Here is a 54,449-nt window from a genome sequence, read left to right as displayed (position 1 = left end):
CGCGTCACCGAGTAACGTTATTATAATGGGAACGCTATCCCCAAAACGTATTCTCTTTTCAAAGAACTGTTTATAGGAATAGCTTATAATTTTCAGCATTTTATTTAGTCCCCCAAAAAGTTCGCGGTTTGTTCGCGGTTTTTAGATAATCCCTAACGATGTAGCAATCAATTTCACGGCACTTTGCTTCTTCTCATAGAAGTAAGTCTTTTTGAGTAGTAGATCATGATAAACATCTGAATCTTTTACTCTTTCATTCGTTAAGAACTTCATTGTAATAATGTCTCTTTCTTCCTTATCTAAGATATGGTCCAAAGTCTTCTCTATCTGCTTCACCTTTAATTCACTTATTCTTCTTGAATTTCGTATCTCTGGAAACAGACTGATCCCTTCTTGTTCCACTTCATTATTGAATCGCATCTTTAATGCACGGTATTCCTTTAAGATGCTGACTACTTCCTTTTGCACTTTCTTGTCATCGATTTGCGGTAATAAAGTTAATTGTTCCATGAAGGAATCCCCCTATTTCGAATTTGTCTTTTTAACATCACATAAGGTACGTGAAATTTTACTATCTCATTGTTGAATAAGGGAACGATGCTTAGTAAAGTAGCCCCCACCAATCTACTCTGCATTGTTCCGTTATCCATTTACTTGATTCTTAGTTTCTTCAATAACCATAATCCAATCACTGAACCTCTAACTTTATCTAACTTTTGTTTCTCATTTTCTAATATCCGATTTTTTCCCTCTAGATTTCTTAATTGGGTTTCAAGGTATTCTTTTTCATTCTTCCAATGAACATTCTCATCTGATGCTATGAACCATTCCACGTCCTTTCTAACATCCGCATGAAGTATAAATGTCTCTCCACAATAATTAACACCTTTTTGACAATTACCATCATCAGTCCATGCTAATTTCAAACAACCTGCTGCCGGACTTCCTTTAAATCTATCCTCCATATCGTGTACAAATACTGTACCTATAGGCAAATCAAAAAGCTCTTTCTGTAAAATGTACTTATCCATATGTTTTTGTCTCTCTTTTGATAATCTGTAAATGTCTTCTCTCATTATTTCGCCCCCATTAAGCCTTTAATAATTTACGTTTCTTGTTGGCCATCTTCTCTTTTGCTGCTTCAATGTTATTTGCAACCTTTTGACGGTCCTGATCAAATTGAATCATTCCATCAAACATAACAGAAGTTACTGTGTCATCTACGTATTGCAAGTAATCCACTGGCGCTCGTTCTGTCTGTTCTACTAAGTACGCATAAATATCAAAGTCTGCTCTTGGTATCGACTTCTTACCTTTTGGCTGTTGCGACATCCTTACGTAAGATTGAATGACTGATAGTGGTACCGCGAATACTGACTGGTCCTTGCTAAACCCAATAAGGAAGAAACATATTGCTCCCATCTTCTCCGCTGTCTCTAGATAATCCAATTGGTGCTGCGCGATATTCTTTAAATCAAATCGATTTATCTCATTTGTAGACTTCGCTTCAAACGCTATAGATCGTCCTTTATACACACCGTCATAGTCTACTGTACTTTTAGACTCGTAATAACCATCTTTCACACGTCCATAAACCATTTTTAATACCTTTACAGGAGTCGGACGCTTGTTTATAAGCGCCACTCCCTCGCGTTGATACATTTCATTCGATAGATTGATAAGCTTTTCAAAAGCCATTCCACGGTTACCTTGTCCCATTTTTATTCCTCCATTTCTTTCTTACACTCTTCAAGGAAATCAATAACTTCCTGAATATGCTCCCTTGTTGTCATACTCTCCATTACGTATCCTTCATCGTTATAAACATTAACCTTATTTCCTTTAAACTCCATTCCACACATTCCGTCTGCACCTAAAAGCTTTACGTTACCTTCCATTCTTTTAACCTCACTTTCTACTCAAAGGATTATTTTGTTGAGTTTAATACTCCCAATCATGAATATAGTAATGAGATAGCTCTTGTTTATCCATTTCTACATTTCCATCTGGATCAAGTAATCGACGCATTGAAATTTCACCTTCATCTTCTCGAAGGCAACCATATCTTAGTGCTTCTTCCTTGCTATCGGCTTCGTATTTATGTTCGCAATGATATCTGTAAAATTCTAAAATCCAATATCTTTCGTTTTCTTCCATCTTTAGTTCCTCCCCCTGAATAAAACTCAATATTCCGTCAATAATATAGATAGGCGATAGCCAGAACTCATTTAATGAAGTCCCTAACCTTTCTCCTTTCCCCCTTGGAGAACCGAGCAGTTAGCTTTTGCTAGCTGCTCTTTTGTTTATCTATCGAATAAACTCCTAATAATGAAGTAAGGCCAAAATAGTATAATTGGGATTGCGAAATGTAGTATTAATCCGCCCCAGGAAGAAGTAGTTACTGACCAAACTAATAATCCTATCCCGATTACCAAATAAATAAGTACGCCAATTGTTATCCAAGTTAACATGCTTTTTTCACCACACTTTTCTACAAAATGAAATTTTTATACCCATCGTGCTAATGTCTCCAACAACTCTTTAGCTCCCTCTTTACTAAGAGTTAAATTCCCATCAAACAATTCAATAGGTTCTTCAACTGTTTTTCCTGTAACAAGACAAGCTTTTTCGTGTTTTCTCATTACAATATCCTCGCCATTCAAAAACAACTTCATTTCTGTTCCTGGTCCAATTCCTAATTGGCGTTTAATCTCAATCGGTATAACTAACCTTCCGTATTGATCTATAGCCCTTGTTATCCCTGTATTCTCCATTTTCATTCCCCTTTTCGATTAAAATAACGCTTTTGTTAAACTTTAAGATTTAACTACATCGGCTCCATTCAGGAACTCTTTTAAAGATTCTCTACACTTTGCACACATATCGACTTTCCCAGTCGCAGTTATGTCATCGTATTCACTTTGCCCGTTCATTCTACGTTGAACCGATAGTAAATAACTTTTTACCCGTTCTCGAAATTTAAATTCAAATGTAACTGTGCATGTTTCTTTAGGATTAATAACGTTTTTACAACGATCACAACAATTTGCCACTCTTAATCTCTCCTTTTCTTAACAAAATTCAAATTTTATACCATTTAATTTACTTTTATTGTATTTATTTGGATAAATATGATACTATTTATCTATAAAGTCATTAATTTGGCTTTACCCTTATACAATGAGCCATGAGCCTTCACAACTCGTGGCTCTTTCCATTTTAATTTGATTAATAACCGCTATTTAATCGATCATAGTTAACTTGGTTCTTTTCGAAATATGCCTTTTCCATGTCTTCGTATGACATCCCTAATTTAAGTCCGATTGTAATCAGTAAAGCTAAAGAAATAGCATATTCATATTCGTTATTAAAATTTGTTGTATATAATTCTTCAAAAAGAATGTGGTATGCAATTTCATTGTTAATACAATGTTCAATATCTCTTTTCATAGCGCTTTTTACTCTTCCTAATAAAACATAATCCACATGATCGTACTTATTACCCAAACTCGCCATAAAGTGCATGCAATCCGCCCACTCATCATACTGACGCGCCTTGTCGTCTTTTTTGTTCTTTTTCCAATACTTAAAGAATCCTATTTCTTGCGCGAGTTCACCCAGTTCAACGTATAAAGCTTGGGTGATATCACCTGTAAGACTTTTTCCTTCTAACCCATGAACCTCAACAACCTTACTATCTAGCTCGTCCTGTGCTTCGAAAATCTTTTGTATGTTTAACATTCCGTCCCACTCCTTATAAGCAATTTAATAACGTTTCTCTACGTTCTTCTAATTCTTTAATTTTCTTTTCTGTCTTCTCAACTTCGATTTTAGCCATCACAAGATGGCATTTATATTTGTTAATTTCATCTTGATTCGTTACGATTTCGCTTTTTATTTGAACTAAAGTCGATTCTTTCATAAAAACCTCCTATACTCCTAACCTAGTCATTACTTTTCCTTCCTGGAATCCATGAATAATATCATCATTTTCGATTCGTAAAGCTGGCATCGCCATTAAATCGTAATCCTGAATGAAATGTGCGTTTTCAGGTTCTTCAACATTGAAGTAAGTCACATCTAAAGTGGCAACATCAGAAGGAAAGTTGTCTAACATCAGGTTTAATCGTTTGCAGTCGTTGCAATTGTTTTTAGTGAATACCGTAATTTTAATCATTTTATTTTTTCTCCTTTGCATCATTAATTAGTTTAGTAATTTCAAATACGCCGTTTTCGATTTCTCTCATTATTCTTCATCCTCTCTATGACCTTCTAGAATCGCTTCAATTCTCGACGCTATTCCTGCGTTCACGAAATGCATTCCTCTGTGATAACCTGATAAACCTAAATCCATCTTGTCGAAAGCTTCATCCGCTTTTTCTCCGTTTACTTTCGCTTCTCCCCAAATTTCATTTGCTAACGCTTGAAATGCTTTTAATGTTTCATTCATTTTCATCCGCTCCTTTTAGTAGTTCTGGATTTTCATAGACGTTACCTAAGATCTCTACATCATGGCATTTCGGTTTATTAGCAAACATAAACACGAGCTATATTGGGAATTTATTAGATGTAACCCCTATTGGTTTTGCCATAAATGCACCGTTATTAAAAATAACTTCATATCGATTAATTACTTGCCCGTCGTATTCGTTGTCGAAATAGTTCTCTTCAAATACATCACCCTCAAAAAGTTCCTTATCATTCTTATCCTTCAGACCTGTATATTCACTAACTGATGCCCATTTAACTGGTACAAAACCATTACCTGGTTCCTCGATATAAGCTAATCGGTCTTCGTAATTCATAATCGCACTTCCGTAAAACCATTTTGTATCACTGTAAAATTCAATTGGTTTTCCGCGAAACTTAATCTCTCTCATTCTCCCCATCCCTTTCCAACAGCCCCGCCAGTTCCTCGCAACTCCCCTCAAAGAGATCGCGCCCATCCGGTAGCTTGTATATGTGATTATCGATTAATTTGTTGATTAAAACGTCTTGCCTGTCCATGTTGCCTCCTAGCTGATTTGCTGCACTTTTTTTCGGCTCGCCACTGATTTTGTAGCCGCTTCGTAAGGCTTCATTCCCCTAGTTATCCTTTGATAAAACGTAGCGTCTTTAATCCCGTTTTTTCTCGCTAATTCTAAGTGCGCTGCGTATCCTTTTGGCTTCGTTGCTGCTTCATATGGATCCATACCAGTTTTAATTCTTTTATAGTAAGTCGGCTTACTAATACCGTTCCGTTCTGCGAGTGTTATCATGCCGGCACTAATTTCGCCTTTTCGATTTCTGATTGGTACCGTTATAGCACGTTCTATTTCCCATCCGTACTCATTAACTCGCTGATATACATTTGATTTGCTAATACCATTTTTAGAAGCCTTCTCGTAATCATCTTCAGTTATGACTGGGCCGTAATACTTCACAACGCTTCCTCCTTAACTTTTACTGAACAACGTCTTCCTGTATTGATTGGTGGCGTTGTTGCTGCCTTTTCTAAATCCCATTTCCGGGTATGAATCCGTGACATGAAAGTTTGATAGCTAATCCCATTTTGTTTCGCGATATTTAACCACGTTTTTTCTGCTTTGCTCTTTTGTCTTACTGGCTTTATTGCGGCTTCTTGGATCTCCCATCCTAACCCTAATCTGCTGTAAAAAGTGCTAATGTTTATACCGTTTTCTGATGCTACTTTGAGCCATTTTGCATGTTTCCTTTCGTATTCGTGTCTAACCGTACCAAGTGGAGCTGATATTGCTAACTCTAAATCCCATTCAAAATCATAGACACGACTGTTCAACCTTTCTCTGCTCACCCCGTTAGCTGCTGCCCTTGCATATTCCTCATCAGTTAACCAACGATCAAAAGCCATTCCCTTTCCCTCCTAATCTAGTGCTAAAAATTCAGCTCTCGTACGATTCGAACGTTTTATCTTAATCTTCTGAATCCCCTTACCATGTTCTTTTACCGCTGCATCCCATGCTTCACTTTCAGTATCAGCATCAAAGCAATCCATCTTTTGCCTTTCGTCTTGATCGTAGAAATGAACCTCGTATGACGTTATGAAGCTTGGCTTTGCTAGGAATAGCTCGGCCGTGCTCTTTGCTGCGTAATCAAAACTTCCCACAACATCCTCAAGTGTTAGTTGTTTCATGCCCCTAATCCCATTGGACGTTTATTGATTCTTTTCTTATCACCCTGATCCATAATAAGGACCGCTATTTCCATTTCATGACGCCCCATTTCTTCAGCGATTTCAACCATAGATTTATTTTCTCTCCACAATGTTTTCATGTGATTCACTTCTTTATCACTGAATACAAGATCATACTTTTCGAGAGGTATATATAACTTCTGTCTCTCTTTTTTCATGTACTTTTTTGTTTGTTGTGAAATCGTGTAATTCTCAAGCTGTTCTGCTGTTTCGAAGTTCCCCATCCCATTTCCCCTCCAGTTGTAATTGATGAATTTCTCTTAGTTCCGCCATAACAGCATGACGTCTTCTATCCACTTCTTCAGGTGTCCGATTCCCTGCTTCGCAAATACATGGTGCAAATTGGTACATTCCCATTCCAATATCGTTTCTAATTACTCCCGTTCCATTACATGCACACATCTTAATTCCCCCTTTTAAAATGGTAATGCTTTTCTTCTATAATCCTTTGTATCTTTGAAAACAATCGCTCTGAAATTATTGAAAATACGTGATACAATCCGTTCGTCATATGCACCCTCTAAACGCTCTCCTGTGAGGTTTGTCGTGAAGATGGTAGATTTACCTTGCCTTCCATCAAAAACATCGAATAACACCCTATTAATGAAGTTTGTCGCTTTTGTATTTGCATCTAACGCGCCTAACTCTGCTCCTAAGTCATCGACTATCAATACATCTGCTCTTACTAACGTCCGAATGATTGAATCCTCAGTTAAGGAGGAATCTTTATTGAAAGTGCTTTTAATCTTCCGTAGCAATTCACCGACTGTAACGAAGACAACTGATATCCCTGCTCCTGCAAGCTGATCTGCGATTGCATAAGCAAGATGCGTTTTCCCTGCTCCACAATTCCCGGCCATAATCGTATTGAATACTTTCTCATTGAGATAATCCGTTGCAAGTACCTTTGCGAGTTCAAGGTTCTTTGCTCCTTCCTTGCTAGTAGGTTGGTAGTTATCAAAATTCGCTTTCTTAATGTTGCTATCAGCTATCATGCTTTGTTGATGGAACATGAACTTTTTCTCGTTCGCTTTATCCGCATCGTATTTCGCTTGCTCTTGTTCCTGGAGCTTCTTACTTTCGTTTTCAAGGAAGCATCGAGGGCATACAACTTGTCCACCGAACTTCATCTTATTCATGCCATGCGTATCACAAACATCAGAATCCATAGTCATATTCACCTTTTTGGCTATATCGGTTGGTATTGCTGCCGCCGCTCTCTGCATTGTTCTTCGCTCCTTTTTTAGAATTCATTTGAATTGTTAACTGATCGAACTTTTCACGTAGCTTTTTAGCAGATAAAATGTTACCTTGCCAGAATGTATCTGCTTGGCACCAATCAATAACATCTTTAATCTCTTGTGGTTCACGGTTATCCTTTTCGCGCATTAATCTAAAGTCATTAGCCCAAGTATCGAAGTTAGGTTCCTTTTGTTTAGGGTTGTTATCCTTAATTTTTTCAAATAAATACTTAGCCCCATTGGTGTCGCAAGTTTCAAGCTTGTGACGGGAAGGTTTTTCTTTCTTCTTATCTTTTTCTTTATCTATATCTAATTCTTTATCTTTTTCTATATCTGTTGCGTGACTACCGTGACGAGTCACGTGACCTGTCACGGGACGTAAAAATCTTCCGCCTTGATAGTCAACTAAACTCATGATTTTCTTGTTATTTAAAACTGACTTCAGATCTAACACTGGAGTTCCTAACAGTAAACATTCATTAAGGAAGACTTCCAAAGGACGATTTGTTTTCATTTCATTACATCGTTTGCAACACGCTACGCAATTTTCTTGAGTATCCAATCCACCATGCGATTTAGGAATTAGATGGTCTAGTGTGTTTGCTGCATTTCCGCAATAAGCACATGTACCCATGTCATCCCCTAATAGAAACTGTTTTTCTTTCTCTCTTTGTTTTTGCTTACGTAATCGATTTTGCTCACGAATTTTATCTAAACCATCAATGTTCTGATGTTTCTCCCAATTCGAAATGCATATGTACTGATCATCGGTGACATCAATCATTCCAAACTGTTTAAATGTTTGTAACGCAAGTCTCACAGTTGCTATTGGTCTATTAAAAAGCGTTGAAAGCATTTCTTCTGTAAAAGGAATGTTTTCGCTTAAGAAGATGTAACCATTGGCATTCGTTCTGCCCGCTTGAGACAACAATTTAATCCAAATGATTAGTAGTGTGTCTGCATCTGGTAAGCTTTCAATCAATCGAATCTTTTCATCTTCAAACATGCTAGTAGAGAGTTTTATCCATTTAACATCTGCCATTTAGTTCACCTTCTTCATCCAACATTCGTAACTGACATGATCATCCATGCCCGTAAACCTAATCTTGTCTTTCCCTTTGAATTTCCCATCGTTATAAAATGTTTTTTCTACTCTATATACCTTCTTAATTGGGGTTATATAGTCATAACCTCGATTTTCTAAATCGCGAACCGCTTTTAACATTTCAGTCATTGTTCCACGTCTTACTGGTACCTTAAACATCACATCACGTCCCTTTCGCATACCGCTATGTCGCCTTGAACCTTAATTACTTTGTATCCTGGATAGCGATCAGGAGTGATGTACTCAATCGCCTTCATTTTCGCTTCTTTTTCGTTTCGTGCGCCCTTCCACACCCATGAAGGAAGGACGACTTTTGATTGATTTTTATCTAACATGGTTTCATCTCCTTATCCTGCTTGGCTATATTGCTTTTCCCATCCCATTAGTAATTCAATTGCTTTTGATGCAATTTTCGAGCTGATTTCGCTTAGGTTTTCAGTTCCAATATTGCCTTTCAATGTATCTTCAATAGTTTGTTTATCGGTCTTCGCTAAAGCTGAAATGTGCGCTATTTTCGCGTGTATCATCTTCATTTGTTTCTCGGATGCTTTGCCGTTACTACTGCTATTTCCGTTTCCTACGGGCTTATTTGGAGCTTGTCCACTATTACCATTCTGATTAGGTTTGTTACCTTTTCCGTAAGTAGCACCGTTTCCATCATCATCCTCGCCTGTGTTCAAACTCAGGAATGCTGCTAATGAATAGCGACGAGCGTATGTGATGCAACTCCCTACTGCTTGCGGATCGTTCTTTACTGGCTTCATTGTTAGTTCATCACTTTCTAACCATTCACCACTCTCATGTAAGAGAAGTGTTTTTAACGTTACATTTTGACCGTCACCGCTTGGTATTTGCATGATGCTTAATCCGTGTTTAGAAAGGATTGGTCTAATTTCGTCTATAATCGTGTCTAGCGTTGCATAATTGTTTTTAAAGAAAGGATTGTCTGCATCCTTTGCTATTTTGTTTACCTCTGAATTGAATTTCACTAACGCTTTAGCTAATTCAGTAATCGTTTCGCTTTTATTCACTTCATTCAGCCCCTTCTGTCATAATCTCTAGTGTCGAAAGGGTTTCTTCTATATCTACAATCGTTAGTTTTACGTCTGATATGGATTCGCGAAGTAAAATCTCATGTTCTTTTAGATTTTTCAACTTAAACTCGTAATCACTTAACTTACGTTTTTCAACCCCAAGTGACTTTTGTAACTCCTTTATCGCGCGCTTCAAAATGGGATCACCTCTTCTTGTTGACTCACAACGTACACTTCCGTAAGCGCCTGCAATCCATATTCATAAGCCATAACCATGGATAAAGCACCTGGCTCATCACTTTGTTTATAGCGTTCTATTAAGCTCATAAGAATTTGTTTTTCCATTTGGAACTTGTCATGTATATTCATTTCATTCACCTGCCACTTTCGCTGTTGAATGAGACTCTACATATTCCCAAACATAACCACCACTTTGTTTCAATTCTCCAAGACATGCTCTGCGAATATGAGATCCCCATATTCCAGTTTCACGTTCAGCTTCTCCAGCAGATTCGAATTTTGCTAATACATCGCCTGTTTCTTTATCTATTTGTAATACCGCTTTCGGTTTAGCGCTTCTCATCTTCTTTTTAATGCTTATTAATTCGTTATCGTAAGCGTGTTTTATATTTTCTGCATTTGTAGTCCACTCTAAATTTGTGTAGATGTTATTACCCTTATTTCCGTCTTTATGATTAACCATAGGTTTATCCTCTGGATTTTTAACAAAGGCTTTAGCCACAAGTCTGTGGATTTTAAATGTTTTCTCAATGCCTTCCATTACTAACTTGATTTTTTTATATCCTTGCCATTCAAACGGCTTCAAAATTCTATGTTTCTTATATTTAAGAGACTTTACGTTTCCTTTATTTGAAACCTCATAATGCCCTTCATAACCAGTGATTGGCTTCCATTGTTCTTTCATTCTCCAGCCACCATCCTTCTCGCATGTCTTTCTAAAAATCCCGAAGCGCATTCTTCACAAATTAAAGATCTTTCAAATTTGTAATAAGTCATTCCAAAATACAGTTCTCCATCGCAATCCTCACAATACTCAATGAAGTCTCTTGCTGATGAATCGTGTTGATTTCCATTTACTAATGGATTTTCAATCATTTCTCATTCCTCCTTATTTACTGTAGGAGAAAACATTTGGTATAATGTAATTGAGTCATTACAAATGTGTTTTCTCCAAACCGTCTTAGGGGTAAGACGGTTTTTTATTTTTTCAATAGTACTTACTAAACAATTCTGTTAATATTTAGTTACCGATATTTGTAACAACCGGCCTGTGCTTCTGTACGGGCTTTTTTGATGCTTTCACGCATCGGAATATCCAGTAACCTGTTTGTTAGGTGGGGAATACCATTAGATAACTGAATATTCCGACAAGCGAAAGCTTGTCCATGTTCATAATTTCGTAACATCTATATATAAAGTTCTTATAAATTATGTGTTACACTTTGTACATTCCAAGAAGTCCTTATGGAGTCGACAACTCAATACCCTTAGTTATTACCCTGCATCCCCTGTAGGGTTTTTTCTTATTTAGCTAGAGTGATATACTTGTATGTTTCCTCAACCTTATCTGCGCTGTTATGTACCCCTTTAGCTCTTAAATCCTTTATGATCCACAAAATTTTCTTTCCTTCGTATTCATCTCGCTGCTGTTTATCCATCACTGTTCATCCTTCATGATCCGTTTGTCTATACGTTCCATCAAATACACGAACCCTTTGAAAACTATGACTGCCACCAGAACCATGCATAATGAGAATGTGCTTTCTTCCATTGTTTACACCGCCTTCTGTTCATTTTCTTTCTTCAGTCGGTCTATGATGTAGGCTTGTCCTTTTGGTGTTACGTATGTTGTTGTCCATGTGAATGGCTCTCCGCTTGGTTTCTGTTTAACGCCTTGTGCAACCTCGAATAGTTCTCTTTCAACTGCTTTTTGTGTTGGCTCAGTAGAACGTTTGAACATTAACTCCCATTCACGAAGTTTTGCGAATAACTGACGCTGTCCGATTTTGATATTGTGTTTCGCTGCTAACTTAGCAACCTCACTCACTTTTAGTGATTTATCTGACTGCATACAAGCTTCTGCGAATGTTACTAATGGTTGTTGCTGCAATACTTTTCGTTCAGCTTCAATTCGTTTTGCTTGTTCTTCTTTTAAGTTGGTAAGAATTCCAATCATGAAGTCTGGATTAGTTACCGCTTGTTCCAGGACTTGATTTGTCATGTATGCTCCATGTTTTCTAATAGAAGGAAGTACTTCACTGGTTACCCACTTTTTGAATGCTTTCGCTTGTGGCTTACGGCTTGTCATGATTAGTGAGTAAAGACCGCTTTCGTTTATCCCCCATGTATCTTGACTTCCGCCAGGGGTGTGAATATTAATCACAACCTTTTCATCTTCATCTAATTTCTTTAGTGCGACTGAAGATTGTTTTATCTCCAACACTTCACAAACATCTTTTGCAACAAATAACACTTCTTCACCTTGTACTACTGTTCGAACTTGCCCGAACTCTTCATTATTGAAAACTTGTAATTGATTCATTTTCATGAAGCCTCCTTTATATCTAAAATTTTTATGATTCTCTCTCGAATTTTCTTTCCGTTCCGTTTATCCCGAATAATATCCGATAGGTAAGCATTAGATATTCCAAGCAAGCTTGCTAATTCTTTTTGGTGCATATTTTTAGCGAATAGCGTTGCTCGAACCTTCATGCCAAATTCATTTTTCATTCTATTCACCTCATCTTCTGGAAAATAAGCTAATTTTTTAGCTTATTATTGACACATTCTAACTTATAGGTTAATATTTAACCATAGCTAAATAAACATGCATATATTGCCTTTGTACGTTGGGGAACGTGGTTTTCGGCTTTGCATTTGTGATGTTTAAGTGGCTAAATAAATAGCTTATGGACACATGATACTACCTTATAGGTTAGATGTCAACAGGTTCATCTTACTTTTAGGTAAGAAGTGTTCTCGCATTAAAAGGAATGATATATATGACTTTATTTGAAAGAGTTAAAGAATTGGCCGATAGTAAAGGTCTTTCAATAGCTGAATTAGAAAGAAAATTAGGATTGAGTCCAAACATTCTATATAAGCTAAAAAAACAAAAACCATCAATTGACAGAGTAGAAGCACTAGCACAATACTTTAATGTTTCAATTGATTATCTATTAGGAAGAACTGAACAGAAAAATAAAGATATTATTAAAGATGAAGAAGGTTTTACCGAAAAAGATAAAAAAGACATCGGAAAAAGAATGGAAGAAATACGCAAAGATCTGACAGACACTGACGGATTAATGTTTTCTGGTGAACCCCTTTCTGAAGAAGCTTTGGACTCATTGATGGATGCAATGGAATACATCGTGAAGCATACACAAAAAGTAAATAAGAAATACATCCCTAAAAAATATAGAAAAGAATCAGAGTGATTCAGGGGAGGGAGATTCAATTGGGGTATTACGAAAAAAACACAGCATTAGAACTAGCAGACAAATACAATACAACAGACCCTTTTGAAATAGCTGAGTATTTAAACGTTCATGTTTTTTATCAAAATTTACATCCAAGCATCATGGGTTTTTATAAATATAATAAGAAAAACCAATATATCTGTATTAACGAAAATTTAAGTATCACTGAACAAATTGTTACTTGCTCCCATGAATTAGGCCATTGTAAAATGCATAAACATGTCAATACTCCATTTTTACGTGCTAATACATTCTTATCTGTAGATAAATTTGAAAGACAAGCTAATTTATTTGCAGTGGAATTGTTACTACCCGATGAGAATTGGCATGCATATGCAAAAGAGTTAAAAACGATTGATGCAATCTCTCATCATACAGGGATTCCAAAAGAATTATTATTACTTAAATATCAAAAATTAGTATGTTGCTATGTTTAGTCCTCCCTGGGCTTTTATTTTTAATCAAGAAACGAACATACATTCTCGAAGAAAAGAGGATTACCATAATGCTTATAAACTTAGATAATTTTAGAAAAACAAAACAGCAAAATCCAACTAACACTATTCAAATGACTAAAATCCCTGTTTTCGAACGTATTTTTGTTGAAAATAACAAATTAGTTGGAGAGATCAAAGGAGGCAAGGACAAGGTTGTTATTGAAGAATTAGAAAAAACAACTCATTAAAATATCTTTTTATTTGTATATTCGACAAAATACGACAAACTAGTTGTAACTGTTTCTGTTATGATAATTTCGGAAATCTTACATATTGACCAAAAACTATAAAAAAAAGGCGGATCGAATATGGAAACACTAGCAGTACTGATTTTTCTAGCTTCAATTGTTCTGTTTGTATTATTTATTATTGCTATTTTCAAAAAAAAACCTAAGGCCAAGCTAATTATTAGTTCTATTGTATGCCTTGTGTTAGCAATGATCTTAATACCATTAGAAGATAAAGAAGAAAAACCTAAGGCTAAAGAAACAACTCAACAAGCTTCTACAGAGGCGAAAGAAGAGCCTAAAAAAGAAGAAGTGAAAAAAGAACAGCCTAAAAAGAAAGAAGAACCTAAGAAAGAGGAACCTAAAAAGGAACTTTCTAAAGAAGGGGAGTCTTCTAAAGTTAAAATCGCTGTAGGTTCTGTTGAATCAATAGATTCTGTTGGTGGCGAATATTTAAAAGAAAAAGCTCAAGGTGTGTTTAAGGTAGTTGAAATTTCTATTACAAACAATCAAAAGGATGCTATTACTGTTGATGCGAATAGTTTCAAATTAATGGACAACCAAGACCGCGAATTTACATATTCTACACAAGCTCAGACAGCTTATGATATTGGAAATGGTGGTAAATCTGATTTCTTCTTAAAACAACTTAACCCTGGTTTATCTCAAACAGGTAAAATCATATTTGACGTTCCTGCTGACGCACAAGGTTTAGTATTAAAAGCTCGTGGCGGTATGACGGGTAAAGAAATTAAATTAAAAGTAGAATAAATTTTAAAGGAGAGATTAGAATGAAAAGAACAACTGAATTTGTATTAGGACTTATTGGTGGTATTTTTGGTATTATTAGTGCTTTTATCGCTTTAATGATCGGCGGTATGGGAGCAGCGTTTGAAGCGGAAGGCGCAGACAGCATCATCGGTTTAGGATGGGGAGCTGTTGCTTTATCAATCTTAGGGATTGTTGGCTGCGTAGTAGTTAAGAAGAACGCTAAAGTTGGCGGTATCATGATGACAGTTGCTTCTATTGGTGGATTCATCTGTATCTCTATTATTTACTTATTACCAGGAGTATTATTATTAATTGGCGGGTTAATGGGTATCTTCCGTAAGGGTAAAGCTACTGTATCCGCATAATGTACTTATATTATTAAAAATAAAGTGGTTCAAGTCGGAGGAAGGCACCTTAGGGTGTCTTTTCTTTTGTACATTAAAAAACCTCACCATCCTATGAAAATGGTAAGGCCTTTATATATACTACTTATTATCCGATTCATCAGTTTTATTATAAATACATTTGGCTTCTCCAAAAAGACCACCTGTGTCCCATTCTCCACCATAATACGCATACTTCCTAGGTGAACCATTGTCTCGTATACTTGGATATGATTTTAGTTTATAGTCATAAACCGAAACCATAAAAATATAAATATATCCCCCCGATTAAAAGTGCCGCAGCAACGATTAATATTATTATTCCATCAGGACTATTAACAATTTTTTTTATATGATCTTTTGCTATTTGCTTGGTTTCTCCACTTGAAAAGAGATAAACAATGGAATTGAAAATTAGTAAGAAAAATGCCGTAATTACCTCTAACATGGCTTATGTACCTCCCTAATATATGTGCGCTATTAATTAACCAATAATTGCCTTATACATTATATCAGCTAGAGTACAGGGAAGTATAACGAATTATTTGTATAATTTATATTATTAATCGATATTATATTTCTATACGATGGTTCAAATCGGAGGAAGGCACCTTAGGGTGTCTTTTCTTATGAATAAGAGATACGTGGGAAAAATAAGTCATAGGAAAGAAATACAGTCTGAAACTTCTAAACTATCTTTTTATTTCCTTTCGACATAATATGACAATATAAAGATATTTAATTTGTTATTATTAACGTGGCAATCTTACATTTTACATAATTGGAGGAACAAACGTGGGGAAAATATTTAAGTTTGGATGCCTAGGCATTATAGCTTTATTTGTAATCGGAATAATTGCTATGGTTGCTGGTGGCGGAGATTCAACTGAAAAAACTTCAACAGACACTAAAGCGGTATCAAAAGAAGGTGTATCTTCTGATGTAAAAATCGCTGTAGGATCTATGGAAACAGTAGATTCTGTTGGTAATGAATACTCAAAAGAACAAGCACAAGGTGTCTTTAAGATTTTAGAAGTTACACTTACTAATAATCAAAAAGACGCTATCACTGTTGATACTAACAGCTTTAAATTGGTAGATAACAAAGGTCGTGAATTCACATCTTCAGTACAAGGTCAAACATCTTTTGACTTAGCTAACGGTGGAAAAACTGACTTCTTCTTAAAACAATTAAATCCTGGTCTAACACAGACAGGTAAAATTGTATTTGATATACCAAAAGATGCTGAAGGACTTTTCTTAAAAGCTAGTGGCGGTATGACAGGTAAAGAAATTAAATTAAAAGTAGAATAGTTGAAGGCACTCGAAAGAGTGCTTTTATTTTTTCTCAATGACCCATATTAATTAACGTGGTAAAATAATATATGGATTGGCGTCCAATACATATATTAAAATTAAAGTGGTTCAAGTCGGAGGAAGGCACCTTAGGGTGTCTTTTTTTTTATGTAATAATGCATATAATATTAAATTTAATAGATATTATGATATACTCTCAAGGTGTGATACCTAATTTCTTAAAAGTGGAAAACTAAACCTTATCTACCCAATTGTGGGGGACGCCTTATGGCGTCTTTTTTTTAGGACCTGCTCAATCTAGGCGTAAAAACATAAGGTAAAGTGAACCCGTTAAAATACATGAGTGACCTTGAATTTCCCCTCCTACTCAAAGGAGAGATTAAAATGGGATTTGGTGGTAGTTGCGGCGGCGGCGGTTTCGCTGGAGGCTTTGCTTTATTAGTTGTACTATTTATTTTATTAATCATAGTTGGAGCTAGCTGCTTCTGCTAAAAAACTATTGGAAAAGACACTCTTATATGGGTGTCTTTTCTTTATTTACTAATTAATAGCTTGTTCTCTTCTATATAACTCTTTAAAATATAAGATGTGCCGTCTTTGCCCTTCCCTTGCGAAGGGAGGGATAGGAATGAAAAAACGTAACAAAAAGGCGACCAAAAAGACAGAATCCCAGTCTTTCGTAAGTAACCTAGCATCGTGGACAACAGTAATGAAGAATATTCATTACTTTTTCACGCAAAGCGAATTCGTAAAACATATAGTCAAAGTCATCAAAGAACGAATCGAAATGTAAAAAGTGCTGCTATAATTAGCAACACTCAACTCAAAAGGTAGAATTAATAGAACATTGAGCTGAAAGTACTGACCATACTTTCTTTGCACAAGACCAAATTAATTTAGAAGTGGCAAAGATGTCAGTGTTCTATTTTCTACTAATATTATATTTTATTTTGTCCAAAATAGACCTAGATATACTTAAATAAATAAGAAATACCCCGGCGACCAACCGAGGTATCTCATGACCGATAGGAATGAAAAAACTCGGCGACCAAACCTAGCTTTTAGATATTCCCATGAAATTTAAAAAACTAAGCAACATCTTGTTGCACTTTTATTTTATCATTATCTTTATCTTATTGGAATACATTAAGCTATTTTTTAGAAAAGTGTTCAACATAACTACTTAACAAAATATAGATTTGGATCATATTTCTCAATGAACAATATTACTTAACATGGTAAAATAATATTTGGATGGTTCAAGTCGGAGGAAGGCACCTTAGGGTGTCTTTTTTTTATATAAAAAAATAATCCACCTTAAAATAGGTGGATTATTGCTGCTACAAGATTAATTATAGCTATTGCTATAGCTAATCCTGAAGCCATTGTTTCCTCTGGCTTCCGCATAAGCGGATCCTCCTTCTTGGAAAGTGCTCTTCAAAAAAAAGAGTACAATTTTCAGGAAGAAATCTGTCACCTTTCACACCTGATGCCTTTCCAATCACAGTAACTTTATAAGTTAGGTGTGCTTGTAATGAGCTAACAGATATTAATAGTGAATTGTAGCATAGGTAATATGATATAAGAATATTTTAATTTTGTCTACCCTTATAAAATACACTTAACTTTCCTGCATTTCAGTCTCAATATCTTCTGCAAAAAATTCTACCAGTACTATGTCATTATTTTTTGCTATTTCACGGAAATCAGTTATAAATCTTGGATTATCTTCAATATGTTGCTCCATCATTTCAAAGAAACTTCCGAACTTAAACGTTTTAAATAATTCATTTAACTCACTTACAACAACATCATCAAGAGCTACGTTTTCTAAATAATATATAATCCTATGTGACTCATTATTAGCTGTATTATAACCAATACCAGATTTATTCAATTTTCCACTTTCAAATAATTGTTTTTTAATAATGCTAAACAGATTAGTTTGTTTTAAAATTTTGGTATGATCTTCATTAGGTAATCGGAATACAGAAATACAACCAGCAAGTCTTGAAATAAAGAATTCTAAATCAGAAATTGGTATAAATCTATGAGTAAGTAAAATACAAACAATCTCCCAAAAATTATCATTACTAATATAAAATCTAGAAAATAACCGTTTCTTCCACAAAACTCTAACAAACTCATCGGTATGACTATTCAATTCAATAAGTTTGTTAGGGAAATGTGTTATGAAATCAAAAAATACTCCTTCATCAGACGATATAAACTCTAAAGCAGCGTTAGATACGTTTAAATCTGTAGAATGAATTATTTGACGCCAAAATAACTCTGACGACTCTTCTGGATTAGAATGTAAGCTAACATGATTATCATAAATTTCTTTTAAAAATTCAGGGATTTCAGAGGGTTTCACCACTAATGGAATATCTTTAATTAAGTAAGATGCATCAGATCTAGGATCAACATAAAGAGAATTAAAATGTTTATCTATTCTAGCTAATAAACCTTCTTTCCCTCCGTTCACTACAAACTTCATAAGATTAGATTCAATAAATAACCAAAACATATCAACATGACTATATCCAATAATAGTATTTTTAGCATGAGCACATTCATTTCTTTTAATCTTCCAATACTCAATCTCTTTTTTTAAATCTGAACTAATTAAATAATACTTATTCTGACTTGTAGCTCTATCAGATTCTTGAGTAGTCGTAATAACCGTATTTTCCCATACATCTTCATCATTTAATGACTGTTTTACAGTATCCCATCTCTTTTCATCCACTAAATCCGGTTTATCACTATTAAGCAATCTGTCTTTTAAACACTTCATAAAACCTAAATACGACATCAAAAAAGCTGCACGATATGCTCCAACCCTATAACATAAAAAAGATTCATCAAACAATCTAGAAGAGTCTTCTGAAATATTTTGTTTTTTAATCCACGTTTCAAAATGTAAATTCATATTAATTCCCCCATTTGTATAATTTCACGTACTATATCTGATGTGTAAAACCAAATCCTGCAATAAGGCCTATTCTACCATCCGTCCCCTTATCCTCTCACTAAGTAACTAGTAATTCCCTTATCTATTCCTCTATCTTAGCAAGTAGTTCCCCTAGGACTTATACAACCTCATATTTTTCTGCTTTTCTTCGAATTTAATCTTGACTGAAGGTCTTAAGGGTTTTTATCATGTGGGAACCATTATGGAATACGGCTGGAAGGCAGATTTATCCCCTACTTTGAAAGACTAGAAAAAAAGTAATCGATCAAAATAGATGGATAAGCGTCTTTGTTTTCGCCATGCGGTCACTTATAAGGTATCCGTATGTATAGACCCTGTTCACTCAGCGATCTTCACCGCATACATCCTTTTTCTATGGCTTGTCCTTGTAATATCGTCCCTACACGACAAACTGAATGTACTCCCTAGCACCGTAATGCTAACGATAACCACCCGAACCTTTTAGAGAATCGTCCCTGGGCAAGTTCTCGCCCACCCTCACCAGAAGAACAGGATTCCAATGAGGGGTGCTGTTTTTGTAGGCGTATACTCTGTACCCCCTGCACGACTAACAGCAAGCCACGCCGTAACACGTTCCCTCTATATAGAAGCACGGAATTACGGCTTATCAGTTTTTCATACGTGGTATCAGGCAATTCCACGCGAACAAAAAACGAAAAGGCACCTCCAAATTCCTAAATGGCCTGTAGATCCACAAGACTTCTAGGTTTAGAGATGCCCGGTATATATCTTTTGGACTACAAAATAATCAAAACTAGTATTTACTAGTTGATATTTATCCAAACAATAGATAAAATGGGTATATCAAAGAAGCCTCGGAGAAAGGCATAATTGTTTAAGATAGTGTTGGTTCACTACTTAAACCGAAGTCCTGCTTGGTTACAGGTTATATCTAGTAAGTGTTGGTAGCAATTACTAGAACTGAGTCATTCCCTCAACGGTTGGTAGCCGTTAACATATGGGAGTGGCTTTTTGTTTTGTGTTCATATTCAATTGTAGTTATATTCGTTCTATCGATCTTCATTTATTTAAAGTATCAAAATATGTTTTGTTTTGTAGAAAAAGCTTGTTGTGTATTAACTTACAGCAAGTTTTTTTGTTTGTAAATACAGAATTGACAACTCAAAACTACGCATAAGTAGAAAAGTGGAACTACGAAAAAGTGTAAAAGTATACTTTTCTACCTGAGTTTCAAATTTGGTATACTCTTTCTAACTTACGCGTAAGTAGAAATGTATACTTCGGCACTCATATTTACAAGCATTCTCTCCTCGAAAAGTGCAATTAACCCTTAAATACCAGCGTACAGAGAAAAACATTCAAAACTACGTTTAAGTAGAAATGTATACTTTTCTACCTGTGAAATTACGTTTTACATAAACTACGCTTAAGTAGAAATGTAGAAAAGTATACTAAAAAATCTTACGCTTATGTATACTTTTCTACTCTTTCGATAAATCCGTTTGAAAAACATAAACTTTTCTGCGGTATACTGTTGCGAATATTGTATGTAGATGTTACATTTTACTCAAAGGTATACTTATTCGGAGTTTTATAGAGGAGTGTCGAAAATGACTAGACAAGCAACTACATACGTAATCGGTAACTTTAAAGGCGGAGTTGGAAAAACAAAAACAGCTACAATGTTGGCTTATGAAGCAGCTACAGTATTTAATGAGAAATGTCTTTTAGTGGATATGGACCCTCAGGGTAATGCTACAAGAGTCCTTGCTAAAACAGGTGACATTGAACAAATAGACAAGTCTATTACGGATGCATTTCTAAATCAAAATTTAGAGAATGAGATTATCCCAGTAATGGAGAATTTGGACATTGTTCCATCTAACACTTCATTTAGAAAACTATCAAAAATCTTATTTGATATGTTCCCTGAAGATGAACTTGCCCAGATTACAAATTTAAAAAAATTACTAGAACCATTAAAAGATAAATATGATCGCATATACATAGATGTACCACCAACAATCAGTGACTACTCAGATAACGCTATGATAGCAGCAGATTATTGTATCATCGTTCTACAGACACAAGAATTATCTTTAGAAGGTGCTCAAACATACATCGCTTATATGCAGTTCTTAGCAGAAACATATGATGCAGACCTACAAGTTTTAGGTATTATCCCAATGATGTTACATCAAGGTAAACGAGTGGATAATAAAGTATTACAACAAGCTCAGGAAATGTATGGCGGAAACGTTCTAGATACAATCGTTAGATACCAAGAGCGTCTAAAAGTGTACGATATTGAAGGAATTCATAAAAATGTTAACGTTAACGGCAATATTGATATGTGGGATGAAAAAGCTCATCAACTATTCATCGATGTTCTTAGCGAACTTAATGAACATGAAAACTATTTTGCTACTATTAATGCTTAAGGAGGAGGTTCATAATGTCTAAAGCACCATTTCAACCTATAGTCACAAAACCTGGAAACACTTTAAATGACAAAGGTGTACAGATAAAAGGAACTAACGATTTTGGCCGTAATAGTGAGCCCCTTAAGAAGCAAGTTATTAAACCTATCATCAATAAAGCAAAAATAACTGCTCCTGAGAAGCCAGATCAACGTTTAGTTCCATCTAAAACTGCTAAAATTTCACCAGCTGTTTTATTAAAGCTAAATACTCTTAAACCATTTATAAAAGAACAAGAAAGCATGGATAAAGCATCGATTAACAGCATTATCGATATGCTTCTTGAAAGCTATGTAAATACTAAGCTAACAACTCGACAGTCTGAAGGATACAAAGGGATGTACAAGCACCTTTATGAGATGTTAGAGAAGAAATAACACGTAAAAAGCCTTTAGAGGATATTAAACCTCTAAAGGCTTTTTTTAAACATTTTAAATATTTCAAATATCACATATATCATAGTTGTAGATATATTCGATACATCTACAACTATTGACGTTAGATGATATTAAAGTTATTATATTCTTAAATAAACTGCAAGGGAGCGTTTTTTATGAATGCAAATTTAGAAAGTTCAGCACCAAAAATAAGAGAAGTTGCTATGGAATTTCTTAAAATTAATGAGAAAAAACAATTCAGAAGAAAGGAACTAGAGGACTATGTTGATAGCAAACTTGAAGTTACAGAAGGTGCTAAAAACGGAGCTTTAAATCGAGTGTTAAAAGACAATGAAAAAGAAGGAGTGTTTCGAGTTGATAGGGGGTTATACTTGTATGACTCTACAGCAAAAAAAGAAGACTATGAACTTTTAAAAGGAATACAAAATATACTCGACGATGCATTCGCAGAAGTAAAGAATACAGTTAGCAACTTAGAAATAGTTGACTACCTCACTGAATATGATTTAAGTTCATTGGCCAAAATTCACGAATTATTAAAAATGCAACAGAGAATCCATGAGATTTTAGATATAAAAGAATAAATACATATTTCTTTTTTATCTAATCATAAGTAGAAAAGTATACATTTCTGCTTTTCTACTTATGCGTAGTTTGTTTTAAAACCTCACCAGAACCTCCACCACGGCTTTTTCTTATCTTTCGCAGCCGCAACCTCATCACGAAACTCCTGCATTAATCTCTTAGCTTCCTGCATCTCACGTAGTGTTTTCATCAACGTCTCATCCCTGGCTTCTAATCGTTTCTCAACTCGTTCATTATGCTGCTCTATGCTCGCTTTGATTTCCTCGCTATTTTGCTTTGCCTGCTCACTCAATCGCTTCTCCATCATTAACATACCCTCATTCATTTCTTGCGCCATAACGCTGTATTGTTGCTACAGTTGTTCTTGAAAGTGGAATGGGATATAAGGATTTTTCACAATATTTTTTGCTTATTCTCCTTTTCAAAGAGATGGACAAAAACACCAAATAATTGAAACGAACTACTTGAGAAAAATTTCCATAATAAACATTTAAATTTAAATATCTATATGTTAATATTAAATAGAATGCGTACAGTGTTCTTTGTGAACACATTATTTTACGGATAAGGGGATTTAATTATGAACTTTAAACAACTAATCTTAGCAGGGACAGTTATCGCATCAACAACACTAACCCCTCTAACAAATGTGCAAGCAGCAGAAACGGTAGGATTTAAAGATGTTCCTGTAGATCACTGGTCTTATAAAGCAATTATGGATTTAAAAGAGAAAAATATTGTAGCTGGTTATGGAAATGGAATGTTTGGTTTTGGTGATAATATTACACGAGGACAAGTAGCTAGACTGATATATGCCTACTTGAAGCCAGCAGATGAACCTAATGCACCAAATCCTTTCAGCGATGTCCAAGGACATATGTTTGAAAAAGAAATTTTAAGTCTTAGTAAGGCAGGTATTATGAACGGATTTGGCAATGGGAAGTTTGGTCCGGATAATGTTCTAACACGAGAACAATTGGCTTCTGTATTAACAAAGGCTTTTAACTTCAAAGCCACATCTACTACCACGTTCAAAGATGTAGATAAGAATTACTGGGCAACAAATGCTATCAGCGCATTACAAGAAAATAAAATTGCTGCTGGCACAGGGGATAATCTATTTGAACCTAAAAATATTGTAACTCGTGAGCAGTATGCACAATTCTTATACAATGCAATTACTAAGTCAGGAAAACCAGAAAAAGAGCCTGAGTCAAAGCCTACTGTTATCCCGCAAGATTTAGCAGACGATGACATTTATTATCATGAAGGTTGGATGGATAGCTCATCGGTATTAAAAAAATCTATATCTAAAGAAGCACAAAATCTCGTTACTGAAATCAACAAAAAATATAATGCGGAATTAAAGTATAGAGCGGTAGGAGGTAAACATTCAGAGATCGCTTTGTTCTCTCCTGTATTAGAGGGGATTCCTGAATTTTATGGGAACTTCACTGTAGCTGGCGATAATGAAAATAACTTTACTGTTCATTTTGTAATTGATAGAAATCAAAGTAAGCAGGCGTTAATGGAGTTAGGGGAGAAATGGATTACTATGATAAATCCAAACTTAGATTTGAGTACAGAGATTGAGAAAATAGTGTCTTCTAATACACGCACGGGTGCATATCATATAGATAAAAACAATCTTAAAATAGATATAAGCTTAGAGATGCAAAATCGTAGTAGCGATCTAATGCGAATTGAAATCCACAATTAAAAAAAGAGGAGTGAAATCTCACTCCTCTTTTACCTATGCGTAGTTTGTTACAAATCCTTACCAAAACCTCCACCACGGCTTCTTCTTCTCTTTCGCTGCAGCAACCTCGTCGCGAAATTCCTGCATCAGTCTCTTCGCTTCCTGCATCTCACGTAGTGTTTTCATAAGCGTCTCATCCCTGGCTTCTAATCGTTTCTCAACTCGTTCATTATGTTGTTCTATACTCGCTTTGATTTCCTCGTTGCTTTGCTTCGCTTGCTCATTTAATCGTCTTTCCATTAATGCTATACTCTGATTCATTTCTTGCGCCATAACGCTATATTGTTGCTGTAACTGTTGTTGAATGTGGAATGGGATTAAGTCTGTTTCTTGAGGTTCTTCTTTAATCAGATCTGGGTTAACTTTCTCAATTTGCTGCGCAATCATCTTCGCTGCCTTTTCCAGCGTCATACCGTCATGCTTGCTAAGCTCAATTAATCTCTCAATAACCATAATGTCGCCGTCTGTGTATTCGCGTCTGCCGCGCTTATCTTTCTTTACTGCAAATCCTTCGCGAGATAATACTTCCATGTACTTTCTAAGGGTGCTATCACTTATTCCTAGTCGTTTGTATACTTCACTAGCAGAATAAACAATCTCGTCCGTCATAGCGTCACAACACCTCCTAGTGAGAGTATTCCATGATGGTCAAGAAATTCCTGCAAATAAAAAAAGAAGCTGTCCCATAAGCAGCGAAACTGACTTATGGGTAGCTCCTTTTAAATTCCCTATGCAAAGGGAACATTTAAATCATCTATAAGTCACTTCTAGGATTTTTGTTTTCCAATATAAATACTTATACTAGAGTCTCTTATAATTTCAACTTTGCGACCATCTAATTCTATTGTTCGAGAGCTTGCAGTAGGATTTTTAATTATATTGTACAGATAATCTCCTTTAGTTGGTAGTAGTGTTTTTAGGATTTTTTTCACAGGCTCGTTTAATACAGGGTCATCACTATGAATAGACATTCTATATGCGCTGGCATCTCGAGAAGAAAACTCAAAATACATAATGGGATCAAATACGTTACCATTTCTATTATATTTGTAGTTATATTCGGTTTTTTCAAACCCAGAATCAATCAGTATATTCTGAATTTCTTTATAATTTTGCTCATCCCCATCTTTCTCAGGAATAGACTCAGGAACAAAGTTAGGGTTTACAAAAATTGCATTATACATAAATTTTGCAAATTGTTCCCTCGTTACATTCATTTCTCCGCCGTATTGATAGTTTCCAATTCCGTTTGTGATGCCATTACTATACAATGAACGAACAGAGTCTTTTGCCCAATGATTATTTGAAACATCATAGAAAAGGTCGTTTGTTTTTACAGCTAAATGAAAAGCTTTTTGTAAGATAACAGCCATTTCGTATCGAGTTAATGTATCATCGGGTCTAAATTTATCAGTGCTGTCTCCTGTCATGATCCCTGCTTGAGCAACTGCTTTAATACTGTTTTCAAACATATGCCCATGAATATCAGAGAAATTTTTGATTGTAGATCCATTATTTTCTAGTTTTAGGTATCTTGAAATAATCGCAGATACTTGTCCACGAGTTACATTGTCTCCAAAACCAAATCTTCCGTTTCCATAACCATTAATTACGTTTTTATCAGCTAAGTAGTTAATAGAACTTTCAGACCAATGCCCACTTGGTACATCAGTGAAAGCTGTAGTTTGTGCATGAGTATTCGTTGTGGCGAATAGCGTGGCGGTAATTAAGCCTGTTACAAGTACATGTTTAAAATTCATTATGATTCCTCCTAAGTATATAAAACAATATATAACTATCACTTATATCCGTTGTTTTTTAAGTAATTGTTATTCTGTTTTTTCGCTATATTAATATATAATAATTATATAAAAAACGTCAATTGCTTTCATATAAATTGCTTTAGCAATCTCAACTAGTAACCTCATAAACAACGGTATCATTTGAACAACAATATAACCAATTCCCGCTCTTGAAATAAGGGAGAATCCCCGTTCCTGGCTGCCGACCATAATGAACAAACCACCGCATAACGCTACAACGGATTTAATTGAAATGATGGATAATAAATTCCTTCAAAGAAAAAAGCCCTGCTTATAAAGGGCTTTTAATCATTCATATGGTCGATATTTTCCTCTCAAGCCCTCTAATTCCTCAGCAAGTTTTTCAACATCTTCACGAAAGTATAATGAAACCCTATCAACTACTTTAATGGGAATAAGTCGCCCTTGTTTTACAAGTACATGTAATCTTTGAGTTGTGACATCTAATAAATTTGCAGTTTCATTTGCTGTTAAAACTACTTGGTTAACTAACTTTTCTATTTCTTCACGACTCATTTTATAGTCCATATTCATTTTTCGTCCCTACCTTTTTTCCATAAAGAAACTAAATTAATAACAAGTGCTATAGTTAAAATTATTGTGGAAGCAATTCCTAAATAGTCAATTACTTCAGGATTCGTATAGTTTGTTACTGTAACCACTAATATTAAAAATAATACTAATACCAAAGTGTTTCGATCTAACTTCATATTTACATGGATTGGATTTTGTGTAATTTTGTAATCATGTTATAATCTTTTTTAAGAGTGGGGGAATTTCTTCCCCCTTTGTGTTATTTTCGTCTAGTCTTGCGGGCTAGACGTTTTTTTTCGTTTTCTTTCTTTTCTTTTCTGTCTTTCATATCATTTATGTTTTTCTTTGCGGTTGTGATTCCTACCACCATGCCTACTATGTAAGCTAGATTTCTAAGAATCTTTTCTGTTAAGTCCCAATCCATGTTTCTCACCTCCCTTACATATATAATTATACCATATCTGTTTACTTGAATCAATAGGTTTTTGTTATAATATCCCTTGAAATTAAAAAAAAGTAACCTTAAATTAAAAGGTTACTTTCTCATTTGTTCTTTGCTTTTTAAAATATCTTCTTTGAAGTACAACCGATCTCGAGGCATTTCTTTAATCGGCTTCACTTTTTCTTTCTGCACCATTACATTTAGATTTTGACGTGAACACCCTAAAATTTCTAACGCTTCTGAAGTGTTTACAATTTCATCTTGAATAAAACGAATTAAGTCGTCTTTGGTTTCAAATTTATACATTCTTTTTCTCCTTGATATAGGTAGTTACTAAATTAAACACCATCATTATTAATGTAAGTATACATAGGACGATGTAGATGTAATCTAATGTTTGTAAATCGGTGTAATCAATTTGATACAAGATGTATCCTAAAATCACAAGAATTGGTATGTTACTAAAAATGACTTTTTTCATAAAATATAGTGGAATGTGTTATAATAATCTTAGGTACAAGAGAGGTTTCCCTCTCTTGCAGTGTTATTCTGAGTCGTTTTCTTGGCGGGAGCGACTCTTTTGTTTTTCTTCCTTGATTTTGTAGTAAATATCAATTGTGTTTTTAATACCGGAAGAAAGTTGAGAATAAATTGTTATGAACGCTGTTATCGTTCCTAAGATTATCATCCAATCCACTTTGTTCACCTCCTTTTCTTTATACTCTTATTATATCATTTCGTTTGACGTGAGTCAAATGAATTTAGGTTAAATATAGAAAAAAGTCCATTTTTTTATATGTTTTATAAAGGAATATTTGAACTGATAAATAGTGTATCAACCTGCGTTATATAAACAAAAAAAGGGTCTACTCATAATGAGCAGACCCTTTTACTTACTTCACATACACATAGGCTTCGTTTGCAGTTACATAGTATGTTTTGCCGTTGCTGTTGTGTACTTTATATTGTGGTGAACCATTAACAATTACTTTCGCATCAATCGTAAATCCTAATCCTACATCTACAGAACCAGCAACATCTTTATCCTGCCAAGATGGAGCATCATAGAAACGTAAGTTGTCCACTTTAGAAACAACACGTTTTCCTACAATAGATGAATCCACTGTACTTTTCTTACTAAACTTCACATAAGATGGATCGTTTTTAATCCATTGCTCACCGCCAAGATTTAACCAACCATCCTTTTCATCCCATACAACATAAGCTTCTGGCTTGTTTAACTGGCGAACCTTAGAGTAGCTTGTATCTGGTCCTTTGCGTAAATTAACATTGTTACCTTGAATATAAGCCACGCCATCAGTTACAGCCGTTTGCACTTCTGCTGGTTTAGATGGCTTCTCAGGAACAGAAACTTCCACACTAGAATTATTATATGCTCGTTGTACATCAGCACGAAATTGAGCTTCAGATACACCGTGAGATTTCAGATAATCAAGTGGGTCTTCATGGTCTGTACCACCAAGATATTTCGTCACATCGTAGTGAGTCCATAATCCTTTTTCTACAGATAAACCGCGGTCACGTAGAATTTTAGCAAGTAGCTTTACATATTTATCATAGCTGCGTTTGAATTTATCGTAATCTGCTGTTTCGCAAAGCTCCACATGTACAAAACGTTTATTCGCACCAGGTCCACCGCCATAAGCGATGTACTTTGTGTCAGCGATTTGAATTGTTTCGTCCCAATCGACTGCGTAGTGAACAAATGCATTTCTCCATGTACGAGACTCATACTTTTGGATATTAATAGCCGGAGCTTCAGGAGTTGCTGTACTATGCGCTACAACGCCCTCATAAGCACCTACGCCATAGCGGTATGGTTGCTTTGGTAAATCAGGAATAATAAGTGTTCTATCAGCAAAAGCCCCTGTCTTGAAACTTAACAGGAGCAATATAGTCATAAATACAGAGGAAGCTAGTTTCATAGTTTTTTTCATTTATTATCAACATCCTTTTTCGTTATTTTGGAATGATCGTATAGCCCACTTGCTGATAAACCGATGATGATTCCCTGGAACACGTTCATTTTTATATCAAATGGCAAAAATAAAACGCCTAGCAGGATGCCAAGCGTTAAATTAAGCAATGGGATATATTTAGTTTGTAAGCCAAGAATTTTCGCCACTTGGGATAAAGCTACAACAACCGCAATTATTACACTGACTTCAACCAACTTATACACCTCCTTTCAATAACAATCCAATAAGTGCCGTTACAATCGCCCCAATGATGATTCGAAGAATCCATGTAGTGTTGGCGCTGATTTTATCGAGAAGTTTGTTTATATTTACAATGTCTTTTTCGTTGACAGTGGTACGCGTTTCGATATTTCTGATGTCTCGTTGCATGTCTTTTTGATCTAACTTTATCTGTTGGACCTCTTGTTGGAACTCTTTCTTTAAATCTTGAATTTCTTGCATTGGTTCATCTCCTTTTTAGGCAATAAAAAAAGACCAGCTTATAGCTGCTCTGTTAGCGTTGTATTTTCAGTTGTTTGCGCTCCATTTATCATTTTTTGAACTAATTCTTCTAATGCTGCGATTCGCTCATCTTGAGTCACTTCCCTAAGTTTTTGTGCTTCAAGTTCCTGCTTCAGCATTCCAACATCAAAGGTTACATTTGCTACTTTCCAGTCAACTTCCTGTACAGCAGCTACTGTTATAGAAGCTATGTCATACAGTGAAACAGCGTCCTTACTCTTAGTAGTAAAGATACCATCCGTTTCCTCTGCAATCATTCCGTACTTCTTAGGAACGTATTCTATAAAGCCTGCATTAAACTCCTCAACGTCTCTAATAAAATTGTATTCTTTGATACAGATAGAGTTTAATTTTTGCAACGCTGAGAAAGGTAGTTCTGTAATGTTAGTCTTGATTGCACGTGTGGAGTTAGGAAGGAAATTAGTAGCATACATGTTGTCTTTTGCTCTAATAGTTGCCCCGTATAGATTCCCCATACCTGCACCGTACATTACTTGTACACCGTAACCCGAATAGTCAGCGTGATTAGAAACACGGAATTTCAAATGACCTAGCTTCAAATCAGAGTCGTAGGAGCTACTCTTTACGAAACTTGCAAACTCACTCGATCCGTCTTTGAATTTAATCTCTTTCCCACCCCATACAGTATTTATTATATGGTTTTGAGAATCAAGTGAAATATCACCGTAGCCACTACGTGAACTAACAGCTTTAATGAATAAGTCACCGTCTGTAGTTGTATACCGTGAGTCGCCCTCTGAATTGACTGTTAAAGTTTTGTTAATTGGGTTCATCGTAATAGAGTGGTAGTAAGTGATATCATTACCGCTCATGCTCTTAGCAAGTCCAATGACTCCCAAGTTACCTGCTCCACTATAATCCTCTATCGTGCTAATCATAATAGACTCAGCTATAGAAGAGTTAACATCCTTCTTCCACCCCCCGCCGACTTGTAGTAGTGGTTGATAATATCTGTCAGTTCTATCTAGGAAGCCAAAGTACCCACGAGCTACATTGTTACGGTAAACCGTTAAGTCTGACTTATTGAGAGTAAGCTTAGCTCCTGAAAAGTTCTCTGCTTCTGTCTCGATAGTAATCCCGACTAACTTGTTTGCTTTCAAGTGTTTTGCTTCCACGTACCCGTCTAGCATTATCTTTCCTGCTTGGATCAATACGGCTTGAGCTGTTTGGTTAATCGCTGAAGCTATTCCACCTGCTTCTACTTTCGAGATAATTTGATTCTTTAGAAGAGTAATAGAGCTCTCATGTGTATCTACAATAGCCTTACTTCCAAAGCGTCCGTCAGCTTCAGTTTTCTTGTACACATCAGTAGATAACACTCTTAGGTTAATTGCATTATTCGCCTGTGTAATGCTTGACTCAATCGTTGTAATCTTAGTGTTGTAATCCGTTGTAGCTACTTTTTTAGCGACTTCCCTAACTAGTTGCTCATAGTTAGCGTAATCATTAGAGTTTTCTAGGAATGAGCTAGGGTACTTTCCTTGTTGTAACATAGGCTGACTCACCCATAGCTTACCATTACGGTTAATAGTGACGTTCCCTCTTACTGCTGTAATCGTTGAAGCGGGAGCAGGAAGAGTAGCAGAAACGAACTTCCAAGCCCCATTAGTCATAATAGGTACTAACTGAACTGCTTTAGATGATACCCAAGTACCGCCATTGTAGAAGGAAATCTCCATGTAAGCCCCGCCGTCAAGTCCTGCTACACTATCTGTATAGAACCAAGCAGAGAATATATAGTCCCCTGAGTTAGGCAATATAGGAATACCTTGATATAGTGATACAGACTTATTAGCAGGCTGTGAAGTTACTTCTATTTTTGCTGAGTTGTAGCCTGCGTGATTTCTAGAAGAATCAGCTACAAAGCTTGCAGTAGCGACTCCATTCGTCCATGTATTCCACTTAGAGATACTAGGTGTCCTGCTCGTAACGATCCCTGTTGTAGGGTGTATTACTCTATCCTCAAAGGCTGAATTTCGTAACTCATTCGTATTCCCTAGAGAGTCCATATAGTCCGTCATTTCAGTTGTTTTAACTCTCAGACCTATCTCGTTATTCATTTGCGTGATTGTAGTGTCCTGCTGTGTTATTTGCGTTGTATGTTGCCCTACAGTTTGACTAATTGAATTAACACTTGAGACAGTCCCGTCAAGCGTCTGCTTCATTGTGTTACTACGAGTGTTAAGGTCTTCAAATTGGTAATTGCCTGCAAAGTCTACTGTAGAGCGATTCCATCCAGTAGCTACAGCCCCTATCTCCACCTGTGGCATTCTGTAGTAGATGTCGCCATTATGGAATAGAGCAAGACGGAAAGCACCTGTTACAATCCCTGCTGTAGTTGGTCTGTATGTTCTAGTTATACGTGTCCAATTACCTGCTTTTAAGCTGTTTTGTTCGTCAGTTGTTAAGCCTACATCTTGGTATTGTACCCGTGTGCCTGCATTGTCATAATATTCCATGACGAATGCATTTTTAACTTTGAATGCTGTCCAATTTGCTACAGGTACATACATCCAAACGCTCCATGTATAATCCTTGTTTCGTGCTACTGGGAACTTATTAGAGTAAGCATTGACAATATTGTTAGGGTCGGTATCAGCTAAGTTTGTACGGTTAAAACGGAATACTGCTCCCCTTGGTTCATCAGCCCACGGGTTTTGCCATACGATATTAGTTATATTTGATACAGCCCAACCGTCAGGATAGCCATTTGTAGGGCGTTGTAGCATGTCTGCGTTATAAACCATGTTAGCCCCTACCATACCGCTAGCATTCATGGACGTTAACGTTGCAGAGTTTTCGTCAGTCGTTTGCTTAATTGTGTTATTCTTCTTCAGGATTTCTACTGAAGACATTCCCCAAGGCGTTGCAAGTGATCCACGCTCTAGCTTAAGCTGTCTAATCCATAGTGACTTAGTATTTGCTTCAGCCACTCTAGGAAATCTAATACGTACCATGATTCCTTTCATGTTTGCTTTTACTTTGAAAGTATGCTCTACTCGTTTCCATCCTGTATTAGTGTGCGTTTTAACTTCTGCTTCAGACCAATTAGTCCCATCATGTTGGAATATAAGCGTTTGTCCTCCTGCTACGTTCTGCATTAACTCTAATGAAAGTGTAAGTGTCTCATTCGGTAAAATACCGTGTGTAGCAGTTATCAGAGAGCCCCCGACTTGGTAGAAAGCGTCTGCGTAGCTAGTACATGTTAGCTTAATATAGTCCTCCCAAAACACATGAGTAGCACCGTTGATAATATAGCCTGTATCGTCAAAGAATTTAGGGTATTCATTGTTACATGAAGAGTCTGCAAATAAGTTTTCCCCGTTCGATTTTACATCTTCACGTAGGGAGCTAATATCTGTAGTGTTTCCGTCAACGTCACTGCGTAGGGTATTACTTTTTGTTTCTAACGTTCCTGTTCTTCCTTCTACAGCCGTTACACGGTTAGTAGTAGCTGTAATGCTAGATTGTAGCCCTGTAGCCGTCTGCTCAATTGCTGTAGTCTTTTGAGTGTATTCGTCTATAGTCGGGCTTGGTGGAGCGTAAGCAACTACCCCGTCCCCTTCAGTAACCATAATTTCAGTGAACTCTACACCTTTACTACGTGTAGTCCCCGCTTTACCTGAATAAAGAAGTATCTGAGTAGTGTTAACGTTTATTTTCTTGAAAGTATGGAAAATGAAGCCGTCTTTAATTTCAACGTGGGTAGATACTCCATTCGTATAAGGGTAAACAGTTATGTGTCTGTCTGTGCCTGCTGTGAATTTAACACGGGCTGAAATTGTGTAGGTACGATCCATTTGCATAGTTACAGGTACGCCTACATAGTTGTAATTGTCTGCATCGTTTCCGAGGTTTTTCGGTGCTACAACCATTTTGTCACTATTAGCTTTAACTAAATTGTCCGAGCCCGTCCGTCTATTCTCTACAGCAGATACACGTGAAATAGTGCTGTCAACTGTTTGTACAATTTCGTTTGTTTTCTTAACAATATCCCCGCTTGGTGCTTGCCAATCCTCTGTAATTTGATTCCCTTCAATCAATTGGAAGTATCTAACGTAAAAGAAAGCATTGGAGTTAATTAACTCAGTAGAATACATGAAAGGAGTAAACAGCGTATTTTCTGCTCCTGCTAGTGTTCTAAACTTATAACTAACACGTGTCCATGTATTAGCAAGTACTTTCTTAGAAGTAGGCTCTAAAATAGCCCTCTGCACGGCTGTGTGAGGGTTTGCTCCAATAGTTGACCAAAAGTGCAGGGGATTCCCTGAACCGTCAGAAACGACGTTATCTACAGGTATTTTAATCAATGCAGAGTATACATATTCTGTATCAGGCTTAAGTGTAATAGGATTACTTGCACGGATAGAACCTTTTATTTTCATAACATTAAAGCCGTCTTCTGTTACAACTTCCATAGTTGAGTTAGCAGGCGTGTTAGGAATCCAACCACCTGTGTTAGAAAACATCCCCGAGTTAGGTATTAAGTTATCACGTCCGTACTTGGCATTCTTCACAGTTGTCTCTACAGCAGTAAGTTTCTGAGCGTTTGTCTCTACAGTGTTAATAATCTCATTCGTTTTCTGTGTAAATTGTCCTGTTAACTCGGTAATCTTTTGCGCAGAGCCGTTAGCTGTCTGCTCAATTGTATTCGTTTTAGTTTTCAGACTTGAAATGTCCCCAGTTGCAGTATTAATTTTGCTCTCTGCTGAACCTATACGAGTAGTAAGCCCTGTAGCTGTTTGCTCTACTGTAGTAACACGGTTAGTAACGCCTGTTACATTGTTGTTAGTAGTATCGAGACTTGACTGCTCTGCTTTAGACTTAATAGCGTTAGCGTTATGAGTAATGTCTGTGCTCATATCAGTGAATTTCTGAACGTTACCCGCCTTGTCCGTCTCATATACCTGCTTCCCTACAGTGTTTTGATCAATGTAATCTTTCGTGTATACGCCTGACTTGTCTGCTTTATCTAATAGTTGTTGGTCAATCCAAGTCTTATCTACTTTCTTTCCAACTGTAGTAGTTAAATCTGTAATACGTTGCTTCTCGGTGTTAATGTTGCCCTGTATCTCTGACTTAGCAGTATCTAATAACCCTTTATTAGTAGTGATATCCTGCTTAGCTTTTGTAATGTCATTCTGAGCCTGCGTAAGAGCCGTGTTAAGCGGTTTAGTGTCAGGAGAGATAATTATCCATGCCCCGCCCTTCCAAAGCTTCAGAACCTTGTTATTAGGGACGCTTGAATCACTCCAAAGCGTTTTCCCGTCCTTTAGGTTATCTGTAGGCGGTGTAGCACTTTCTATAATATCCACAAGATTTTTCTCCATGTATTCTTGAGTCGCTTCTGCTAAATCTTTTGCAGCTTGCGATTCCTTTACTGCTGTATCAACTTTGTTGTTTGTTTCGGTTACTTTCTCTTCTAAAGCATCAAACCATTCTTTAGATACTTTATCTTGAACCATAGTAAGCATCTTCTGGTACATTCTACGTAGTGCATCGTCTTGGTTAACAATCTCTCTGTAATTACCAAATGTGTATTTATTTTGACGTGGGTCTTTGTGAGATTCATCACCTGCAATCGCTCTAGCTTCAAGATATAAAGTCGGATGCATACCTTCGTCGATAATGTTAATCGTATCGCCTTCGTTAATCTGTTCGTGTTCCAAACCAAACACACGTGAGGCATCTACTGCATCAACCTCATACGTCACGATAGTTTGAACTCGTTTGCGTAGTTCTGTTTTCGCTAATGTCAATAATCTTTGTGGTGTCATGTCTTGGTCTTCTGTTTCTGGTGTATAAAAACCAAAAAGATGCTTCCCGTTAACATTCCAACGTTGGTAAGCATCTTCATCTACAATATACTGTAAGCCATTATTTACAGACTCAATCGTAATAAGTTTTTCTTTTCCGTCTTCATCCTGTCCCATTACATAAGGAACTAAAGCTGTAATGATATTCTCTGAGTTTTCTACACGTTTAACTCCTAGTAAATCTTTACCGAGAGTAACTTCTTTTCCTGTTTCTCTTCCTCTCTTTTCTACAAGATCTATATACTTTTTAGTTATTTCGCCACCTTGTATAATGACTCGGTATTGCGTTTCCGTATTATCAAACAAAGTAGATACATCATGAATAAGCTTCAATGGACTAGTGAATTCTTTGATTGTATGAGTACGTGTTCCTTTAGCTTCGATATTCCCTACTAACCATTCTGTACGAGCTGTAGCAAAATCTAAGTATTGCTTTGCAGTCCAACTTTCAATACGTTGAGGAACAAAGTAACTGTCCTTATCTAATAAGGTCCACTCGCCCGAAGCATATACAGTAATGAGATGGGATGCGGAGTCTTTCTCAATCTCTGTAATTACATACGGTACAATAACACCGCTACGCACCTCTTTTAACACTAAGTTTTGTTGTTGAAGATATACAGCGTACGGAGAGCTTTCTAATACTTTGAAGTCTAATATATCTACGCTATTCTTAATCTCCCAGTGTCTTAAATCTTCTGTGTAATCTTCTGGTTGAATTGTAGCGATAACACGTCTTGTTTTATAATCTACTATGTGTAAATCTCCGCTAGGCTTTCTCATTACTTGTATCTCTCCCTGTATGCTATTTGAGCTGTTCCTATATTAGAGGGCCGCACAATAATATCGTTCTGCCCTCTCTTTACGATAGGAAATGTACTAAAGATGTCTTTCAATCCAATCGCATTCTTCCCATTGATTGTTACTAAAGATCTTTCTGTATCTATTCTTACTTTGTCTCCAACATCAAAGATATAAGGAGTTTCATCTATATTTAAAGTGTTTATTCTCCAAAATTTAACGTCTTCAATAAATGCTATATCAGCAGGTGGATTAGTACCATAAGCGATGCAACCTATAGCTACCTTGGCTACCGGTCTAGCTGTCATAGGATTACTATCAGACTCGTCTCTCCATTTGCGAACAAAACTAGCATCATCTATCTCAGTATTTTTACGATACTTAGCAAAATAGAAGCTCCATTCTTTGCCTCTACGAGCTACTGAAACATGTCCTCTGAAGTCATTAAACGTATCTCGATACATTCCCGTTTCGTCAGAAATCCACTTTCTAGCGCCTCTTGAGTCTATGATAGCTTGAGCTGTTGTCATCTCATGGCTCATGTATTCATCAGCCATTGCTAACTCAACTATCACATTATCATTAGCGTCTAAAAGCATTACTACGGTTTTACCCATTCTGTTCCAGTGTTCGGATTGGAAATTCATTTGCACATCAAGTCTAAAGTCTTGAATAACGCCTCCTGTATTAGGAATCGTTCGCTTCATAAAAGGACCGTGCCACTCAGTATCTGTTCCCGTTCCGTACGAATCAGGTGTAAAAGCATACCCTTGCCACACCTTCATAGTTCCCGAACTTTTGTAAATCCCTATTTGTCCAGTTACAGCAGTCCAAGGAGCTAAACTTTTCATTTCGTCCCATATAAGACGCTCATCTTGTTTCACTACACGATTTTTAACCCCTGTAGGATATCCAATTCTAAAATATTCGTCCTGGTTCCATACATCTAAGGATGGGCTAGGATTTAACACCTCAATATCAATAACAGGTATCGTTTCTACTGTACCTTTATTATCAAAAGAGGCTTTTAAGTCTTGATTCTGTATCGACATAGTTTTCGTTTGAACAGCCCCTAGTTTATATGGCATAGGACAAACAAATGTAATCTTCCCCTTCCCTCTGAAAATTAACTCTTCTATATCTGCCTCACCATCAATTACAGCCATGTATGTCCGGTCAGGTTCATCATCAAAAATTAATTCACAAGGTTGATCTGTTAAAAGCCAATCTGCTAAATCTTCTTTCTTCTTTTGCATTTCACTTTGACTCCCGGCCTTAATAATGACAGGGACTTCTATTGTTCGCACATCTGTATTTGTTTGTAGGAGATATCCTCCTGCTTTAGAAGGAACCTTTAAGATGTCTCTCTCAACAGGAGACCATGCAGGTCGGCTAAATCCCATTAAGATAAAAATGTAGTCTTTTCGTATTCCGTTAAAGGAAAAACTTCCTGACATGTATTTTCCTCCTTTCAGTGCATATAAAAACACCTCCACTCATTAGAATGAAGGTGTTACAGTTGGTTTAAATTGTGCTAAACGTTGTTTGCGTCTGTTGTTTGTGTTTTCGACAGGCTGCGCTAATACTTCACCGACAATCTTTTTATCTATTACGATATAAGTTGGTGCGCTTCCGTTAGATTCGGTAGTACTGTTGTCTTTCTTAGCTGTTTTCGCTTCGACAACACTGTTTTGTTGAATACTAGGGAGTATTGGCGGTAAATCTAATAAATCACTCATAAGCCCGCCTACTTGCGGGAATGCTAATTTAATACTATCTGTAATTGGTCCTCCGAAATCAAGATGATCTAAGTCACTTAATGGACCTGTTTTAGCAGGAGAGAACGGGAGGAAGTCACGCGCTTTTTGAGCTAAATCACTTACTGCATCAGTAACCCAACTCGCTGCGCTTTTTATCCCTTTTGCCATCATTTCTATTAATCCGCGACCTGCGTTAAAGAACGTTTTTCCCATGTTGGTAATAAAACTAACGACCTTATTTAAAATCATCTCTACGCCTGTAACAATACCGTTTAACTTATTGGAAACACCGTTAACTATCGCGGACCAAATCCCATCAAAAACATTTTTAGCCATTCCGCCCCAACTTCTTACAAACGCAGTTATCGATTCTAATTTAGAACCGAAGAATACGTATATTTCAGCTAACGCATTATTCCAGACGCGCTTAATGTCATCCCAGAATTTAATGAATGGTTTAACTATGTCACCTGCGAATTTACCAAGCCATTTTAGGATTCGTCCTGCTCCCCATAATTGAAGCCAACCCCATAGTAATTCCAAAGCGCCATTCCAGATTTGTTTCACTGCATCCCACATTTTACCCCAGTTTCCAGTGAAAAGAGCGGCGAAGAAATTCACAATCCCCATAATGACGTTTAGCGCTCCGTTTATCACATTTTTAATAGCTTCCCAGGTTCCGATTACAATTTCTTTTATAATTGGCCACATAACTTGCATTATCGACATTATAATTGGCATAACTGTCTGGATTATCGAAAGTACGAAATTCCACACATTTGACGCCGCCTGCATGATCATGTCTCCGTTTTCAGTCCACCAAGATTGGATTTTCTGTAAAACTTCTTGGAAATATGAAGTCATTGCGGACCAAACCGGAATAAGTACGCTATTTAAGATGAAATTCCAAACGGTAATCGCTGTTTGTTTTATAGCTTCCCAAGCTGCAATAACAGCATTCCTAAAGCCCTCGTTTGTATTCCATAAGTAAACGATACCAGCGACCAAACCGACTATGGCAGCTGATACTACCCAAACTGTAGCGCTCATCGCCATTAACCCAGTAATTAATGGTCCTATTAACATCCAGATAGAACTCCATGCAGCAAGCATACCGTTCCACAATCCGATTCCAATAGCTAAAGGTGATAGTATCAGTGTTAAAGCAGGAACCAACATGATGATCGCTTGAATGATTAACGCTAATGTCGGATGAGCCTGGTTAAATAGCGTTACTAATTCGAAAAACTTAGCAGCAAAATTAACTAGTGGTGTCATCAATAGACCGAAAGCATCGACCATGGGTTGTACAGCAGTAAGAAATGCGCCTTTCATCCTCTCCCACGCTAACCCTAATGGAGTTAATGAATCCTGCAATTCTTTTACTTTCGCATCTGTTTCGGCTTTCAACATAGCTAATTCATTCGTTGCTTGTCCTCTTGCTAAAGCCATTTTCTGACGCCATAATTCTACATATTTCTGAAGTTCTGGATCAGTCATCTGAGCGATAGCTTTTACTTCTTCTGCTGATTGCGGACCAAGTTGAGCTAAATAATTAGAGAATTCAAGTCCGGCTCGTTGCGCTATGCTAGTTAGATTGTCTTTCCATCTCCCTAATATCCCGACTTGTTCCTCTAAATTCTTAGTAAGTTTAGCACCACTTACAGCCTTCATTTGAACTTCTTCGAATATATTCCAAGCGTCCATAATCTCATTCGTTCTTTGTACAACTGCATCTTTATAAGCAGTTAATGCTTCTTCCTGCTGTCTATACACTTCAGAAGGATCTGGCCCTTTAGCAGCTTTAAATAAAGCGGAATATAAAAGCGCGCTTGTAGCTGCCGCAGCCAATGCTACCATATTGAATCGCATTAATCCCTGCGTAATCATCATTGTCATATTCTGCAAATCTTTCATTTTAGCAGTTGGACCTAGCATTTTCAGAGCTAATACCGATGCATTACCAGCGTTAGCCATTCGATTTAATGCGTCTGCAGCTTTTAATCCTGCGCTATTGATCATATATAGCGGATTAGCCATACGTTTATAGTTTTCACTTATACGGGTTGCTTGCGTCGTCATATTCTGCATGTAGCCAATCTGCTGTAGCATTCCCATCATAGCGAGACGATTCGCATTTATCGCATCATCAGCCGTTTTTTTCTGAGCCTTTCCTAACGCTTGAACTTCAGACATGAATTGTTTTGTTGATCCTGCATAATCTTTTGATGACTGCGCTAATTTGAAATAACCATACTGCACTTCAACCATAGCACCTTTTTGTTTCATCATCGCTTGATGTTGCTGCATATAACCCTGTTTCATTTCGGTATACATTTCCCTTTGACGCTGCGTCATCGAGTTGTAAAGTGCTTGTTGTTCTCTTCTTGAATTATAATAAGAACGTGTAGCTCTACCGTTTGAACTCTCCGTTATATCGGCCATGTGGCGAACAGCTTCAGCTTCTGCATGTCTAGCTTGAGCAGATTGTCGAGAGCTATCAATAGAACGTCTATTAGCTTCTACAGTAGCGTTCGCTGCTGCTCTTGTTGCATTTCCTGACCTAGCTGCAGACTGCGCCATATCGTCGTATGCGCGTCTTGCTTGGCTGCTAGTATCTCTTAGTTGGCTAGCCATTTCCCTGTTAGCTTCCCGTCCTGCTTGTCCCATGTTATTTCCGACTTGTTCTAGATCTCTATTAACCTGTTGAACATCACGACGTAAATTACTCCTGTCTAACCTGGTTTCTATTTCAACTCTTCCATCAGCCATTATTTCACCTACCTTCGATCATGGCCTTTTTTGCTTCCATGCTCTTCTGGAATTCAATGAATTCACGTTGTTCTCTAATCTCTTTTGCTTTTGGAAGCTCATACAACTCTTTCATTTTCTTGATACGCTTTCTTTCGTCGGCGTTATGTTTATCTTTTTGCGGCATTTCACAAGTGCGATAATGAAGTGCTTGACCCATTGGAGACTTTTCAGAAAGGTTACGGAAGAGAGCTAGAAACTTGTTCCACTGCATTTTTCCTTGTTGCTCGATTAGATCAATGTTGTAGTCAAATAAAAAAGATGAAAAAATCCGTTCCGCATCTACCTTGAAATCAGTGATAGGCGGTTCCCGTAATTTTTCATCTTCTCCATTTTTATTTTCCTCTCCATCTTTTTTCATCGACTCTTCTAAGTCGACATTTAATCTATGTTTCAAAACATCCATGAATAGAATTGATTTCTGTTCCATGTCTAGCTGCTTTAAAAGCTCTCTTTCGACGACTAGCATGTGCAACGCGATATCTATTCTTGCATATTCATTTACCTCTTCGTCAGATAGCAGATCTAACAGCAAAATGACATTGTCGAACGCCAAGTTTAGTTCTAACCGAACGCCTTTCCATGTATAGAAGTCATTTTCGCGTTCTGTTAATGTAAACATTATTTCTTCACGTTACTTAGATATTTATCGCGAGCATTATCGGCTTTCTTTTTCTCTTCATCAATGTAAAGTTCGTTTAGATAATGAACAAGTGACATTAGGTTCGTTGATGATTTACCGGCTTTTTCATATAAATCTTCGAAAGATCCTGCTCCTAAGAATGTTTCGACAATCGCTTTCACGACTTCTTTTTGTTTTTCTGCTGTTTCTTCAATAACTTCATCTGTAGCAGCATCAAAATCAACGATACTATCCGTAACAACTTTGATTTCTTTATCGAATCGTTTGAATGCCTTTTGATATTTCGTTAAAGCTGCATCATCAAAATCAACTCGGTATAATTTACCTGCTACATCCACTTCTTTATATGTCTTTTCGAATTCAAATTTAAATTTTGACATTCAATACACTCTCCATTTTTTATATTTTTGTAAATTCGTATTTTAAGAGAAAAAGAGCCGCATCAAGCGACTCCATTTATTAGGTTGTTGTTTTTTTCGTGAATGTTGGCAAACCATCAAAACTAATCGTGAACTCAATTTCACCTTTAGCATTAGCATCTCCACCTGGAGCTTTAATTTCTGATAGTGTTGCTTTACCTTTCCACTTATCTCCATTAGGTTCAGTTACTTGGAAGTCGATTTTACGATCTGGACCGACTTTGTGAAGCTTACTGAAAATGAAGTCTTGTGCAGGATCCCCGTAGAAACGGTGACCTTCAAAACCGTAACTCATCATAAAACCTGTTACGTCACGTTCAGCAGAACCGCCGCCATCGAAATAATACGTTTCTTCTGTTTCTTCGTTGTTATCCGGATCGACAGACGTAATACCTTTAGCGATAGCTTCCATTTTTTCCGCGCCTGTAGCGGCTGTGTTAATCTCGAATTTGTAACCATGATTTAATAAAAATGCCATGATTTTATCCTCCCTTTTCTAGTTCTGTTGTAAAAAGTGCGGTATATATCCACTCGTTAGCTGCTGTCTTCTCAACAAAATTAGGCTCCACATACACATTCAATCGTCTTAGTGTATAGGAGCCATCTATAGCGTTAAAAGAACGTCTATGAACGTTATTTAATTCACGTGCAATTGCTTCTGTAGTGTTATTAACCTCTAATTGATTATCACTCTTCACAAGCACTTGAAACTGCTTATTGATAATCTCACCCTCGAAATACTGTTCACCCGGAGCTGATGGAATCATACGAACAGCAATACTCTTTTTCGGTTTATTGTTTGTCCCTATATCCAACATGTCAGCTTTAACCGGAGTAAATATTATTGACGGCGATAAATTTCTAGCTAAATGATTTTTGATAGAATCAATCAACCATTTCATATGAATCACCTACAAATTATCTTTAGTTGTTTTTTCAACTAATTCAACCCAATTATCTAATTTAGCAGCTTTTGCTGCTTCATACCAAAGACCCTGAGCATTAGGATTGACGTCTGTAGAAAAGTTATATTGTGGATTGTAATACAACCGCCTTGCGTATGGAGTATTCCATTCCACATGCCCTTCTCCAGGTCTGCTAAATCTAACGCCGGAACGCTCTAACTCAGCTGTATCTTTAGGGATATAGTAATTACTATCCTTCAGCACTTGCTGATCCAGGGCGAATTGTGCTTTATCAGTAGCAGCGAAAACTTTTTCCTCAATTAAATCAGTGTCTACGTTAATGTTAACTTTGATCATTCGAACATCACCTCGACATGATGTAAAGAACTGCGGTCATAAAATTCAGCTGCTTTTTTAACAATCATTTCTTTACCGTTGAAAATTACCTTAGACTTCTCCTTGAATACAACCGGAGTGGAATGTACAGAGTCATGAAATAGCAGAGTATTAGTAACAAGACTCTCGCCGTTTCCATTAGATACGACAGTATTTTTAGGTTCAACTCTTACTCTTTCAATCGTTACAGCAGGTTCGTAATTATCACTACCACTCCAAGTATCATCCTCACCCTTATACTCAAAATACTCAATTGTATGGATTAATAATGAGCGTCTAATTGGTTTAGCCATGTACACACACGCCCGCGTAAAGTAAGCCAGTATGCTTTAAGTAATCAACAACAGTAATCGCATAACGGTCATAATGACTTGGCGCATCTGTTGCTCCTGCACTCATACCATTCTCTGAATAAGCTCCAACAGAAAATCCTCCGCCACCTTCACTTACAGTTGCAGAAGTCTCTCCGTTAATCGCTAAAAACTCAACTTGAGCAGCAGTAGCTTTTTTCACTTGGTCACGAATAAAAGGAGCAACTTTATCAAAGTCAACTCCTTGTAATTTGTAACCTATGATACTATCAATCTGCTCACTAGCTCTTTTAATCATTCTTCTTAATAACACTTCGTCAGAAACCGGAGTCCCTTCGTAATCGTTATTGTAGTAATCTACATCAATATATGGCATGCGATCACCTACTTAGCAGCAGACTTTTTCGGTGCTTTTAAATCAGCTAATTCTGCCTCTAACGCATCGATTTTATCAAGTGCTTGATTGTACTCTTGTACCGAAATGTTACGGCCGCCAGTAGCACGTTTCAGAATCTTACCTTCGTCGTTAATTTGGTCGAAACCATCATTCAGATAGCTAGTCAAGAAGTCTTTATCAATGTTTAATACTTTGTTTAATCGTTTTACTTTTACCGTGTTACTCATGTAACCACCATTCCTTTCTTATATAAAAGAGAAAAAGAGAGCTATGAAAGCCTCTCTTATGCAGAAGTAATATTGAATTTAACACCGTCTACTTTAGCGCCTAAGATAAATACATCCCAGTATTTGCGCTCGTAGTAGAAGTATTTGCCGCCAGTTGTAGCAGATGGTTGATCCAAGCTAACGAATTCATATTGCTGTGGAGCAACCATAGCTAGTGGGTGAATTAAGACCATGTTGATTTGTTTTGCAGTTGCATCAGGTACAGCGCCATTTGTAAAGTTGTACGCAGTTTTCATACGTGTAGACGGTACAGGGATGATAGTTACATCATCTAAAGAGTATACGCCGCGGTTAACAGCTTTTTCGCCAGTTCCGCCAACCTCTAAATTGCGTTGTAAATCTTTAGCTGCTTTTACAATCTTTTTAACAGCAGGTGTAATGTAGAGTAGACGACCTGTTTGCGGAACTTCAGCTTCGTCCATTTCTAACATCATTTGGTCAAATACTTCTAAGAAACTTTCAGGAGTAAGAACTGTTGTATCAGCTGTTTTACCTGCTCCAGTGTATTCCGCATATAATTTAGAAGCCATATACTTGTCATGTTCAGGAACTGCTTCCTCATCGTTGAATACACGAGTGATATTCGCAATTGTTACAGCCATATTTGTTTCATCAACGTCAACTGGATCTACTAATGTACGGAATTCACGGTCATGACCTAGTGTTTTTGGCTCGAAAGAGTTATCAACGCGACGAGTGTAGTTACCTGCTGCATCACGGTTAACGTCTGTGTAGCCTCCAACTTTAATGCGTGGAATTTGGATTGTTTTAGCTCCAGTCCATTTGACAACAGCGTTGTTCGGCGTGTTGTATAATGCAGCGAAAGATAGACCTTGAGAAAACTTTTGAACTAATACCTCTTGATATTGTGTTGCATAGTTTAATGTAGCCATTAATAAATCACTCTTTTCTTTTTTTATTTTTTGCAAAACAAAAAGCCACCTATAAAGATGACTCGTTACTTCTTAATACCGAATGCAGCAGCCCATTTTTCAGATTCAGTCATCGATTGTTGTTGATGTTGGCCACTAGAGAATGTTGGTTTCGGTTTACCTGGATCTGCTGGCGGTTCTTCCACTACACCTTTAAAATGTGGAAACTCTTCCACTACCAATTCAATAGCCTTTGTAATGTCTACATCATCACTAACCTTTGTCTTTGCTAGAGTAATAACTGCATTTAAGTTCTTTTCTTCTGTGATACCAGACTTAATTGCAGCGTTCTCAGCTTTCAAAGCAAAAATAGTATTCTCACTTTCTTTTGCTTGAGTTTGATACGTTGTAAGCTGCTCGTTCATTTTCTCTTGCTCTGTTTTTTGAGAGTCTTGATATTCCCGAAACTTCGCAAGCCCTTCTTTCGCGCTGTTAAAATCATCAACGCCTAACTGCTTCAACAATTTTTCCTGTGCTTTTTTTGCTTCTTTTGCTGCAATATTGTTCACATCTTCTTGGGAAAATGCCTTAGAAGGTTCTTGTGTTGCTGTTGGTTCCGGATTTTCAACAGTATCACCTTCTTGTTGTAACGGTGCAGTTGGTGGGGTGGTTCCTTCTCCGCCATCTCCATCCTCAGCGAAGAATTGCAAATCTAATCGTAATGATCCTTCAAGTTTAAAAGGTCCTTGATAACCTGTTTCTTTCTGTAACGCCATATATATCCTTCCTTTCGGATTAAATACTTGTCCTTTCGTTTTGTTTATAGCGTCGACTACGAATAAACCGACAAAATAAAACGCACTTACTATTTTTACTTAGTAAGTGCGTTTTTAAATAACTTCTTCTGCTTCTTTAATTTGTTCTTCCATTTCTGCATCTGGATGTTTCAAGTGTAGTTCTTTCAGGAACCATATAAAAGAATCTGTTTTAAATCGATAAGCTATATCCTCAAATAGTTCACTCAAAAAATATAGTTCTTTGGTTGATCTTTCTTCGAGGAATTTCTCTGTTTCACTTTGATCTTTAGAAAGAATTTGAGGCATCTCTTCCCACCATTCATCAAGCGGGCTCATCCCAGCACCGTGGTCAGCTATTTCGATTCGATTAGAAAGGATTTCTTTAGATCTGGACCAATCCATATCATCCACCTCCTAACAATCTTTGTATTCCATCAGGGAATATAGTAGTTACTGAGTGTCTCTTTTTATCATACACAATAGCAACTGTAACACCATTATAATTAGCATACTTTCTTATAATGTATGGAGTCTCTTCAAGAAGATATTTATTTTTATCTTGCAGATTAGCAACATATACCGCTGCCTCATTGATGTCTTGATCAGTCCATGATTCAGGAAACCATGATTGTTCTTTTCCTGTTTTCTTTGGCTTCTCTTTATGGCTAGGGATATTTCCTAGTCTTACACCATTAGGCAGTACCTCAACTATATTGTACTCAATTACATGGTCCTTTAATAGTTCAATATTAGATTGACCATGCCCTCCACCTCTCATGTTGCCGATCTTTTCTTTTTTCGGATTTTTAGGATTAGTAAAATCTCCCACGCCAGAATGCTTTAATGTAGACGGTGGAATCTTAACTTCTTTATTCACATTTCCTAAACCATTATTAAAATTGTTCAATTGTTCTTTTTCATTATTGCTTAATGGTTCTATTTGTTCTCGATTCTGCTGACGTTTACGACCTGTTTCTTTGATGAACTCTCTCATAGCTGCTTGGTGTTGTGATACCTTGGTTTTCGCTGCTTTCACGCCTTCTGTATCGCCTAACGCTTCCATAACCTTTACTTCTCTTTTCGCTTTTCTAATCTGACGTTCTAACGCTCGCTGCTGTTGGCTTTGCTTGTAAATCCTGCGATTCTCTTCTATATCCTCATGTGGGAAATACCTTTGAGTAGATAACCCCTCAATGTATGGATAACGAATATGTGAGCAATTTATACCGAATAGCCCATCAGGTTCACCATAGCTTGTACTACTTAAAGGCTTGTACTTAGGATGTTTGCCACTCAAACTGTAAATCTTACCTTGATCTTCAAAGCATTTCGGTCGTGCTCCTGGGTAACTGGATACTTCGCATAGGTCTACTTTGTACTCCCGCATTCTTTCGTCTTGCATACCATTAGCTACGTTTTGGCTTGTAGACCGAGCGCACATACTAACGTATCCTTCTACTCCCCATCTTCTCCCCGCTTTATCAATCAGAGCAGGGATTCCTCGCTGCGACCACTCAGAAACGGTCTGTCTTAATGCCTGTTGTGGCGTTATGACACCGCCCAGTAGTTTACCTACCGTCTTATTTAAAACATCTAGATAAACCTGTTGTGACTGCTTCAACATGGTTGTATTTACAAGGTTCAGCGTATCTAATGCCTGTTGCTCATAAGCGTTAAGAGTGCCGATTAGAGCGGCGCTCGTATGCATCGCAGGAGCAGAAACTAAACTACCTGCTTGTACTGCTTGCTGATATAACGGCTCGTGTTGTTCTATCGCAGTAAAACCAGCACCTTCTAGCATCTTCCGCACTTCTTCAGCCGTTTTACCGCTATGACGGGAGATTGTATTCATTTGTTGTTGATTCAACTTACCCAACTTATTTAGCTGAACTATGCGCCAATGTTGGTATTCTGTAAAATCCTCAGCAGTTAATAGCAATTCCCTATCGTACTTGAGAATTCTGGCCATATTTAAAAGCAACTCTTCTTCGATTGCATTGTAGATATCCACTACAAATATAGAGAGTTGCTGTAACTTCTCAGGAGGGAGTGCCATTACCCTTCATCTCCTGAACTATTATTCTGTTGTTTATTGTTCATGCCGAAGAAATCTACTCCTTCAGGCATAACCATCTTATTCTCATTTTGAATTTCTTCTACAATTTTCTTCGCTTCTTCTTCAGAAACACCATGTATCTTCATGATTGCTAACTTTTTAGTTGTTAAGCCATTCATAACAAGCGTAACTTGCTTATTAATCTCTGCTGTCTGATCTTCTGCAATAGAGTCGTCAAAAGTAACAGTGACTTCGTATTTATCAGTACTATCAAATTCATCATATAAAGCAGCAATTTCAATAATAATATCGACTAAATCCCGAATGCCATCCTCAATAACTGTTTCGTGTGACTGCTTCGTCCTGAACGTCTTGGAGTTTTCACTAACAACTTCTGTTGCTGTTTTAACTCCTTGCCCATCAAAGCTAAATGTTCCAGCAGAAAGCCCAACTTGAGAGGACAGATAGTTTAATAAAGCGTTAATAGCAGCTGCATGTTCTTCTACACGTAACTCAACTGATATATCCTGTATTTTATCCATGTTATCGCCTAACTGAAATGCTTGATACACTTCATCATTCGCATCGAAATAGCGTAACATCGAACCGGTTAAAGGGTCTGCAATAGTCTTAATCGCCATATCTGGAACAATAATACGTTTCTTTCCTAAGACGAACTCACGTTGAAAACTATCGAACGCTATATCAAGTGACTTAAGTGTCCCTAAAGCGTTAGCATAAATAGAAATACCAAGAGGTGAACTCATATCGAAGTTGTTAGCTGTATTCGGTTTGAAGTATACAAACATTGGTTTAGATAAGTTTTCAATTCGCACTTCTTCTTCTAAATCAGGATACAGAGTCGGCAAGGACACTTTTACACCTAAATCACCTTGATTCTTACTCTCATACAGTTCATTTTTGATAACATACTCGCTGCCTTCAACTAGATGCCACTCTAGCAAAGTGTACTTTTTATCACCTTTAGAAATTTCATTTACAAACACACCTTCAGTGATATGTTTGTTATCCCATGCTACAGGGATGAAGCAATCAGCTGTGACATATGAAAGCTTAATTCCATTGTCCCAATACACTTTAATGACCATTCCACCTAAAGCGAAGTTATATTCTAGATACCTTTGAAACTCTTTAATGAAGTTATTTTCATCAAGAACACTCTTAATATCATCGGATAACGTTTTATCTGAGATGTTAATAGAACATTTTTCATTGAAAATAAGAGCAGCCATTTCCTGTGATATGACCTTCGCCATGTTAAGAGATGCCATTGTCCTGCTCTTTTGTCCATCGAGCGTATGGTACTTAACATTGTGCCATTCGTCATAGTGCCCACTGTATAAAGCCTTCCACATATCAATATGCTTATAAGATTCTTCATTTACAGGTATGTCTTTTTTGTCTGATATCTTCTTAATTCCTTTAATCAGTCCCAATTTATATAGCCACCCCCTTACTTTTGCAACGATGTTTCCAAACACGCTCTCACCGCCTTATTTTACGTATCGTTTATAGAAATAATTATTTGAGTATCTGCACTCATCTAAGGCGTGATTGTAGTTATCTATCGGTTCGCCATTATCTAAGCGCACATACATACCAATCTCTTTTAAGAAATTGTAATGATCGTATTCATCACATTCAACGAGCATAAATTGTTCATTAGTTATAGAGTTTTGAAGTCGTTCTATCCCAACTTCTTTCCCTTTACTTGAACCTTTTACGTCATGAGCGTTATTGTCAGCTGTTCTCGTTAGAATCCCTACCATATGCAACTCTTCTCTTAATGACTTACACGCAGGGTCAACAAACACTTCTGTATAGTGCATTTCAAATTTTTTAACGCACCATTCCATGAACTTCTTAATTTCTTTCGCATAAGTGGACATCGCTTTAACTTGCCCTGTATCTTTACCGCTATGATAGTAGTTAGCTACACGCAACAACCTAAATTTGTTTTCATAACGAACCACAATGTTACAACTACACGAAGTTGCATCTGATTGCCCACCGTCAGCAGTAAAGTACATTTCATATCTCTGACCACGAACAGCAGGAATGATGTTGTCTTTCATGCTAAACATGGAGTAAATAACACCCTGTGGCATCACTCGTTTGCCATACCAATCTCGTTCCAGTAAGTAAGGGTTCTTTGAAAGGATGTCATGTATTTCCTGCTTACGTATCTCAGTAATGATTGGATTATCTTGTATCGTCCAGTGAGTCCAACGAGTATTCTGTACATCGAATACTTCTGAAATAACTGGATGATGTGGAGCAGGTGGATTCAAGTCAGCCAAATGGTAACGATCTTGAGCAGCAAATGTACGACGAAAACACTCTTGAATCATTCCCATATTAAGCAGATTAATTTCACAAAACACTACACTACCCAGCGACATACCCGTTATAGCGCCGACACTGTTACTTTTTCCCCCGCCCTTATAATAGATTTTCTTAACTCCATTAGGCGTGTGTACTGAAAGGTGTGAGCCGTGCTCATCGTGCTTAATCTCAGCAAGATTACCAAAGATATGCTGCAACCCAGTGCCATCACCATCGATAAATAAACGATATGCTTGCTCCTGGTTGTATGCAGTAATTAAATGGTTTGTATCCCTTGTCCACGTCAAATAATCAGCATAGCGGAAATGCCCTGCTGTTGTCTTCCCCGATCTGGGGGTGCCTTCTAGTACATCAAAAGTGTAATTATACGGACGATAGATGACTTCTAATTGTTTAGGCGAAAACTTAATCGCTGTTTTGCTCATATTGTTTACGCCCCTCTATTAATGCATCGAGTAATGAAGTATCTTTCTTTTGACCTTTCAGCAGTTTAATTCTTTCTTCTATAAACTCTGTTTCTGCCCTCATTTTACTTAACTGTGCTTGCAACTTTTCACGCTCTAATTTTGATTTATCGATACGAGTTTCAATTTTGGAAATCATATCAAGTGCTTTGTTAATAGCATCTGTGTAAAAGTCATCTCTTAATGTATAGGAATAAGCACCGTCACCCGATACCGCCATACCTTTTAATCTGTGTTCCTTCTGATCTTGTATTAGTTTGGCTAACTTAAAACGAGCTACTTGTAACTCTTGTTCTTGCCCTTCTATATCCTGAGACAAATCAAATAGCACTCTATCTTCATCAGATAAGTGCTCATAAACGACAGTTGCATATAATCCATGCGTCATAGCGTTATGGTTCCCTTTTGGAGCGCCATGACCAACAGCATTCTTATTACCCCATTTAGGATTCTTATTACCCGAATTACCTACTGCATTTTGATTGCCAACGGGTGCACCTGTTTTCTTAGTTTGGGTGCATCCTTTTTCATCTTGTGGGTGCACCCCTTTTCGATTCCAACCATGCCTTTTTCTCCAGGACTTAATTGTATTAATACTGACCTCATATTTCTCAGCCAATTCTTTATACTTCATTCCTTGCATGTAATCTTCTTGAGCTAACTCGTGTTTTTGTTTCACTTCATATCACCCACCACCTTCTATATAATAGGAAGTAATTTGTCTAACTTTTATCCATCGGCTTTTAAAAACTCATCAATTGTTTTATCTAACACACTAATAAACGCCTCTCGCGTTTGCTTTGGCGTCATGTCATCGTTCATTTCGTTGTGCATTGATATAGCTTTTTCTAACTTCTGATCATCAATGCGTTGTTTTACTAACTCCACACCAATAACATTATTTATTAAATTGCCGATAACAACCATCTGTTCTTGTTTAGTTAGTTCAGTTAGTTTCATTTATCTAACTCCTCCTTACGCTAAATGCTTTATAAAATAAAAAAGCAGCGGATTCGCTACTTTAACTGTTTATTATTCGCTTCGTATTCCTTTATATAACGGTATAAAGTCGCTCTTGCTACATTAAACATCTCGCACACTTCCACTTTTGTTTTACCAGAAGCAAGCAGTTCCAACATACCTTGTATTTGTTGGGGAGTATGAGCTTTCTTTCTTCCCCCTTCTCTTCCTCTTGCTTTAGCAGCAGCTACACCACTAATAACGCGCTCATTAATTACTTCACGTTCCATTTCAGCCATAGCACCAAATATATGAAATAGGAATCTTCCCATTGTTGTAGATGTATCAATTCCATCTTTAATAGATACAAAGTGAATGCCTTTTTCATTAAACTCTTGAAGTAAATTAACAAGCTGGTGCATTGTTCTTCCTAGACGATCAAGTTTATATACAACTAAAGTATCGCCCTTTCGAAGTTTACTAAGAAGCAGTTGAAGTTCTTTTCTATCCTTCTTCGCACCACTTTCTTTTTCAGTTATGATTTCTTCACAACCGTATCGTTTCAACTCATCTAACTGCATATCCAAACTTTGCTTCTTTGTTGATACCCTTGCATAACCAAATATCATTCCCCATCACCCTCTATGTTTGATAGGTTAATTGTATCAATTCCCTGTATCAAATTCAATTGTTTTTGATACATAGTTTTGACACAAAGCAATCATTGATATTTGGTTGGTGACGAACGTGTCTCGCAATCAAATGTTTTTGAGACATCGCGCTTATTGAGAATGATACTTCAATCCTGCTAAAGTAGCTTCGATAAACATCTTCTCTTCTTCACCAACTTGAGTTAACAACTTATCAACTATACGTCTATCTGTGTTAGATAGCAGAAAAACAGCAATATTTGCGATACCACTAACATAAGCTGTCGCATCTTTACTTTCACCATTCATCTGCATGGAAAACGTAACGTTAGAGCTCATGATTCTTCACCTCTATTTCCGTTCGTTGTGTTCGTTTGTTTTGTTATCTTTCCTTTACAACAAACAAGACGCCCACCAGTTCACGGTAGCGCCTACGATAATTGCTATTGGTTTAATCATTATGTTTAATATTCTTACCTTCTACACCTTGCGCTTTACGTTTTGCTGTGCGTTCATCTAACCATTCTTTCGCTCGCTTTAAATGGTGCATTGCCATTGTGTTTTCATTACACGGAAATCCTCCATTTTGGAATCCTTGCAATCTATCATGTAATACTTGAATCACTTCTTCAATTTGAGCACCATTCACCCCATTCTCTTGAATTGGTCCTTCTTGAAATTTGATATTAATATATTCACTCATCATTTATCCTCCTGTTCAACTTCATGTTTAATGTGTAATTTCTATATAACAAAGAAAAAAGCACCCGTTATGGATGCTATATCTTATATCTCTTCTTCGATTACTTCTGTTGATATATAAGCGCAATCTCTAGTCCCTTTTAAATCCACTAAAAGCTCAGTAGCTTTAACCAATCCTGGTATTACTTTATCCGACTTTTTAGCAGTAAATAGATATTGCACCATTACTTCTGCATCTTGATTTGGAAACTCTTGTAGATGTTTTACTAACTCGTGTACCTTCATCTTTATCCCTCCTCTCCCACTCTATCTATTCGACAGAATAAAAGAATATCCTACAAAACAAAAAGCCATCACCGAAGTGACAGCTTTCAAGGGGATGGGAGAAAAGAGAGAAAACAAATGGCAATAAGTATCTCTTCATTTCAAGATTGAGGTGAGGTACTCTCAACCTTCTCCAAATCACCGCATCAATAGTATGGCTACACGCCCTGTGTCGGTGACTGGGAGAAGAACAAGAATGCTCTTTGTAACCTTTAGCTGATATCAACTGTTTCTCCTTGGACAATATAACTACCCTTATAAGATGTTTACCGCGGAGTTATCATTCTTATAAGCTCGAGTGATAATCGTATCGAACCAAGGAGAAACAGTTGAAACCATTTCTCGTTTATACTCCGTGGAGTCAATACGATTGTCCCGGACTTACCGCCGGCGATGGTTCTGGCATTTACACTCTACCTTTAAAGAGACACCACAAAATCCAATCATATTATTTTTATTACATTGCATCCCGTGACAGATGAAATATAAATATTGTCGAATACAAAGGGAATCAATCTTTATAATCTATAAGACGGTTATTACCTTTTTCCACCGCCTTGTTTGAACCAATACATAAGACTGAGGGGAATGTTCAGCTGTATTGGCTCAAACAAAGAGCGGAAGCTCTCTGCTCGTTTAATCGTTTAAGAAGAATCCAGCTTACGTTACATTAATAAAAATCGTGAGTAATTACTAATGTAATAGATAAGACTTTACTTCTTTGTAACATGCAGTTCATTCAATCGAACGAACCATCATTCCATCGGTAAAACGATCCATCTTTAACATAGAAATCAAGAAACCACATGACAGGGTGGTTTTACTACCTATGAGCCTACAAACGAAAGGCGGTACGTTTATACACTCAATGAGAAGTAAAATATAAATAATTTCGGGAAACTCTTATCCCCTCTAGCCTC

General features: G+C 36.8%; 77 protein-coding genes and 2 pseudogenes. 11 read left to right on the top strand and 68 right to left on the bottom strand.

Annotated features, from left to right (window positions below):
• Positions 1-141: 141 nt before the first annotated feature.
• The 31 genes from DN408_RS01385 to DN408_RS01260 all read right to left on the bottom strand — a co-directional run bounded on the left by DN408_RS01385 (position 142) and on the right by DN408_RS01260 (position 12,342).
• The gene (locus DN408_RS01385) at positions 142-510 is read right to left on the bottom strand and encodes an ArpU family phage packaging/lysis transcriptional regulator (RefSeq protein WP_078178369.1); all 369 of its coding nucleotides are present in this window, start codon (positions 508-510) and stop codon (positions 142-144) included.
• A 140-nt stretch (positions 511-650) separates the two neighbouring features.
• Positions 651-1,076 (bottom strand): hypothetical protein, encoded by a 426-nt coding sequence (locus tag DN408_RS01380; RefSeq protein ID WP_078178368.1) that lies wholly within the window; start codon positions 1,074-1,076, stop codon positions 651-653.
• A 13-nt stretch (positions 1,077-1,089) separates the two neighbouring features.
• Positions 1,090-1,719, bottom strand: coding sequence for a Holliday junction resolvase RecU (recU, locus tag DN408_RS01375; protein WP_078178367.1), 630 nt, complete (start codon positions 1,717-1,719; stop codon positions 1,090-1,092).
• A 2-nt stretch (positions 1,720-1,721) separates the two neighbouring features.
• Positions 1,722-1,898 (bottom strand): hypothetical protein, encoded by a 177-nt coding sequence (locus tag DN408_RS31215; protein WP_179957875.1) that lies wholly within the window; start codon positions 1,896-1,898, stop codon positions 1,722-1,724.
• A gap of 43 nt (positions 1,899-1,941) precedes the next feature.
• Positions 1,942-2,157, bottom strand: a complete 216-nt coding sequence (locus DN408_RS01370) for a hypothetical protein (protein WP_142253404.1) — start codon at positions 2,155-2,157, stop codon at positions 1,942-1,944.
• 146 nt (positions 2,158-2,303) lie between these two features.
• Positions 2,304-2,471: a hypothetical protein gene (locus DN408_RS31210; RefSeq protein WP_179876774.1), complete on the bottom strand. Its 168-nt coding sequence runs from the start codon at positions 2,469-2,471 to the stop codon at positions 2,304-2,306.
• A gap of 36 nt (positions 2,472-2,507) precedes the next feature.
• On the bottom strand, positions 2,508-2,774 hold the full coding sequence (locus DN408_RS01365) for an AbrB/MazE/SpoVT family DNA-binding domain-containing protein (protein ID WP_078178365.1): 267 nt from the start codon (positions 2,772-2,774) through the stop codon (positions 2,508-2,510).
• A 42-nt stretch (positions 2,775-2,816) separates the two neighbouring features.
• Complete coding sequence (locus DN408_RS01360) at positions 2,817-3,053, bottom strand: hypothetical protein (protein WP_078178364.1); 237 nt, start codon at positions 3,051-3,053, stop codon at positions 2,817-2,819.
• Between the two features lie 175 nt (positions 3,054-3,228).
• Positions 3,229-3,741: a dUTP diphosphatase gene (locus DN408_RS01355; RefSeq protein ID WP_078178363.1), complete on the bottom strand. Its 513-nt coding sequence runs from the start codon at positions 3,739-3,741 to the stop codon at positions 3,229-3,231.
• Positions 3,742-3,754: 13 nt separating this feature from the next.
• Positions 3,755-3,922 carry a hypothetical protein gene (locus DN408_RS31205; protein WP_158080630.1) on the bottom strand — a complete coding sequence of 56 codons (168 nt, stop codon included), beginning with the start codon at positions 3,920-3,922 and terminating at the stop codon, positions 3,755-3,757.
• A 9-nt stretch (positions 3,923-3,931) separates the two neighbouring features.
• Complete coding sequence (locus DN408_RS01350; protein ID WP_179957874.1) at positions 3,932-4,117, bottom strand: hypothetical protein; 186 nt, start codon at positions 4,115-4,117, stop codon at positions 3,932-3,934.
• A gap of 129 nt (positions 4,118-4,246) precedes the next feature.
• Positions 4,247-4,450 carry a hypothetical protein gene (locus tag DN408_RS01345; protein ID WP_078178361.1) on the bottom strand — a complete coding sequence of 68 codons (204 nt, stop codon included), beginning with the start codon at positions 4,448-4,450 and terminating at the stop codon, positions 4,247-4,249.
• Between the two features lie 97 nt (positions 4,451-4,547).
• Positions 4,548-4,889 (bottom strand): YopX family protein, encoded by a 342-nt coding sequence (locus DN408_RS01335; RefSeq protein ID WP_370458373.1) that lies wholly within the window; start codon positions 4,887-4,889, stop codon positions 4,548-4,550.
• Positions 4,867-5,007 carry a Fur-regulated basic protein FbpA gene (locus DN408_RS01330; protein WP_078178359.1) on the bottom strand — a complete coding sequence of 47 codons (141 nt, stop codon included), beginning with the start codon at positions 5,005-5,007 and terminating at the stop codon, positions 4,867-4,869. The genes DN408_RS01335 and DN408_RS01330 overlap by 23 nt, the downstream gene beginning before the upstream one ends.
• Positions 5,008-5,015: 8 nt before the next feature.
• Entirely contained in the window at positions 5,016-5,423 is a 408-nt protein-coding gene (locus tag DN408_RS01325) for a hypothetical protein (protein WP_078178358.1), read from the bottom strand.
• Entirely contained in the window at positions 5,420-5,869 is a 450-nt protein-coding gene (locus DN408_RS01320) for a nucleoside permease (protein WP_147739934.1), read from the bottom strand. The genes DN408_RS01325 and DN408_RS01320 overlap by 4 nt, the downstream gene beginning before the upstream one ends.
• Positions 5,870-5,881: 12 nt before the next feature.
• Positions 5,882-6,151, bottom strand: a complete 270-nt coding sequence (locus tag DN408_RS01315) for a hypothetical protein (RefSeq protein WP_147739933.1) — start codon at positions 6,149-6,151, stop codon at positions 5,882-5,884.
• Positions 6,148-6,435, bottom strand: coding sequence for a helix-turn-helix domain containing protein (locus DN408_RS01310; protein WP_078178355.1), 288 nt, complete (start codon positions 6,433-6,435; stop codon positions 6,148-6,150). Before DN408_RS01310 ends, DN408_RS01315 begins: the two co-directional genes overlap by 4 nt.
• Positions 6,404-6,613: a hypothetical protein gene (locus tag DN408_RS01305; RefSeq protein WP_147739932.1), complete on the bottom strand. Its 210-nt coding sequence runs from the start codon at positions 6,611-6,613 to the stop codon at positions 6,404-6,406. The genes DN408_RS01310 and DN408_RS01305 overlap by 32 nt, the downstream gene beginning before the upstream one ends.
• A gap of 14 nt (positions 6,614-6,627) precedes the next feature.
• Complete coding sequence (locus DN408_RS01300) at positions 6,628-7,386, bottom strand: ATP-binding protein (protein WP_147739937.1); 759 nt, start codon at positions 7,384-7,386, stop codon at positions 6,628-6,630.
• Positions 7,370-8,494: a phage replisome organizer N-terminal domain-containing protein gene (locus tag DN408_RS01295; RefSeq protein WP_147739931.1), complete on the bottom strand. Its 1,125-nt coding sequence runs from the start codon at positions 8,492-8,494 to the stop codon at positions 7,370-7,372. The genes DN408_RS01300 and DN408_RS01295 overlap by 17 nt, the downstream gene beginning before the upstream one ends.
• A complete protein-coding gene (locus tag DN408_RS01290) occupies positions 8,495-8,716 on the bottom strand; it encodes a hypothetical protein (RefSeq protein ID WP_147739930.1) in 222 nt (73 codons plus the stop codon). It lies immediately after the preceding gene.
• Complete coding sequence (locus DN408_RS31200; protein ID WP_179957873.1) at positions 8,716-8,892, bottom strand: hypothetical protein; 177 nt, start codon at positions 8,890-8,892, stop codon at positions 8,716-8,718. Before DN408_RS31200 ends, DN408_RS01290 begins: the two co-directional genes overlap by 1 nt.
• A gap of 12 nt (positions 8,893-8,904) precedes the next feature.
• A complete protein-coding gene (locus DN408_RS01285; protein WP_147739929.1) occupies positions 8,905-9,588 on the bottom strand; it encodes an ERF family protein in 684 nt (227 codons plus the stop codon).
• A 1-nt stretch (position 9,589) separates the two neighbouring features.
• A complete protein-coding gene (locus DN408_RS01280; protein WP_144513670.1) occupies positions 9,590-9,787 on the bottom strand; it encodes a hypothetical protein in 198 nt (65 codons plus the stop codon).
• The gene (locus DN408_RS31195) at positions 9,784-9,936 is read right to left on the bottom strand and encodes a hypothetical protein (protein WP_215598729.1); all 153 of its coding nucleotides are present in this window, start codon (positions 9,934-9,936) and stop codon (positions 9,784-9,786) included. Before DN408_RS31195 ends, DN408_RS01280 begins: the two co-directional genes overlap by 4 nt.
• Before the next feature lie 25 nt (positions 9,937-9,961).
• Positions 9,962-10,516 carry an NUMOD4 domain-containing protein gene (locus DN408_RS01275; protein ID WP_179957871.1) on the bottom strand — a complete coding sequence of 185 codons (555 nt, stop codon included), beginning with the start codon at positions 10,514-10,516 and terminating at the stop codon, positions 9,962-9,964.
• The gene (locus DN408_RS01270) at positions 10,513-10,707 is read right to left on the bottom strand and encodes a hypothetical protein (RefSeq protein WP_147739927.1); all 195 of its coding nucleotides are present in this window, start codon (positions 10,705-10,707) and stop codon (positions 10,513-10,515) included. Before DN408_RS01270 ends, DN408_RS01275 begins: the two co-directional genes overlap by 4 nt.
• Before the next feature lie 428 nt (positions 10,708-11,135).
• A complete protein-coding gene (locus DN408_RS31800) occupies positions 11,136-11,270 on the bottom strand; it encodes a hypothetical protein (RefSeq protein WP_255449016.1) in 135 nt (44 codons plus the stop codon).
• A gap of 116 nt (positions 11,271-11,386) precedes the next feature.
• Complete coding sequence (locus DN408_RS01265) at positions 11,387-12,154, bottom strand: BRO family protein (protein WP_147739926.1); 768 nt, start codon at positions 12,152-12,154, stop codon at positions 11,387-11,389.
• Positions 12,155-12,156: 2 nt separating this feature from the next.
• Entirely contained in the window at positions 12,157-12,342 is a 186-nt protein-coding gene (locus tag DN408_RS01260; protein WP_147739925.1) for a helix-turn-helix domain-containing protein, read from the bottom strand.
• Positions 12,343-12,614: 272 nt separating this feature from the next.
• Here DN408_RS01260 and DN408_RS01255 point away from each other — a divergent pair, with 272 nt between their 5' ends.
• The 5 genes from DN408_RS01255 to DN408_RS01235 all read left to right on the top strand — a co-directional run bounded on the left by DN408_RS01255 (position 12,615) and on the right by DN408_RS01235 (position 14,954).
• On the top strand, positions 12,615-13,052 hold the full coding sequence (locus tag DN408_RS01255; RefSeq protein ID WP_147739924.1) for a helix-turn-helix domain-containing protein: 438 nt from the start codon (positions 12,615-12,617) through the stop codon (positions 13,050-13,052).
• A gap of 20 nt (positions 13,053-13,072) precedes the next feature.
• The gene (locus DN408_RS01250; protein ID WP_147739923.1) at positions 13,073-13,531 is read left to right on the top strand and encodes an ImmA/IrrE family metallo-endopeptidase; all 459 of its coding nucleotides are present in this window, start codon (positions 13,073-13,075) and stop codon (positions 13,529-13,531) included.
• A gap of 68 nt (positions 13,532-13,599) precedes the next feature.
• Entirely contained in the window at positions 13,600-13,779 is a 180-nt protein-coding gene (locus DN408_RS01245; RefSeq protein WP_098058709.1) for a hypothetical protein, read from the top strand.
• Positions 13,780-13,899: 120 nt separating this feature from the next.
• Entirely contained in the window at positions 13,900-14,589 is a 690-nt protein-coding gene (locus DN408_RS01240; RefSeq protein ID WP_078178339.1) for a DUF4352 domain-containing protein, read from the top strand.
• A gap of 20 nt (positions 14,590-14,609) precedes the next feature.
• The gene (locus DN408_RS01235) at positions 14,610-14,954 is read left to right on the top strand and encodes a DUF4064 domain-containing protein (RefSeq protein WP_078178338.1); all 345 of its coding nucleotides are present in this window, start codon (positions 14,610-14,612) and stop codon (positions 14,952-14,954) included.
• A gap of 265 nt (positions 14,955-15,219) precedes the next feature.
• On the opposite strand, the gene DN408_RS01230 is transcribed toward DN408_RS01235, so the two are convergent.
• On the bottom strand, positions 15,220-15,420 hold the full coding sequence (locus DN408_RS01230; protein ID WP_078178404.1) for a hypothetical protein: 201 nt from the start codon (positions 15,418-15,420) through the stop codon (positions 15,220-15,222).
• Between the two features lie 347 nt (positions 15,421-15,767).
• On the opposite strand from DN408_RS01230, the gene DN408_RS01225 reads away from it, so the two are divergent.
• Both DN408_RS01225 and DN408_RS01220 read left to right on the top strand, forming a co-directional pair.
• Positions 15,768-16,286: a DUF4352 domain-containing protein gene (locus DN408_RS01225; RefSeq protein ID WP_078178403.1), complete on the top strand. Its 519-nt coding sequence runs from the start codon at positions 15,768-15,770 to the stop codon at positions 16,284-16,286.
• A 387-nt stretch (positions 16,287-16,673) separates the two neighbouring features.
• A complete protein-coding gene (locus tag DN408_RS01220; RefSeq protein ID WP_078178596.1) occupies positions 16,674-16,781 on the top strand; it encodes a YjcZ family sporulation protein in 108 nt (35 codons plus the stop codon).
• A 1,129-nt stretch (positions 16,782-17,910) separates the two neighbouring features.
• Here the strand turns inward: DN408_RS01220 and DN408_RS01215 are convergent.
• Positions 17,911-19,224, bottom strand: a complete 1,314-nt coding sequence (locus DN408_RS01215; protein ID WP_147739922.1) for a hypothetical protein — start codon at positions 19,222-19,224, stop codon at positions 17,911-17,913.
• A gap of 1,634 nt (positions 19,225-20,858) precedes the next feature.
• Here DN408_RS01215 and DN408_RS01210 point away from each other — a divergent pair.
• From DN408_RS01210 to DN408_RS01200, 3 genes are all read left to right on the top strand, one after another.
• Positions 20,859-21,689, top strand: a complete 831-nt coding sequence (locus DN408_RS01210) for a ParA family protein (RefSeq protein ID WP_078178400.1) — start codon at positions 20,859-20,861, stop codon at positions 21,687-21,689.
• Between the two features lie 14 nt (positions 21,690-21,703).
• Positions 21,704-22,105, top strand: coding sequence for a hypothetical protein (locus DN408_RS01205; RefSeq protein ID WP_078178399.1), 402 nt, complete (start codon positions 21,704-21,706; stop codon positions 22,103-22,105).
• A 176-nt stretch (positions 22,106-22,281) separates the two neighbouring features.
• Positions 22,282-22,710 carry a hypothetical protein gene (locus DN408_RS01200; RefSeq protein WP_078178398.1) on the top strand — a complete coding sequence of 143 codons (429 nt, stop codon included), beginning with the start codon at positions 22,282-22,284 and terminating at the stop codon, positions 22,708-22,710.
• A gap of 83 nt (positions 22,711-22,793) precedes the next feature.
• Here DN408_RS01200 and DN408_RS01195 read toward each other — a convergent pair.
• Positions 22,794-23,093, bottom strand: a pseudogene (locus DN408_RS01195) (DUF3967 domain-containing protein); the annotation flags it as partial.
• 198 nt (positions 23,094-23,291) lie between these two features.
• On the opposite strand from DN408_RS01195, the gene DN408_RS01190 reads away from it, so the two are divergent.
• Complete coding sequence (locus DN408_RS01190) at positions 23,292-24,431, top strand: S-layer homology domain-containing protein (protein WP_078178397.1); 1,140 nt, start codon at positions 23,292-23,294, stop codon at positions 24,429-24,431.
• A gap of 57 nt (positions 24,432-24,488) precedes the next feature.
• Here the strand turns inward: DN408_RS01190 and DN408_RS01185 are convergent, their stop codons facing one another.
• The 34 genes and pseudogenes from DN408_RS01185 to DN408_RS01025 form a co-directional block, all read right to left on the bottom strand.
• The gene (locus DN408_RS01185; RefSeq protein ID WP_078178396.1) at positions 24,489-25,079 is read right to left on the bottom strand and encodes a DUF3967 domain-containing protein; all 591 of its coding nucleotides are present in this window, start codon (positions 25,077-25,079) and stop codon (positions 24,489-24,491) included.
• Between the two features lie 158 nt (positions 25,080-25,237).
• Positions 25,238-26,230 carry an S-layer homology domain-containing protein gene (locus DN408_RS01180; protein WP_147739921.1) on the bottom strand — a complete coding sequence of 331 codons (993 nt, stop codon included), beginning with the start codon at positions 26,228-26,230 and terminating at the stop codon, positions 25,238-25,240.
• A 90-nt stretch (positions 26,231-26,320) separates the two neighbouring features.
• Positions 26,321-26,521, bottom strand: a pseudogene (locus tag DN408_RS01175) (hypothetical protein); the annotation flags it as partial.
• 60 nt (positions 26,522-26,581) lie between these two features.
• The gene (locus DN408_RS01170; RefSeq protein ID WP_078178406.1) at positions 26,582-26,821 is read right to left on the bottom strand and encodes a helix-turn-helix domain-containing protein; all 240 of its coding nucleotides are present in this window, start codon (positions 26,819-26,821) and stop codon (positions 26,582-26,584) included.
• 2 nt (positions 26,822-26,823) lie between these two features.
• Positions 26,824-27,003, bottom strand: a complete 180-nt coding sequence (locus DN408_RS31190; RefSeq protein WP_179957867.1) for a hypothetical protein — start codon at positions 27,001-27,003, stop codon at positions 26,824-26,826.
• A gap of 83 nt (positions 27,004-27,086) precedes the next feature.
• Positions 27,087-27,251, bottom strand: coding sequence for a hypothetical protein (locus DN408_RS31185; protein WP_179957869.1), 165 nt, complete (start codon positions 27,249-27,251; stop codon positions 27,087-27,089).
• 111 nt (positions 27,252-27,362) lie between these two features.
• On the bottom strand, positions 27,363-27,575 hold the full coding sequence (locus DN408_RS01165) for a DNA-binding protein (RefSeq protein ID WP_078178393.1): 213 nt from the start codon (positions 27,573-27,575) through the stop codon (positions 27,363-27,365).
• Between the two features lie 238 nt (positions 27,576-27,813).
• Positions 27,814-27,966 (bottom strand): hypothetical protein, encoded by a 153-nt coding sequence (locus DN408_RS31180; RefSeq protein WP_179957868.1) that lies wholly within the window; start codon positions 27,964-27,966, stop codon positions 27,814-27,816.
• 196 nt (positions 27,967-28,162) lie between these two features.
• The gene (locus DN408_RS01155; protein ID WP_078178392.1) at positions 28,163-29,227 is read right to left on the bottom strand and encodes an N-acetylmuramoyl-L-alanine amidase; all 1,065 of its coding nucleotides are present in this window, start codon (positions 29,225-29,227) and stop codon (positions 28,163-28,165) included.
• Entirely contained in the window at positions 29,224-29,463 is a 240-nt protein-coding gene (locus DN408_RS01150) for a holin (RefSeq protein WP_078178391.1), read from the bottom strand. Before DN408_RS01150 ends, DN408_RS01155 begins: the two co-directional genes overlap by 4 nt.
• Position 29,464: 1 nt before the next feature.
• On the bottom strand, positions 29,465-29,710 hold the full coding sequence (locus DN408_RS01145; protein ID WP_078178390.1) for a hemolysin XhlA family protein: 246 nt from the start codon (positions 29,708-29,710) through the stop codon (positions 29,465-29,467).
• Between the two features lie 38 nt (positions 29,711-29,748).
• Complete coding sequence (locus DN408_RS31795; RefSeq protein WP_235712308.1) at positions 29,749-36,390, bottom strand: phage tail spike protein; 6,642 nt, start codon at positions 36,388-36,390, stop codon at positions 29,749-29,751.
• Positions 36,390-37,865 (bottom strand): distal tail protein Dit, encoded by a 1,476-nt coding sequence (locus tag DN408_RS01130; RefSeq protein ID WP_078178389.1) that lies wholly within the window; start codon positions 37,863-37,865, stop codon positions 36,390-36,392. The genes DN408_RS31795 and DN408_RS01130 overlap by 1 nt, the downstream gene beginning before the upstream one ends.
• Before the next feature lie 42 nt (positions 37,866-37,907).
• Positions 37,908-40,940, bottom strand: a complete 3,033-nt coding sequence (locus DN408_RS01125; RefSeq protein ID WP_233154277.1) for a phage tail family protein — start codon at positions 40,938-40,940, stop codon at positions 37,908-37,910.
• A 4-nt stretch (positions 40,941-40,944) separates the two neighbouring features.
• Positions 40,945-41,601 (bottom strand): Gp15 family bacteriophage protein, encoded by a 657-nt coding sequence (locus DN408_RS01120; RefSeq protein ID WP_078178388.1) that lies wholly within the window; start codon positions 41,599-41,601, stop codon positions 40,945-40,947.
• Entirely contained in the window at positions 41,601-42,002 is a 402-nt protein-coding gene (locus tag DN408_RS01115; protein ID WP_078178387.1) for a hypothetical protein, read from the bottom strand. Before DN408_RS01115 ends, DN408_RS01120 begins: the two co-directional genes overlap by 1 nt.
• 79 nt (positions 42,003-42,081) lie before the next feature.
• A complete protein-coding gene (locus DN408_RS01110; protein ID WP_078178386.1) occupies positions 42,082-42,519 on the bottom strand; it encodes a phage tail tube protein in 438 nt (145 codons plus the stop codon).
• 4 nt (positions 42,520-42,523) lie between these two features.
• Complete coding sequence (locus tag DN408_RS01105; protein ID WP_078178385.1) at positions 42,524-42,943, bottom strand: phage tail terminator protein; 420 nt, start codon at positions 42,941-42,943, stop codon at positions 42,524-42,526.
• A 9-nt stretch (positions 42,944-42,952) separates the two neighbouring features.
• On the bottom strand, positions 42,953-43,303 hold the full coding sequence (locus DN408_RS01100) for a minor capsid protein (protein ID WP_078178384.1): 351 nt from the start codon (positions 43,301-43,303) through the stop codon (positions 42,953-42,955).
• Positions 43,300-43,635, bottom strand: a complete 336-nt coding sequence (locus DN408_RS01095; RefSeq protein WP_078178383.1) for a putative minor capsid protein — start codon at positions 43,633-43,635, stop codon at positions 43,300-43,302. Before DN408_RS01095 ends, DN408_RS01100 begins: the two co-directional genes overlap by 4 nt.
• On the bottom strand, positions 43,628-44,029 hold the full coding sequence (locus DN408_RS01090; protein ID WP_078178382.1) for a head-tail connector protein: 402 nt from the start codon (positions 44,027-44,029) through the stop codon (positions 43,628-43,630). The genes DN408_RS01095 and DN408_RS01090 overlap by 8 nt, the downstream gene beginning before the upstream one ends.
• An 8-nt stretch (positions 44,030-44,037) precedes the next feature.
• A complete protein-coding gene (locus DN408_RS01085) occupies positions 44,038-44,277 on the bottom strand; it encodes a hypothetical protein (RefSeq protein ID WP_078178381.1) in 240 nt (79 codons plus the stop codon).
• Positions 44,278-44,333: 56 nt separating this feature from the next.
• Complete coding sequence (locus tag DN408_RS01080; protein WP_078178405.1) at positions 44,334-45,230, bottom strand: capsid protein; 897 nt, start codon at positions 45,228-45,230, stop codon at positions 44,334-44,336.
• Positions 45,231-45,295: 65 nt separating this feature from the next.
• Positions 45,296-45,985, bottom strand: a complete 690-nt coding sequence (locus DN408_RS01075; protein ID WP_147739920.1) for a hypothetical protein — start codon at positions 45,983-45,985, stop codon at positions 45,296-45,298.
• Positions 45,986-46,099: 114 nt separating this feature from the next.
• Positions 46,100-46,408 (bottom strand): hypothetical protein, encoded by a 309-nt coding sequence (locus DN408_RS01070; protein ID WP_078178379.1) that lies wholly within the window; start codon positions 46,406-46,408, stop codon positions 46,100-46,102.
• A gap of 1 nt (position 46,409) precedes the next feature.
• Positions 46,410-48,062, bottom strand: a complete 1,653-nt coding sequence (locus tag DN408_RS01065; RefSeq protein WP_078178378.1) for a phage minor capsid protein — start codon at positions 48,060-48,062, stop codon at positions 46,410-46,412.
• Positions 48,062-49,564 carry a phage portal protein gene (locus tag DN408_RS01060; RefSeq protein WP_078178377.1) on the bottom strand — a complete coding sequence of 501 codons (1,503 nt, stop codon included), beginning with the start codon at positions 49,562-49,564 and terminating at the stop codon, positions 48,062-48,064. The genes DN408_RS01065 and DN408_RS01060 overlap by 1 nt, the downstream gene beginning before the upstream one ends.
• A gap of 12 nt (positions 49,565-49,576) precedes the next feature.
• Positions 49,577-50,854, bottom strand: coding sequence for a PBSX family phage terminase large subunit (locus DN408_RS01055; protein ID WP_078178376.1), 1,278 nt, complete (start codon positions 50,852-50,854; stop codon positions 49,577-49,579).
• Positions 50,835-51,572 carry a hypothetical protein gene (locus tag DN408_RS01050; RefSeq protein ID WP_078178375.1) on the bottom strand — a complete coding sequence of 246 codons (738 nt, stop codon included), beginning with the start codon at positions 51,570-51,572 and terminating at the stop codon, positions 50,835-50,837. Before DN408_RS01050 ends, DN408_RS01055 begins: the two co-directional genes overlap by 20 nt.
• A 50-nt stretch (positions 51,573-51,622) precedes the next feature.
• A complete protein-coding gene (locus DN408_RS01045; protein WP_078178374.1) occupies positions 51,623-51,853 on the bottom strand; it encodes a hypothetical protein in 231 nt (76 codons plus the stop codon).
• A 56-nt stretch (positions 51,854-51,909) separates the two neighbouring features.
• Complete coding sequence (locus DN408_RS01040) at positions 51,910-52,482, bottom strand: recombinase family protein (protein WP_078178373.1); 573 nt, start codon at positions 52,480-52,482, stop codon at positions 51,910-51,912.
• 153 nt (positions 52,483-52,635) lie between these two features.
• Complete coding sequence (locus DN408_RS01035; protein WP_078178372.1) at positions 52,636-52,842, bottom strand: hypothetical protein; 207 nt, start codon at positions 52,840-52,842, stop codon at positions 52,636-52,638.
• Between the two features lie 112 nt (positions 52,843-52,954).
• Positions 52,955-53,206, bottom strand: coding sequence for an Acb2/Tad1 domain-containing protein (locus DN408_RS01030; protein ID WP_078178371.1), 252 nt, complete (start codon positions 53,204-53,206; stop codon positions 52,955-52,957).
• Between the two features lie 83 nt (positions 53,207-53,289).
• The gene (locus tag DN408_RS01025; protein ID WP_078178370.1) at positions 53,290-53,490 is read right to left on the bottom strand and encodes a hypothetical protein; all 201 of its coding nucleotides are present in this window, start codon (positions 53,488-53,490) and stop codon (positions 53,290-53,292) included.
• Between the last annotated feature and the right edge of the window lie 959 nt (positions 53,491-54,449).

Source organism: Bacillus sp. AR13-1, from assembly GCF_008042285.1.
In the GTDB taxonomy this organism is placed as follows: domain Bacteria; phylum Bacillota; class Bacilli; order Bacillales; family Bacillaceae_G; genus Bacillus_A; species Bacillus_A mycoides.
This window is presented reverse-complemented; position numbering and strand designations above follow the sequence as displayed.

Bases quoted from the DNA above. Each gene is read 5' to 3' on its own strand.
- DN408_RS01385 (WP_078178369.1), bottom strand. From the start codon at position 510: ATGGAACAATTAACTTTATTACCGCAAATCGATGACAAGAAAGTGCAA.
- DN408_RS01380 (WP_078178368.1), bottom strand. From the start codon at position 1,076: ATGAGAGAAGACATTTACAGATTATCAAAAGAGAGACAAAAACATATG.
- recU (WP_078178367.1), bottom strand. From the start codon at position 1,719: ATGGGACAAGGTAACCGTGGAATGGCTTTTGAAAAGCTTATCAATCTA.
- DN408_RS31215 (WP_179957875.1), bottom strand. From the start codon at position 1,898: ATGGAAGGTAACGTAAAGCTTTTAGGTGCAGACGGAATGTGTGGAATG.
- DN408_RS01370 (WP_142253404.1), bottom strand. From the start codon at position 2,157: ATGGAAGAAAACGAAAGATATTGGATTTTAGAATTTTACAGATATCAT.
- DN408_RS31210 (WP_179876774.1), bottom strand. From the start codon at position 2,471: ATGTTAACTTGGATAACAATTGGCGTACTTATTTATTTGGTAATCGGG.
- DN408_RS01365 (WP_078178365.1), bottom strand. From the start codon at position 2,774: ATGGAGAATACAGGGATAACAAGGGCTATAGATCAATACGGAAGGTTA.
- DN408_RS01355 (WP_078178363.1), bottom strand. From the start codon at position 3,741: ATGTTAAACATACAAAAGATTTTCGAAGCACAGGACGAGCTAGATAGT.
- DN408_RS31205 (WP_158080630.1), bottom strand. From the start codon at position 3,922: ATGAAAGAATCGACTTTAGTTCAAATAAAAAGCGAAATCGTAACGAAT.
- DN408_RS01350 (WP_179957874.1), bottom strand. From the start codon at position 4,117: ATGTTAGACAACTTTCCTTCTGATGTTGCCACTTTAGATGTGACTTAC.
- DN408_RS01345 (WP_078178361.1), bottom strand. From the start codon at position 4,450: ATGAATGAAACATTAAAAGCATTTCAAGCGTTAGCAAATGAAATTTGG.
- DN408_RS01335 (WP_370458373.1), bottom strand. From the start codon at position 4,889: ATGGGGAGAATGAGAGAGATTAAGTTTCGCGGAAAACCAATTGAATTT.
- DN408_RS01330 (WP_078178359.1), bottom strand. From the start codon at position 5,007: ATGGACAGGCAAGACGTTTTAATCAACAAATTAATCGATAATCACATA.
- DN408_RS01320 (WP_147739934.1), bottom strand. From the start codon at position 5,869: ATGGCTTTTGATCGTTGGTTAACTGATGAGGAATATGCAAGGGCAGCA.
- DN408_RS01315 (WP_147739933.1), bottom strand. From the start codon at position 6,151: ATGAAACAACTAACACTTGAGGATGTTGTGGGAAGTTTTGATTACGCA.
- DN408_RS01310 (WP_078178355.1), bottom strand. From the start codon at position 6,435: ATGGGGAACTTCGAAACAGCAGAACAGCTTGAGAATTACACGATTTCA.
- DN408_RS01305 (WP_147739932.1), bottom strand. From the start codon at position 6,613: ATGTGTGCATGTAATGGAACGGGAGTAATTAGAAACGATATTGGAATG.
- DN408_RS01300 (WP_147739937.1), bottom strand. From the start codon at position 7,386: ATGACTATGGATTCTGATGTTTGTGATACGCATGGCATGAATAAGATG.
- DN408_RS01295 (WP_147739931.1), bottom strand. From the start codon at position 8,494: ATGGCAGATGTTAAATGGATAAAACTCTCTACTAGCATGTTTGAAGAT.
- DN408_RS01290 (WP_147739930.1), bottom strand. From the start codon at position 8,716: ATGTTTAAGGTACCAGTAAGACGTGGAACAATGACTGAAATGTTAAAA.
- DN408_RS31200 (WP_179957873.1), bottom strand. From the start codon at position 8,892: ATGTTAGATAAAAATCAATCAAAAGTCGTCCTTCCTTCATGGGTGTGG.
- DN408_RS31195 (WP_215598729.1), bottom strand. From the start codon at position 9,936: ATGGAAAAACAAATTCTTATGAGCTTAATAGAACGCTATAAACAAAGT.
- DN408_RS01275 (WP_179957871.1), bottom strand. From the start codon at position 10,516: ATGAAAGAACAATGGAAGCCAATCACTGGTTATGAAGGGCATTATGAG.
- DN408_RS01270 (WP_147739927.1), bottom strand. From the start codon at position 10,707: ATGATTGAAAATCCATTAGTAAATGGAAATCAACACGATTCATCAGCA.
- DN408_RS31800 (WP_255449016.1), bottom strand. From the start codon at position 11,270: ATGGATAAACAGCAGCGAGATGAATACGAAGGAAAGAAAATTTTGTGG.
- DN408_RS01265 (WP_147739926.1), bottom strand. From the start codon at position 12,154: ATGAATCAATTACAAGTTTTCAATAATGAAGAGTTCGGGCAAGTTCGA.
- DN408_RS01260 (WP_147739925.1), bottom strand. From the start codon at position 12,342: ATGAAAAATGAATTTGGCATGAAGGTTCGAGCAACGCTATTCGCTAAA.
- DN408_RS01255 (WP_147739924.1), top strand. From the start codon at position 12,615: ATGACTTTATTTGAAAGAGTTAAAGAATTGGCCGATAGTAAAGGTCTT.
- DN408_RS01245 (WP_098058709.1), top strand. From the start codon at position 13,600: ATGCTTATAAACTTAGATAATTTTAGAAAAACAAAACAGCAAAATCCA.
- DN408_RS01240 (WP_078178339.1), top strand. From the start codon at position 13,900: ATGGAAACACTAGCAGTACTGATTTTTCTAGCTTCAATTGTTCTGTTT.
- DN408_RS01235 (WP_078178338.1), top strand. From the start codon at position 14,610: ATGAAAAGAACAACTGAATTTGTATTAGGACTTATTGGTGGTATTTTT.
- DN408_RS01230 (WP_078178404.1), bottom strand. From the start codon at position 15,420: ATGTTAGAGGTAATTACGGCATTTTTCTTACTAATTTTCAATTCCATT.
- DN408_RS01220 (WP_078178596.1), top strand. From the start codon at position 16,674: ATGGGATTTGGTGGTAGTTGCGGCGGCGGCGGTTTCGCTGGAGGCTTT.
- DN408_RS01215 (WP_147739922.1), bottom strand. From the start codon at position 19,224: ATGAATTTACATTTTGAAACGTGGATTAAAAAACAAAATATTTCAGAA.
- DN408_RS01210 (WP_078178400.1), top strand. From the start codon at position 20,859: ATGACTAGACAAGCAACTACATACGTAATCGGTAACTTTAAAGGCGGA.
- DN408_RS01205 (WP_078178399.1), top strand. From the start codon at position 21,704: ATGTCTAAAGCACCATTTCAACCTATAGTCACAAAACCTGGAAACACT.
- DN408_RS01200 (WP_078178398.1), top strand. From the start codon at position 22,282: ATGAATGCAAATTTAGAAAGTTCAGCACCAAAAATAAGAGAAGTTGCT.
- DN408_RS01190 (WP_078178397.1), top strand. From the start codon at position 23,292: ATGAACTTTAAACAACTAATCTTAGCAGGGACAGTTATCGCATCAACA.
- DN408_RS01185 (WP_078178396.1), bottom strand. From the start codon at position 25,079: ATGACGGACGAGATTGTTTATTCTGCTAGTGAAGTATACAAACGACTA.
- DN408_RS01180 (WP_147739921.1), bottom strand. From the start codon at position 26,230: ATGAATTTTAAACATGTACTTGTAACAGGCTTAATTACCGCCACGCTA.
- DN408_RS01170 (WP_078178406.1), bottom strand. From the start codon at position 26,821: ATGGACTATAAAATGAGTCGTGAAGAAATAGAAAAGTTAGTTAACCAA.
- DN408_RS31190 (WP_179957867.1), bottom strand. From the start codon at position 27,003: ATGAAGTTAGATCGAAACACTTTGGTATTAGTATTATTTTTAATATTA.
- DN408_RS31185 (WP_179957869.1), bottom strand. From the start codon at position 27,251: ATGGATTGGGACTTAACAGAAAAGATTCTTAGAAATCTAGCTTACATA.
- DN408_RS01165 (WP_078178393.1), bottom strand. From the start codon at position 27,575: ATGTATAAATTTGAAACCAAAGACGACTTAATTCGTTTTATTCAAGAT.
- DN408_RS01155 (WP_078178392.1), bottom strand. From the start codon at position 29,227: ATGAAAAAAACTATGAAACTAGCTTCCTCTGTATTTATGACTATATTG.
- DN408_RS01145 (WP_078178390.1), bottom strand. From the start codon at position 29,710: ATGCAAGAAATTCAAGATTTAAAGAAAGAGTTCCAACAAGAGGTCCAA.
- DN408_RS31795 (WP_235712308.1), bottom strand. From the start codon at position 36,390: ATGAGAAAGCCTAGCGGAGATTTACACATAGTAGATTATAAAACAAGA.
- DN408_RS01130 (WP_078178389.1), bottom strand. From the start codon at position 37,865: ATGTCAGGAAGTTTTTCCTTTAACGGAATACGAAAAGACTACATTTTT.
- DN408_RS01125 (WP_233154277.1), bottom strand. From the start codon at position 40,940: ATGGCTGATGGAAGAGTTGAAATAGAAACCAGGTTAGACAGGAGTAAT.
- DN408_RS01120 (WP_078178388.1), bottom strand. From the start codon at position 41,601: ATGTTTACATTAACAGAACGCGAAAATGACTTCTATACATGGAAAGGC.
- DN408_RS01115 (WP_078178387.1), bottom strand. From the start codon at position 42,002: ATGTCAAAATTTAAATTTGAATTCGAAAAGACATATAAAGAAGTGGAT.
- DN408_RS01110 (WP_078178386.1), bottom strand. From the start codon at position 42,519: ATGGCATTTTTATTAAATCATGGTTACAAATTCGAGATTAACACAGCC.
- DN408_RS01105 (WP_078178385.1), bottom strand. From the start codon at position 42,943: ATGAAATGGTTGATTGATTCTATCAAAAATCATTTAGCTAGAAATTTA.
- DN408_RS01100 (WP_078178384.1), bottom strand. From the start codon at position 43,303: ATGATCAAAGTTAACATTAACGTAGACACTGATTTAATTGAGGAAAAA.
- DN408_RS01095 (WP_078178383.1), bottom strand. From the start codon at position 43,635: ATGGCTAAACCAATTAGACGCTCATTATTAATCCATACAATTGAGTAT.
- DN408_RS01090 (WP_078178382.1), bottom strand. From the start codon at position 44,029: ATGCCATATATTGATGTAGATTACTACAATAACGATTACGAAGGGACT.
- DN408_RS01085 (WP_078178381.1), bottom strand. From the start codon at position 44,277: ATGAGTAACACGGTAAAAGTAAAACGATTAAACAAAGTATTAAACATT.
- DN408_RS01080 (WP_078178405.1), bottom strand. From the start codon at position 45,230: ATGGCTACATTAAACTATGCAACACAATATCAAGAGGTATTAGTTCAA.
- DN408_RS01075 (WP_147739920.1), bottom strand. From the start codon at position 45,985: ATGGCGTTACAGAAAGAAACAGGTTATCAAGGACCTTTTAAACTTGAA.
- DN408_RS01070 (WP_078178379.1), bottom strand. From the start codon at position 46,408: ATGGATTGGTCCAGATCTAAAGAAATCCTTTCTAATCGAATCGAAATA.
- DN408_RS01065 (WP_078178378.1), bottom strand. From the start codon at position 48,062: ATGGCACTCCCTCCTGAGAAGTTACAGCAACTCTCTATATTTGTAGTG.
- DN408_RS01055 (WP_078178376.1), bottom strand. From the start codon at position 50,854: ATGAGCAAAACAGCGATTAAGTTTTCGCCTAAACAATTAGAAGTCATC.
- DN408_RS01045 (WP_078178374.1), bottom strand. From the start codon at position 51,853: ATGAAACTAACTGAACTAACTAAACAAGAACAGATGGTTGTTATCGGC.
- DN408_RS01040 (WP_078178373.1), bottom strand. From the start codon at position 52,482: ATGATATTTGGTTATGCAAGGGTATCAACAAAGAAGCAAAGTTTGGAT.
- DN408_RS01035 (WP_078178372.1), bottom strand. From the start codon at position 52,842: ATGAGCTCTAACGTTACGTTTTCCATGCAGATGAATGGTGAAAGTAAA.
- DN408_RS01030 (WP_078178371.1), bottom strand. From the start codon at position 53,206: ATGAGTGAATATATTAATATCAAATTTCAAGAAGGACCAATTCAAGAG.
- DN408_RS01025 (WP_078178370.1), bottom strand. From the start codon at position 53,490: ATGAAGGTACACGAGTTAGTAAAACATCTACAAGAGTTTCCAAATCAA.